Annotated in this window: 51 protein-coding genes and 1 pseudogene (1 of these 52 cut by a window edge); 23 read left to right on the top strand and 29 right to left on the bottom strand. The window is 25.6% G+C overall.

Annotation, left to right across the window (positions count from 1 at the left end; genetic code table 11):
- From Q0K19_RS01680 to Q0K19_RS01645, 8 genes are all read left to right on the top strand, one after another.
- Positions 1 to 656, top strand: the end of a protein-coding gene (locus Q0K19_RS01680) for an Eco57I restriction-modification methylase domain-containing protein (RefSeq protein WP_297244903.1). It extends 2,452 nt beyond the left edge of the window; only the last 656 of its 3,108 coding nucleotides appear in the window; the start codon falls outside the window, past its left edge; its stop codon occupies positions 654 to 656.
- Positions 657 to 745: 89 nt separating this feature from the next.
- Positions 746 to 3,286 (top strand): helicase C-terminal domain-containing protein, encoded by a 2,541-nt coding sequence (locus Q0K19_RS01675; protein WP_297244902.1) that lies wholly within the window; start codon positions 746 to 748, stop codon positions 3,284 to 3,286.
- A 115-nt stretch (positions 3,287 to 3,401) separates the two neighbouring features.
- Positions 3,402 to 4,604, top strand: coding sequence for a hypothetical protein (locus Q0K19_RS01670; RefSeq protein WP_297244901.1), 1,203 nt, complete (start codon positions 3,402 to 3,404; stop codon positions 4,602 to 4,604).
- Positions 4,605 to 4,635: 31 nt separating this feature from the next.
- Positions 4,636 to 5,724 (top strand): ankyrin repeat domain-containing protein, encoded by a 1,089-nt coding sequence (locus tag Q0K19_RS01665; protein WP_297244900.1) that lies wholly within the window; start codon positions 4,636 to 4,638, stop codon positions 5,722 to 5,724.
- Between the two features lie 107 nt (positions 5,725 to 5,831).
- Positions 5,832 to 6,716 (top strand): Rpn family recombination-promoting nuclease/putative transposase, encoded by an 885-nt coding sequence (locus Q0K19_RS01660; protein ID WP_297244899.1) that lies wholly within the window; start codon positions 5,832 to 5,834, stop codon positions 6,714 to 6,716.
- A 142-nt stretch (positions 6,717 to 6,858) separates the two neighbouring features.
- Positions 6,859 to 8,553: an ankyrin repeat domain-containing protein gene (locus Q0K19_RS01655; RefSeq protein WP_297244898.1), complete on the top strand. Its 1,695-nt coding sequence runs from the start codon at positions 6,859 to 6,861 to the stop codon at positions 8,551 to 8,553.
- A gap of 170 nt (positions 8,554 to 8,723) precedes the next feature.
- Complete coding sequence (locus Q0K19_RS01650; protein ID WP_297244897.1) at positions 8,724 to 9,974, top strand: hypothetical protein; 1,251 nt, start codon at positions 8,724 to 8,726, stop codon at positions 9,972 to 9,974.
- Between the two features lie 31 nt (positions 9,975 to 10,005).
- Positions 10,006 to 11,109 carry an ankyrin repeat domain-containing protein gene (locus Q0K19_RS01645; RefSeq protein ID WP_297244896.1) on the top strand — a complete coding sequence of 368 codons (1,104 nt, stop codon included), beginning with the start codon at positions 10,006 to 10,008 and terminating at the stop codon, positions 11,107 to 11,109.
- Between the two features lie 13 nt (positions 11,110 to 11,122).
- Here Q0K19_RS01645 and Q0K19_RS01640 read toward each other — a convergent pair whose 3' ends face one another.
- Positions 11,123 to 11,896, bottom strand: a complete 774-nt coding sequence (locus Q0K19_RS01640; RefSeq protein WP_297244895.1) for an NADAR family protein — start codon at positions 11,894 to 11,896, stop codon at positions 11,123 to 11,125.
- Positions 11,897 to 11,974: 78 nt separating this feature from the next.
- On the opposite strand from Q0K19_RS01640, the gene Q0K19_RS01635 reads away from it, so the two are divergent.
- From Q0K19_RS01635 to Q0K19_RS01600, 8 genes and pseudogenes are all read left to right on the top strand, one after another.
- On the top strand, positions 11,975 to 13,015 hold the full coding sequence (locus Q0K19_RS01635) for an alcohol dehydrogenase (RefSeq protein ID WP_297244894.1): 1,041 nt from the start codon (positions 11,975 to 11,977) through the stop codon (positions 13,013 to 13,015).
- A gap of 81 nt (positions 13,016 to 13,096) precedes the next feature.
- On the top strand, positions 13,097 to 14,281 hold the full coding sequence (locus Q0K19_RS01630) for a cyclic nucleotide-binding domain-containing protein (RefSeq protein ID WP_297244893.1): 1,185 nt from the start codon (positions 13,097 to 13,099) through the stop codon (positions 14,279 to 14,281).
- 110 nt (positions 14,282 to 14,391) lie between these two features.
- Positions 14,392 to 15,556, top strand: a pseudogene (locus Q0K19_RS01625) (cyclic nucleotide-binding domain-containing protein).
- A gap of 71 nt (positions 15,557 to 15,627) precedes the next feature.
- On the top strand, positions 15,628 to 16,782 hold the full coding sequence (locus tag Q0K19_RS01620; RefSeq protein WP_297244892.1) for a cyclic nucleotide-binding domain-containing protein: 1,155 nt from the start codon (positions 15,628 to 15,630) through the stop codon (positions 16,780 to 16,782).
- A gap of 45 nt (positions 16,783 to 16,827) precedes the next feature.
- Positions 16,828 to 17,985: a cyclic nucleotide-binding domain-containing protein gene (locus tag Q0K19_RS01615; protein WP_297244891.1), complete on the top strand. Its 1,158-nt coding sequence runs from the start codon at positions 16,828 to 16,830 to the stop codon at positions 17,983 to 17,985.
- Positions 17,986 to 18,053: 68 nt separating this feature from the next.
- Complete coding sequence (locus Q0K19_RS01610) at positions 18,054 to 19,208, top strand: cyclic nucleotide-binding domain-containing protein (RefSeq protein WP_297244890.1); 1,155 nt, start codon at positions 18,054 to 18,056, stop codon at positions 19,206 to 19,208.
- A 37-nt stretch (positions 19,209 to 19,245) separates the two neighbouring features.
- Positions 19,246 to 20,403 carry a cyclic nucleotide-binding domain-containing protein gene (locus tag Q0K19_RS01605; protein WP_297244889.1) on the top strand — a complete coding sequence of 386 codons (1,158 nt, stop codon included), beginning with the start codon at positions 19,246 to 19,248 and terminating at the stop codon, positions 20,401 to 20,403.
- 50 nt (positions 20,404 to 20,453) lie between these two features.
- Positions 20,454 to 21,656 (top strand): cyclic nucleotide-binding domain-containing protein, encoded by a 1,203-nt coding sequence (locus Q0K19_RS01600; protein ID WP_297244888.1) that lies wholly within the window; start codon positions 20,454 to 20,456, stop codon positions 21,654 to 21,656.
- Here Q0K19_RS01600 and Q0K19_RS01595 read toward each other — a convergent pair.
- Positions 21,653 to 22,375 carry a TlyA family RNA methyltransferase gene (locus Q0K19_RS01595; RefSeq protein WP_297244887.1) on the bottom strand — a complete coding sequence of 241 codons (723 nt, stop codon included), beginning with the start codon at positions 22,373 to 22,375 and terminating at the stop codon, positions 21,653 to 21,655. The genes Q0K19_RS01600 and Q0K19_RS01595 overlap by 4 nt on opposite strands.
- A gap of 11 nt (positions 22,376 to 22,386) precedes the next feature.
- On the bottom strand, positions 22,387 to 23,898 hold the full coding sequence (locus Q0K19_RS01590; protein WP_297244886.1) for a DUF4836 domain-containing protein: 1,512 nt from the start codon (positions 23,896 to 23,898) through the stop codon (positions 22,387 to 22,389).
- A 197-nt stretch (positions 23,899 to 24,095) separates the two neighbouring features.
- Between Q0K19_RS01590 and Q0K19_RS01585 the strand changes: the two genes are divergently transcribed.
- Positions 24,096 to 26,393, top strand: coding sequence for a DUF3536 domain-containing protein (locus Q0K19_RS01585; protein ID WP_297244885.1), 2,298 nt, complete (start codon positions 24,096 to 24,098; stop codon positions 26,391 to 26,393).
- A gap of 71 nt (positions 26,394 to 26,464) precedes the next feature.
- Here Q0K19_RS01585 and Q0K19_RS01580 read toward each other — a convergent pair whose 3' ends face one another.
- The 5 genes from Q0K19_RS01580 to Q0K19_RS01560 all read right to left on the bottom strand — a co-directional run bounded on the left by Q0K19_RS01580 (position 26,465) and on the right by Q0K19_RS01560 (position 32,296).
- Positions 26,465 to 26,971, bottom strand: a complete 507-nt coding sequence (locus Q0K19_RS01580; protein WP_297244884.1) for a hypothetical protein — start codon at positions 26,969 to 26,971, stop codon at positions 26,465 to 26,467.
- An 8-nt stretch (positions 26,972 to 26,979) separates the two neighbouring features.
- The gene (locus Q0K19_RS01575; protein WP_297244883.1) at positions 26,980 to 27,405 is read right to left on the bottom strand and encodes a SoxR reducing system RseC family protein; all 426 of its coding nucleotides are present in this window, start codon (positions 27,403 to 27,405) and stop codon (positions 26,980 to 26,982) included.
- 16 nt (positions 27,406 to 27,421) lie between these two features.
- Entirely contained in the window at positions 27,422 to 28,003 is a 582-nt protein-coding gene (locus Q0K19_RS01570) for an RlmE family RNA methyltransferase (RefSeq protein ID WP_297244882.1), read from the bottom strand.
- A 154-nt stretch (positions 28,004 to 28,157) separates the two neighbouring features.
- Positions 28,158 to 29,561: a tetratricopeptide repeat protein gene (locus tag Q0K19_RS01565; protein WP_297244881.1), complete on the bottom strand. Its 1,404-nt coding sequence runs from the start codon at positions 29,559 to 29,561 to the stop codon at positions 28,158 to 28,160.
- A gap of 98 nt (positions 29,562 to 29,659) precedes the next feature.
- Positions 29,660 to 32,296: a calcium-translocating P-type ATPase, PMCA-type gene (locus Q0K19_RS01560; RefSeq protein ID WP_297244880.1), complete on the bottom strand. Its 2,637-nt coding sequence runs from the start codon at positions 32,294 to 32,296 to the stop codon at positions 29,660 to 29,662.
- Between the two features lie 557 nt (positions 32,297 to 32,853).
- On the opposite strand from Q0K19_RS01560, the gene Q0K19_RS01555 reads away from it, so the two are divergent.
- From Q0K19_RS01555 to Q0K19_RS01540, 4 genes are all read left to right on the top strand, one after another.
- A complete protein-coding gene (locus Q0K19_RS01555; RefSeq protein WP_297244879.1) occupies positions 32,854 to 33,939 on the top strand; it encodes a hypothetical protein in 1,086 nt (361 codons plus the stop codon).
- 77 nt (positions 33,940 to 34,016) lie between these two features.
- Complete coding sequence (locus tag Q0K19_RS01550) at positions 34,017 to 35,009, top strand: hypothetical protein (RefSeq protein ID WP_297244878.1); 993 nt, start codon at positions 34,017 to 34,019, stop codon at positions 35,007 to 35,009.
- Between the two features lie 292 nt (positions 35,010 to 35,301).
- Entirely contained in the window at positions 35,302 to 35,526 is a 225-nt protein-coding gene (locus tag Q0K19_RS01545) for a hypothetical protein (protein ID WP_297244877.1), read from the top strand.
- A 2-nt stretch (positions 35,527 to 35,528) separates the two neighbouring features.
- Entirely contained in the window at positions 35,529 to 36,338 is an 810-nt protein-coding gene (locus Q0K19_RS01540) for a pyridoxamine kinase (RefSeq protein WP_297244876.1), read from the top strand.
- A 386-nt stretch (positions 36,339 to 36,724) separates the two neighbouring features.
- Here Q0K19_RS01540 and Q0K19_RS01535 read toward each other — a convergent pair whose 3' ends face one another.
- A complete protein-coding gene (locus Q0K19_RS01535; protein ID WP_297244875.1) occupies positions 36,725 to 39,478 on the bottom strand; it encodes a tetratricopeptide repeat protein in 2,754 nt (917 codons plus the stop codon).
- Positions 39,479 to 39,548: 70 nt separating this feature from the next.
- Here Q0K19_RS01535 and Q0K19_RS01530 point away from each other — a divergent pair, with 70 nt between their 5' ends.
- Positions 39,549 to 40,631 carry a glycosyltransferase gene (locus Q0K19_RS01530; RefSeq protein ID WP_297244874.1) on the top strand — a complete coding sequence of 361 codons (1,083 nt, stop codon included), beginning with the start codon at positions 39,549 to 39,551 and terminating at the stop codon, positions 40,629 to 40,631.
- A 61-nt stretch (positions 40,632 to 40,692) separates the two neighbouring features.
- On the opposite strand, the gene dnaJ is transcribed toward Q0K19_RS01530, so the two are convergent.
- From dnaJ to Q0K19_RS01445, 18 genes are all read right to left on the bottom strand, one after another.
- A complete protein-coding gene (dnaJ, locus tag Q0K19_RS01525) occupies positions 40,693 to 41,823 on the bottom strand; it encodes a molecular chaperone DnaJ (protein ID WP_297244873.1) in 1,131 nt (376 codons plus the stop codon).
- A gap of 89 nt (positions 41,824 to 41,912) precedes the next feature.
- The gene (locus Q0K19_RS01520; protein WP_297244872.1) at positions 41,913 to 42,203 is read right to left on the bottom strand and encodes a DnaJ domain-containing protein; all 291 of its coding nucleotides are present in this window, start codon (positions 42,201 to 42,203) and stop codon (positions 41,913 to 41,915) included.
- A 41-nt stretch (positions 42,204 to 42,244) separates the two neighbouring features.
- Positions 42,245 to 42,937 (bottom strand): YoaK family protein, encoded by a 693-nt coding sequence (locus tag Q0K19_RS01515; RefSeq protein WP_297244871.1) that lies wholly within the window; start codon positions 42,935 to 42,937, stop codon positions 42,245 to 42,247.
- Positions 42,938 to 43,074: 137 nt separating this feature from the next.
- On the bottom strand, positions 43,075 to 43,827 hold the full coding sequence (locus Q0K19_RS01510) for an ankyrin repeat domain-containing protein (protein ID WP_297244870.1): 753 nt from the start codon (positions 43,825 to 43,827) through the stop codon (positions 43,075 to 43,077).
- The gene (locus Q0K19_RS15380) at positions 43,824 to 43,928 is read right to left on the bottom strand and encodes a hypothetical protein (protein WP_367172108.1); all 105 of its coding nucleotides are present in this window, start codon (positions 43,926 to 43,928) and stop codon (positions 43,824 to 43,826) included. The genes Q0K19_RS01510 and Q0K19_RS15380 overlap by 4 nt, the downstream gene beginning before the upstream one ends.
- Before the next feature lie 182 nt (positions 43,929 to 44,110).
- Entirely contained in the window at positions 44,111 to 46,030 is a 1,920-nt protein-coding gene (dnaK, locus tag Q0K19_RS01505; RefSeq protein WP_297244869.1) for a molecular chaperone DnaK, read from the bottom strand.
- Between the two features lie 91 nt (positions 46,031 to 46,121).
- Entirely contained in the window at positions 46,122 to 46,331 is a 210-nt protein-coding gene (locus Q0K19_RS01500) for a hypothetical protein (RefSeq protein WP_014487641.1), read from the bottom strand.
- A 21-nt stretch (positions 46,332 to 46,352) separates the two neighbouring features.
- Positions 46,353 to 46,958, bottom strand: coding sequence for a nucleotide exchange factor GrpE (locus Q0K19_RS01495; RefSeq protein ID WP_297244868.1), 606 nt, complete (start codon positions 46,956 to 46,958; stop codon positions 46,353 to 46,355).
- A gap of 567 nt (positions 46,959 to 47,525) precedes the next feature.
- A complete protein-coding gene (dnaA, locus tag Q0K19_RS01490) occupies positions 47,526 to 48,917 on the bottom strand; it encodes a chromosomal replication initiator protein DnaA (protein WP_297244867.1) in 1,392 nt (463 codons plus the stop codon).
- Positions 48,918 to 49,005: 88 nt separating this feature from the next.
- A complete protein-coding gene (locus tag Q0K19_RS01485) occupies positions 49,006 to 49,377 on the bottom strand; it encodes a YkvA family protein (protein ID WP_297244866.1) in 372 nt (123 codons plus the stop codon).
- Between the two features lie 53 nt (positions 49,378 to 49,430).
- Positions 49,431 to 49,748 (bottom strand): hypothetical protein, encoded by a 318-nt coding sequence (locus tag Q0K19_RS01480; protein WP_297244865.1) that lies wholly within the window; start codon positions 49,746 to 49,748, stop codon positions 49,431 to 49,433.
- Positions 49,745 to 50,035 (bottom strand): hypothetical protein, encoded by a 291-nt coding sequence (locus Q0K19_RS01475; protein WP_014487636.1) that lies wholly within the window; start codon positions 50,033 to 50,035, stop codon positions 49,745 to 49,747. Before Q0K19_RS01475 ends, Q0K19_RS01480 begins: the two co-directional genes overlap by 4 nt.
- Positions 50,036 to 50,159: 124 nt before the next feature.
- A complete protein-coding gene (locus tag Q0K19_RS01470) occupies positions 50,160 to 50,687 on the bottom strand; it encodes a hypothetical protein (RefSeq protein WP_297244864.1) in 528 nt (175 codons plus the stop codon).
- Positions 50,684 to 51,985, bottom strand: coding sequence for an AAA family ATPase (locus Q0K19_RS01465; protein ID WP_297244863.1), 1,302 nt, complete (start codon positions 51,983 to 51,985; stop codon positions 50,684 to 50,686). The genes Q0K19_RS01470 and Q0K19_RS01465 overlap by 4 nt, the downstream gene beginning before the upstream one ends.
- Positions 51,986 to 52,047: 62 nt before the next feature.
- Positions 52,048 to 52,602, bottom strand: coding sequence for a GNAT family N-acetyltransferase (locus Q0K19_RS01460; protein WP_297244862.1), 555 nt, complete (start codon positions 52,600 to 52,602; stop codon positions 52,048 to 52,050).
- Positions 52,603 to 52,612: 10 nt separating this feature from the next.
- Complete coding sequence (locus Q0K19_RS01455; RefSeq protein WP_297244861.1) at positions 52,613 to 53,149, bottom strand: methylated-DNA--[protein]-cysteine S-methyltransferase; 537 nt, start codon at positions 53,147 to 53,149, stop codon at positions 52,613 to 52,615.
- Positions 53,146 to 53,787: an isochorismatase family protein gene (locus Q0K19_RS01450; RefSeq protein WP_014487633.1), complete on the bottom strand. Its 642-nt coding sequence runs from the start codon at positions 53,785 to 53,787 to the stop codon at positions 53,146 to 53,148. The genes Q0K19_RS01455 and Q0K19_RS01450 overlap by 4 nt, the downstream gene beginning before the upstream one ends.
- Positions 53,788 to 53,802: 15 nt before the next feature.
- Positions 53,803 to 54,375, bottom strand: a complete 573-nt coding sequence (locus Q0K19_RS01445; RefSeq protein WP_297244860.1) for an HD domain-containing protein — start codon at positions 54,373 to 54,375, stop codon at positions 53,803 to 53,805.
- Positions 54,376 to 54,554: 179 nt separating this feature from the next.
- Between Q0K19_RS01445 and Q0K19_RS01440 the strand changes: the two genes are divergently transcribed.
- The gene (locus Q0K19_RS01440; protein WP_297244859.1) at positions 54,555 to 55,835 is read left to right on the top strand and encodes an ankyrin repeat domain-containing protein; all 1,281 of its coding nucleotides are present in this window, start codon (positions 54,555 to 54,557) and stop codon (positions 55,833 to 55,835) included.
- A gap of 46 nt (positions 55,836 to 55,881) precedes the next feature.
- On the opposite strand, the gene Q0K19_RS01435 is transcribed toward Q0K19_RS01440, so the two are convergent.
- Together Q0K19_RS01435 and Q0K19_RS01430 are read right to left on the bottom strand one after the other, a co-directional pair.
- Complete coding sequence (locus Q0K19_RS01435; RefSeq protein WP_297244858.1) at positions 55,882 to 56,442, bottom strand: BspA family leucine-rich repeat surface protein; 561 nt, start codon at positions 56,440 to 56,442, stop codon at positions 55,882 to 55,884.
- 5 nt (positions 56,443 to 56,447) lie between these two features.
- Positions 56,448 to 57,671, bottom strand: a complete 1,224-nt coding sequence (locus Q0K19_RS01430; protein WP_297244857.1) for an N-6 DNA methylase — start codon at positions 57,669 to 57,671, stop codon at positions 56,448 to 56,450.

Raw genomic sequence — 57,671 nt, 5'->3', positions numbered from 1 at the left:
AAAGATTTTTTTATACTGACAAAAAAGTTATATGGGCTAGAAATCAATTTTGTGGTATTGGAAGCAGTAATAGAGAAGAAATATTATATTTATTTTCTCTATTAAATTCTAAAATAAATTTTTTCTTATTAAAAGAATTATTATTTTCTAATAATGAAAAAGATTTGTTACTATCATTGAGCAGTATAAAAGATTTTATAAAAATACCTATTATTACAGATAAAAATTTAAAAATAAAAAAAGAAATAATAAAATATTCAATAGGAATTTTACATATTGAAAAATATCAAATAAAAGACTTTGTTGATTTTAATACTACTAAACAAAAATTTAAAAATGTTACTGTTAATAAAAACAAATTAATTTTGACAGATATAAATGGAAATATAATAGAACAAAAAATTAAAAGAAAATCTGATTTAGTAAAGTCTGTAATTGAAGAAAAATTTAGTACTAATGATGAAATATCATTAAATGAATTAAAATTCTCAGACTGTATAGATAAAGAAGAACAAAATATAATTAAAGATTATATAGATGATTTAGTATTTGCTCTATATTTCAATATAGATATAAAAGAATTAGGCTTATCTAATTCAGAAAAAATAAAAAAATTATGTCAAAAAAATAATTTTTATAGCTACATATACAATTAAATTCTATTTTTAAATTAATAAATTTAATTTTGAATATAATATTAAATCATTGACAAACATTTCAATATATACTATATTATTGTACTAATATGAATAATAATTATGCAAAAGAAATAGACAATGTATTTTCCATAGATGCAATTAATTATATGAGAAAGGCAATAGTAGATGCCTATGGAAATGAAGTATACTTTGGAATAAATTTCAATGCTTACGGAATATTGGATTATATAGAGGTAATGGCTAGAGGTAATAAAGATTCAGTGCCTGCTATAATATCATTATCATTGGAATTTGATGCTGTTATTCATAATCACCCTTCTGGACAGCTCACACCTTCAAGAGCAGACTTAGCAATAGCAAGCGAACTCGGTAATAATGCCGGAGTAGGTTTTTATATAGTCAATAATGATGTTGATGATTATTATGAAGTTGTAAAGCCTATAAAATCAGAGAATGTAAAAACTATAGATGTTCCCGAAGCTTTATATATGTTTACAGAAAACGGTACTTTAAGTCAATTATTAAAAAAGTACGAATACAGACAGGAACAAACTGAACTTGTTGAGGCTACTATAGAAGCATTTAACAATAATAAACATTTAATATCTGAAGCCGGAACGGGAATAGGAAAATCTTTTGCATATTTAATACCTGCTTTATTATGGCTAAAAGAAAATAAAACTAGAATAGTAATTTCTACTAATACTATAAATCTTCAGGAGCAAATTATTTCAAAAGATATACCTTCTATCATAGGAGGAATTGCCCCAAGCGTAAAATATGCTTTGGTAAAAGGAAGAAATAATTATGTATGTATCAAAAAAGTTAAAGAAGGTTTAAATGATCATGATAAATTTGATTTTGAAGAACAGATAAATTTCTTTGAGGATATAGACCATTGGCTTAATATAACAAAAGACGGCTCAATAACAGATTTAGGATATAAACCTAAAGGCGAATTATGGGAAATGGTTTGCTGCGATACGGATACTTGCACTCATAGAAAATGCGAATATTTAGAAGATTGTTATTTTTATAAAATGCGTAAACAGTTAAATGCTGCACAATTATTAATAGTTAATCATCATATACTTTGTGCTGATTTATCACTTTATGCAGAAACAGCAGGAAGATACAGCCTTCTTCCAAGATATACAAAAGTCTTAATTGATGAGGCACATAATTTTGAGAACTCTGCATCAAGTTATTTCGGAGATGAAGGAAGTAAAAACGGAATATTAAAAGCTCTTTTCTATCTTTCAAGAATAAAGAAAAACAAAAGGCTTGGAGTGATAGAAAGTATTAATAATATGCTTAATGAAAAACAAGCATTAATTGAAAAGCATGAATACGATGAAATACTTGATTTAATAAATAAGGCACATGATTTAACTTCAAGAGTAAGAAATGTTGTTGAAGATAAATCAAAAGAATTCATAACTTATTGTCATAAAAATATTCAGACTAAAGAAGGATTAGGTTATAAATTCAGAATAAGTCCTGAACTTGTTATGACTCAGCATTGGCAGAATGAAGGATTAAAAGCATTAAGAGAGATGGTGCTTTCAATGACTTCTCTTGTTAATATATGCGATAAATTATATAAAAAGTTTTTTGATATTGCTATTGAAAAAGATTTTGATTATGAAGAAATAGCTCAAATGTCTAATGCTTATTTAGAAAGACTTAAAAGACAATTAGTTTCATTAAATTCTACAATAGATTACAAAAAAGATGAATATATAAGATGGGTGGAAACAAGACTCACCAAAAAAGGAAATCTCATTCTTAATTGGCATTTAACTCCTGTAACTGTAGCCAAAAATTTAAATGATTTTCTATACTCAAGATTTGATACTGTGGCAATGTACTCTGCTACTTTAACAGTTTCAAAGAGTTTTAATTTCTTTTCTAATAGATTAGGCTTTGATTATATAGAAAAAAATAAAAAAATAGAAATATATTTAGAATCACCATTCAATTATGAGGATAATGCAAGATTATATATAGCAACAGATATGCCTGATGTAGCTGCGGATACATTTAATGACTTCACTTCAAAAGTATTGCTTCAGGTATGCAACATAACAGGAGGAAGAGCTTTTATACTTTTCACTTCTTTTGCATCGCTTATGAATGTATATGAAAACACGTCAGAAAAATTGAAAAGTAAAAATATAAATGCCCTAGCCCAAACAGCTTCAATACATAGACATACTTTGCTTGATATGTTCAAATCATCTTCAAACAATGTACTTTACGGAGTAGATTCATTCTGGGAAGGTGTCGATGTTGCCGGAAAGAATTTGGAAGTTGTTATAATACCTAAGCTGCCTTTTGCTGTTCCTACTGACCCTATAAGTGAAGGAAGATACAGATACATAGAAGAAAATGGAGGAAATGCATTCTTAGATTATGCTCTTCCTTTCGCTGTTATAAAATTCAAACAGGGATTCGGACGCCTTATAAGAAGTAAAGATGACAGAGGTGTTGTATTCGTTCTTGATAAGAGGCTTTATACAAAAACTTACGGCTCTCAATTCATTCAATCTCTTCCTAATGCCAAAATTTTAAGAGGAAGTATGAGAGAAATTTTCAATGATATGAATAATTTTTTTGACTATTAACTTTATTCTCAATATTAAACAATCATAAACATATAAATACTTTACAATTTATAATTATTAAGTTATAATCCATTTTCAAGTATTAATAAGAAATACTCATAAGGGGTTATGAAAAATGTCTGAAAATAAGTTAATTAATCCAAGCAGTAAAAAAATAATATATTTTATATTAGTATTTGTGCTAATGCTAATTTCTTCTCTTCCTACGAATATATATATATTATTATTTGATACTACATACGATCTTGAAAAATTAATTTACAATATGATTTTTAATAGTTTTTATTTTCAAGTTTTTTATTTTTTTTGTTATTCATTTTTATTTAGTATAAACAGCAATTTTGAAAATGTTAATAAAAGAACAATACTAATAACATTTTTATCATTTTTACTTTTATTTTTGCTTAGCATATTTACTTCAGCACCATTAAAAGATGAAATACCTGATATGCTTAATTTTTTTATGTCTAATATAATGATTAATAAAAGTATATTATCTTCTATAATGTTTTTTATTATAATACTTTTAGCTGATAATAATTTTAATATAAAGGATAACACATATAATAGTTTTACTAAGCTAGGAGATATAATTGTATTTTCTACAATAGCTGCAATTATTGCATTTGTATTTTGGGTATTTATTGCTTTTTTATATAATAAATTTATTTTTAGAACTGATATAGCAGCTGATTTTGAATCGTTAATTGAAAAACTTCTTTTTATGTCTATTGTATTTGTTTTTTCTATAATACCTTTTATATTTTTCTTTGTACAAAAGAGATTTAAAACTGTTTTATCAATATATATTTCTCGAGGATTATTATTTTTATATTCATTTTTAATATTTGCTTTATTTTTTGCATTACTATATGAACCTATAAGACCTTTTGACAATACTAAGTCTTTTATAATTTATAATGCATTATTAATTTTATCTGTTCTTACTTTATACTTTATAAGAGCTGACTATAAAGCTGGAGTCATAACAAAAGCAATGTATATAATATTTCCAATATTGGCATTTTTATTTAATATATTGGTATTAAGTGCGAGTATATACAGAGTAATTATTTCTGAAAATAAAATAAATGAAATTTCTATTGCGGTTCTTAATGCTGTAATAGCTATTAATTTAATATATATAATAGTACAAAATATAAAGTCTATAATAAAGATATTTAAAAATAATATTAATATAAATGAAGCAGTGATTGGAAATAATAAAATATACAGTTTTATTTATGTTTATGGTATCTACTCATTTATTTTTTCTTTTATAGCTCCTATGATAATGGTATTTTTAAAAAATAAATAAAAGTTTAATCATTTAAAGAGGTTTATGAATTATGAAAAAGCTAATATTTATTTTATTTTTATTTAGTCTGTATTTATATAGTCAAACGGATAATAAAACTAAAGCTTATGAAAGATTAAGAGAATATGTGAATGAAGGCAATATTAAAGAAGCTGAAAATATTCTTAAACAACATAATGTCAATATTAATAATCTTGATTATGAAGATTTTACATTACTATCATATGCAGTTATGGATGATAATATAGAAATGGCTGAGCTTCTTTTGAAATATAAGGCAGATGTTAATACTGTAGTAAATGATGGAGATACAGCATTGATACTTGCAGTTGATAATAATAATATGGAAATGGTTAAACTTCTTTTAAGTTATGGTGCTGATATTGATTATCAAGGCTTTAGAGGAAGAACTGCATTATTTTGTGCTTTAGAATATAATAGAAAAGAAAATATTGAAATGGTAAAACTCTTAATCAAAAATAAAGCCGATGTCAATATAGCTTATGATGGAGATTATAAAAATGAAAAAACACCTTTAATGTATGCTGCTATGAAAGGCTATAAAGAAACGGTAAAAATTTTGATTGCAAATAAAGCTGATATAAATAAGAGAAATATTTATAAAGCCAATGCTTTGATTTATGCTTATATGTATGGACATGAGGATATAGCAGATATTTTACTTCAAAATGGTTCTGATTCTTTGGATAAAAGTTTGAAAGGTTGTAAGCTTCTTAATAAAGAAACTTTATTTAGTTATAGATTAATAAATGCTGCAGCCTATTCTACCAATGAAGTTTTTTTACAAAATCTTATTGATAATGGTGCAGATGTAAATTATAAAAATTATGATAAGAAAACAGCATTAACAGAAGCAGCTTCTTATAATAATATTAATGCTGTAAAAGTACTTCTTAAAAATAATGCAGATGTTAATGTTCAAAATAGAGGCGGTATGACAGCATTGATGTCGGCTTGTTATAATGGGAATCTAGAAATGACAAAAATGCTTTTAGATGCTGGTGCTGATAAAAGTATAAAAAGAGGTAATCATGATGCATTGTATTATGCTAGAGAATACGGAAAAAATGAAGAAATAATAAAATTACTTACAAAATAGTTATAATCTTTATAAAAAGTGCATGCATATTTTTTATATGTATGCACTTTTTTATTTACAGTTTTTAAAATTTTGACAATTTATTCTTATTTTAGTATAATATATTTATGGAAAAAAAATCAAATATTAAAAAAATAAAATATTTTAATCCTTTGAACGATTATTTTATACGTTACCTTTTCACAGATAAGGGAAGCAGTGAGTCTATACTTTTGGACTTTATCAATTCTATAATGCTTAATGCTAATATGAAGACTTTCCGTTCTGTTGAAATTTTAACACCTTTTAATTTAAAAAAGAATAGAAATTTGAAAGAAACCATAGTTGATGTAAAATGTATTACCCAAAACGGTTCAGTTGTTATAATAGAGATTCAGCTTCAAGGTAATTCAAGATTCCCGGAAAGAATACTTTATTATTGGGCGGCTAACTATAGTAAGTTATTGAAGCATGGAGAAAGATATGATGAGCTTACACCTGTAATAAGTATTAATCTATTAAATTTCAATTTAGATAAAACTAAAAATATACATTCTTGTTATATGCTTTATGAAATGAATAATAAAAAACTTCTTACAGATCATTTACAAATACATATAATAGAATTAAAAAAATTCAAGAAAAACATATTAACTAAAGACTTAAATTGTTGGTTAAAAATGTTTACAAGCAAAAATTTGGAGGCTTCTATGTCTGAAATAGTAAAAGAAAAACCTATAATGGAAGAAGTGCAGAAAAAATATAATAATTTTGTAAAAAGCAAATTAATGATGATGGAATATGAGAAAAAAGAGGCTTATTTATATGGTAATCAAATAATGCTTGATGAAGAAAGAAGATTAGGAATTGAAGAAGGGATTAAAAAAGGAAAAGAAGAAGGTATTAAAGAAAATCAAATATTAACAGCTAAAAATATGAAAAAAGAAAATATAGATATTAATATTATAAGTAAAATAACAGGACTTAGTATAAAAGAAATAGAAAAACTATAATAAAAATAAATATAAATTTATAATAAAAAAGTGTATGCATTATATGTATGCACTTTTTTATTCTTGAAATATTACATAATTGAAATTTTAATTATTCTAATTTATAATGCCTAAAAATAACAATACATACAGAGGGTTTACTATGAAAAATTTTATTTCTATAATTGCATCATTTATTTTAATTACTGCTATAATTTCATGCGGAGGCGGAAATAAAGGGACAAATCAATCAGAACAAAATACTCAAACTAATCAAACTCAAACAAATGAACAAGTACATATCAATCCAACAACTACAAATGAAAATCATAATACAGATATTGATATTAATGCTAATAAAACTAAATATACTAATGAATATATTCAAGGTACAGAGTTAGATCCTATGCCTACAGGATATAGCAAAATAGATGAAATACTTAATGAATATAAATATAAAGCACCAATATATGAAATATCAAAATTATTAGCAGAGGAAGGACTAGAAGGAAAAATCACTGAATATACAAATTTTAGTGATAAATATATATATAAAGTAAATAAAGATTCTACTCCTTTATTTTTGGCAGTACAATTCGGATATAATGATTTGGCAAAAGAGCTAATAAAAGAAGGTGCTGATGTTAATGCCAGAGCAAACGATATGGAAACAGAAGATGGTATTGATATGCTTTATTATGCTGTTGAAAATAATAATGTTGAAATGAGTAAAATATTAATTGATGAAGGAGTTGATGCAGGCAGAGAATATGGTTATGAATATCCTTATTATTTAACAGATATTGCTATTAGAAACAATAATCTTGATATGCTTAAAATACTTGTAGAAAGCGGAGATATTGATTTGGAATCAAGCTTAATTCCTGATGCCATAGAAGAAAATAATATAGAAATGGTTAAATATTTAATATCTATAGGACAAGATGTAAATGCTCAAATATTTGCAGATGGATTTTGGATTAACTCTCCTATGAAAGTAGCTGCTGAAAATGGTAATATAGAAATAGCTAAACTTTTAATTGATGAAGGAGCAAATTTAAACTCAAGCGATGATTATATAGGGCCAGCTATTGATTATGGTAATTATGATATAGCTAAATTATTAATAGATAATGATGTTTTTAATCTTAATACTAATACAACTAAAGAACAAGCTATAGAATTAGCAAAAGATCAAAAATATTATGAAATAGAAAAATTATTATCAAGCGAAGATTCAAACAATATAGATGGATATGATGAATTAATGAATGCTGTATCAAAAGGCGATATGAAAGCATTAGAAAAACTTATAAAAGATGATACTGATTTAAATAAACAATATGATAAGATTACGCCTCTTGGTTTAGCTGCTGCTAGAAATGATAAAGAGATGGTTAAATTTCTAGTAGAGAAAGGTGCTGATATAAATTTAGAAGATGGATACGGATATACTCCTTTAATAATAGCAATGAAGTATCGTAATATTGGTTTAGCTAAAGATATTATTGATTTGAAGCCTGATTTAAATGCTATATGTTCAGCAACAGGAGATACTCCTTTAACATATTTAGTAAATGCCAACAAGTACAGCGGTGTAGCAGATCTTTGTTATTATATGATAAAAAATGGTGCTGATATAAATAAAAAGAATAAGGAAGGAAATACTCCATTAATGATTGCAGCTGCAAGTTATAATTATGCTATTGTGGGAGTTCTTGTAAATATGGGAGCTGATTATAATATTAAAAACAAAGAAGGAAAAACAGCCATTGATATTGCTTCAGCTAGAGATGATAGTTCAGCGCTTCATCACATGACTAATCCAAGCGATTTAGAACATTATCTTAGTTATTAATAAATAATAAAAAAGTGTATGCATTATATATGTATGCACTTTTTTATTTTCTGTTTAAAAATTTTTAGTATATATAATTTATAAAATATAACTATTTTAACAATTTACAATTATAAATTATAATCAATTTCTTAGTATTAATAAAAAATACCTATAAGGGGTTATGAAAAATGTCTGAAAATAAGCTTATGAATTTGAGCAGTAAAAAAAGATTATATCATATATTAGTATTTACCATAATAATAATATCTTCTCTTCCTATAAGTATACAAATATTATTATATGATATTGATCATAATGCTGACAATTTCTATTCAACAATTATTATTAATAGTTTTTATTATCAAGTATTTTACTTTTTTTCTTATTCATTTTTATTTATTATAGATAGTAATTTAGAAAATATTAATAAAAGAACAATACTAATAATATTTTTGTCATTTTTACTTTTATTTTTGCTTGGCATATTTACTTCAGCACCATTAAAAGATGAAATACCTGCTATGCTTGAATTTTTTAAATCTAATATAATGATTAATAAAAGTATATTATCTTCTATAATCTTTTTTATTATAATAGTTTTATCTGATAACAATTTTAATATAAAGAATAATACATATAATAGTTTTACTAAATTAGGAGATATAATACTGTTTTCTGTAGCATCAGAAATTTTATTAGCAACAATATTATTCTTAATTATTAAATTGGTAGAATTGGTAGAATTGCTAGAATTTTTGGCAATTATGGTATTATTATTTTTTGGTTTAATGTTATCTGTTTTTTCTGAAGAACATGGAAATACCTTAGCCTCAAAACTGATTTTGATTTTTATTGTATATTTATCTACTTTAATACCGTTTATATTTTTCTTTGTGCAAAAGAGATTCAAAACTGTTTTATCAATATATATTTCTCGAGGATTATTATTTTTATATTCATTTTTAATATTTGTTTCATTTTTTGCCTTACTATATGAACCTATAAGACCTTTTGACAATACTAAGTCTTTTATAATTTATAATGTATTATTAATTTTATCTATTATTACTTTATACTTTATAAGAGCAGATTATAAAGCTGGAGTAATAACAAAGGCAATGTATATAATATTTCCAGTACTAGCATTATTATTTAATATATTAGTATTAGGAGCAAGCATATACAGAGTAATTATTTCTGAAAATAAAATAAATGAAATTTCTATTGCAGTTCTTAATATAATAATAGCTGTTAATTTAGTATATATTATAATACAAAATATAAAGTCTATAATAAAGATATTAAAAAACAATATCAATATAAATGAGGCAGTAATTGGAAATAATAAAATATATAGCTTCATTTATATTTATGGTATTTATTCATTTATTTTTTCTTTTATAGCTCCTATTGTAATGGTATTTTTAAAAGATAAATAAAAGTTTAATAATTTAAAGAGGTTTATGAATTATGAAAAAGTTAATATTTATTTTATTTTTATTTAGTTTATACTTATACGCTCAAAATAATGATAATAATAAAAGCAAAGTTTCTGAAAAATTAATAGATTATGTTAATGAAGGTAACGTTAAAGAAGCTGAAAATATTCTTAAGAAATATAATGATTATGTAAACAATCGTAATTATGAGGGATTTACATTGTTATCGCTTGCAGTTATACGTAATAATATAGAAATGGCTGAGCTTCTTTTGAAATATAAAGCAGATGTTAATGCTAATGTAGATCTTGGAGATAGCGTATTAATAGGTGCAGTTGATAATAAAAATATGGAAATGGTTAAACTACTTTTAAGTTATGGTGCTGATATTGATTATAAGGGATTTAGAGGAAGGACAGCATTATTTTCTTCTTTAAACAAAGGCGGTGAGAATAAAGAAAATATTGAAATGGTAAAACTCTTAATAAAAAATAAAGCAGATGTTAATATAGCTTATGATGGAGATTATGGAAATGAAGAAACACCTTTAATGTATGCTGCTATGAAAGGCTATAAAGAAACTGTAAAAATATTAATTGAAAATAAAGCCGATATAAATAAAAGAAATATTTATAATGCAAATGCTTTGCTCTATGCTTATATGTATGGACATGAGGATATAGCAGATATTTTACTTAAAAATGGTTCTGATTCCTTGGATAAAAGTTTGAAAGTTTGTAATCTTAATAAAGAAACTTTGCTTAGTTATGATGTTCCATTAATAACTGCTGCAGTGTATTCTACTAATGAAGTTTTTTTACAAAAGCTTATTGATAATGGTGCAAATGTAAATTATAAAAATTATGATGAAAAAACCGCATTGATAGAAGCAGCTTCTTATAATAATATCAATGCTGTGAAAGTGCTTATTAAAAATAATGCTGATCTTAATGTTCAAAATAAACAGGGCAAAACTGCATTAATGTGGGCTTGTCATAGCGGAAATTTAGAAATGACAAAAATGCTTTTAGATGCTGGTGCTGATAAAAGTATAAAAAGAGGTAATTATGATGCATTGTATTATGCCAGAGAATACGGAAAAAATGAAGAAATAATAAAACTTCTTACACAATAATAATATTGATTTTTTAATCTTTATATAAAAATTTACTCCAATCTACAAAATCATAATTTTTGTATACTCTTTTTATTTCATCTCTTGCTTCCATTAAAGCAAAGCCTAATAAATTTTCTCCTTTCCAGCAAAAAGGATTTTCTATATTCTCATCATTATACTTCATTTTTATTCCCCATACTTTATCATAGGGACTTGCTTCAACTAATACTTTGTTTTTTGTACTTAATAAAAAATTTCTTAAATCAATGTTTTGTGAAAATTTATAATAATTACCTGTAAATACTATTTTGTATTTCATTTTATCCCACAATTCATCATTGAAATTTTTAACTTTTCTTCCAAGTTCTTTTATAGCTTTCGGCTGATTAGTATTCAAAATTTCATTAGCAATATCTTTATCATCAAATAATAATGCCTTATTGTACATCATATATTTTTCCATACAATTAAATACTAAATCATTTTCTTTAAAATCTTTAATATACCATTGACTTAATGATGATTTAGTAACTTCTTTTTTATCATTAGTATGCCCGTAGAAAAATAAGAAGTCAATTTTCTTTCCAGCATTAAAATCTCTTCTAAGTTTTTCTAAAGAATATTTTTGCTCCCCTACCCCATTCATTAAATTATTATCATAAAAACCTTTAAATATTATAGGCTCTTCAAAAAGTTTCTTATATTCTTCTTTGTCATCATTTGAAAGTTTATTAAAATAATTACTAAACACTTTATTATAAGAACTCTTGTTTACAAACCATATAGGAGGCATTATATTTTGCATAAAAAATCCTTGTAAAAGTTTTGTAAAAGTATATCATTATATTATTTGAATATCAACTATTATAAATTAGGAATGAATATGAAAGGCTTAGTATATTTAGGAAATAAGAAAATAGAATTAAAAGAAATAGAAAATCCAAAAATTATAGATAACAAAGATGTAATAGTAAAAGTTACATTATCTAGTATATTCACAAGTGATTTTCATATAATAAACGGAGCAGTACCAAGAGCAAAGGAAAATATTGTGCTTGGACATGAATTCGTAGGTGAAATTATAGAAACAGGAAGCGAAGTCAAGAAATTAAAGAAAGGCGACAGAGTATCAGGAAACTGCATAACTTTCTGCGGAGAATGCTATTATTGTAAGAATGGATTTATTAATAATTGCGAAAAAGGCGGTTGGGAAATAGGATGCCGTATAAATGGCTGTCAGGCTGAATATATAAGAGTACCTTATGCAGATATGTCATTGAATATACTTCCAGAAAATGTAACTTATGATAATGCATTATTTGTAGGTGATATTTTGGCAAGCGGATATTTCGGTGCTGAGCTTTGCGAAATAAAAAATGATGATACTGTTACTGTTATAGGTTCAGGACCTGTGGGGCTTTGTGCTATGATGAGTGCAAAAGTTTTTGGAGCTAAAAAAATAATAGCTATTGATATAAATGAGGATAGATTAAATATTGCAAAAGAAAATAAATTAGCCGACTTTTTTATAAATCCTAATAAAGTAACAAATATAGAAGAATACATAAAAGATATAAATAAAGGCAGACTTTCTGACGGCACTATAGAAGCAGCAGGCGGAGAAAATACATTTGAATTAGCTTGGAAGATAGCAAGACCTAATTCTGTAGTAGCATTGGTTGCAATGTATGAAAAACCTCAAATATTACCGTTAAATATAATGTATGGAAAAAATTTAATATTCAAAACAGGCGGAGTTGATGCTGTTCATAGTGATAGAATTCTTAAATTGATATCCGAAAAAAAATTAAACACTGATTTTCTTATCACCCATAGAGTAAAATTAGATGATATATTAAAAGGTTATGAAATATTTGATAAGAAGCAGAATAACTGTATAAAAGTTGCTGTAGAATACAATTAATATTATTTAATAAAAAAGATTTTATTATTGTTATATACAAATTATATAGTATAATATATATAAAAAATTTAGGGTATTATTATGATTGACTTTAATGTAGTTAAATTTAAAAAAGATTCCGCAATATTTGTTGCAGGTGAAAATGCAAGAGAAGTATTTTATATAATCAAAGAAGGTGTTGTAATAGATAAAAATTATGTTGTAGAAAATACTAATTTTGAATTTACTTCAGGAGATATAATAGGTATTGTTCCTGCTATACTTTTAGAACCTTATTATTCAACTGCAATTGCGGTAACAGATGTACAATTAGTAGAGATACATGCTAAAGATATATACAATATAGAAGATATAAAAATAATAGAAAAAATATATCAATATTTAATAAAATTTATGGAAATATGGTTGGGTAAATATTTTTATAAATTATCAGAATCTTTAAATATAGGAAGCTATAAAGAAAATGATGCACTTGAAATAGCAAATATTTATAATGATAATGGATATAAATCAGCTGCCCTTTATATGTACAAAAAAATCATAGAAATGTTCCCTAATGAAGATCATACAGTAATAAACGAAAAAATAAATGAAATAGAAAGCAGCTATAAAATAAAACCTCCATTGGAAATAAATTCTAATTTACAAGAATATAAAAAAGGTACATGTATATTTTCAGAATTAGAAAATAATACGGATCTATATGTAATAAGAGATGGAAAAGTTGGAGTATATAGTGTATTTGATGGAAGAATTATTACTAGAATAATATTTAAAAGCGGAAACATCATAGGTTATAAGCCTATACTTGGAAATAAATTATTGCTTACAACATGCATAGTATTAGAAGATACAATATTGCAGATTGTAAATAAAGAAGATTTTTTAAGATTAGCTTCTAATAATACAAAACTTCAATATCATCTTGTTAATATAATGGCAAGAAGAACATACAATACAATAATAAAAAGCTATAGTATAACAATAAAGAACCCTATTGGAAAATTTTATAGTATGGTATATTCATTTGTAAAAACAGAATTATTATTTGATAAGAATATTGATTTTATAGAACTGCCCTACACTCTTCATGATATATGCACTATGGTTGGTATAGAAAATATAGATTATATAAAATCAGAAATGAATAAAATTAAAGTAATATTATTCTCAGGCAATGAAAAAATAATAATACCAAATATACAAAATTTCTTCAAAGAGTATGATATGTATAGAAAAAGAAATTCAACTCCTAATATATCTTAATAATTCTAAAACTAATTATATTTTTTCATAATAATTATTTGACATAACTGCATTTTATAATATAATATTTGGTCTTGATTTATTTTAGTAAAAAATATAATGGGATCTTTATGGAAAAATATGATACAATTAAATTTAATAAAAATGATATTATTATCAAAGCTGGAGATCAGCCATCAGAATATTTTTATATATTAATGAGCGGTAAAACTATATCATATTATGAATTTCATAAAGAGTATAAACATGAAAGTAAAAAAGGAAGTATATTAGGATTAATATCCGCTATTATAAAGGAACCTTATTTTTCAACTATAGAAGCCGTGGAAGATTCAGAACTTCTAAAAATAAAAATTGATAGTATAATCAATATCAAAGATGAAAATCTGCTTACAAAAATATATAATTATTTGTACTTTATTTTGGAAACTTGGCTTAGTAAATATTATACAATATTAGCTGTAAATAAAGTAGATTTATATAATAAAGATGATATTGTAACTATGGCAAATATTTATAAGAATAATGGATATATAGATGCCAGTTATAAATTATGCTCAAAATATGTAGAACTTTTTCCTGAAGATGAGGATGTAACTAAAATTAAAAACTTTATGGAAGACATGGAGAATATAAAATATACTAAAGAAATAGAGCATATAGAAAATAATACATACAAATTTCCAAAAGGATATTGTATATATCCAGAAATACATTCAAGCGACCATATATATAATAAAATCAGGTAAAGTTGGTATATATAGCATAGTTAATTCCAAACAGATAATTAGAAATATTTATACAGAAGAGTATATAATAAATGGATATAACCCTACACTGGAATATAAACCATTATTAACAACTGCTATAGTTCTAGAAGACTCTGTAATTGATATAATAAGTAAAGAACAGTTAATAGAAATGATATATAATGATAAATCATTAAGAATTAATTTTATAAAAATGATATCTATAAAAGTAAATAATGCTGTTCTAAAACTCAAAGCAATTAAAAAAGATGAATTAAATATTAAGTTAATAATTATCATATACTCTATGCTGAAAATGCATACTTTATATCATAAAGATGCTGTAAAATTAACATTACTTTATAGTATAGAAGATATAAAAGATATGCTTAATATAGATATTGATAATAAAAAAGTTCATGCTGCATTAAAAAATATTAAATATATAACATTAGACAATAACTATAATATTAGAGTAACAAATATAGAAAATTATTGCAAAGAATACAAAAATTATATAATATAACCTTTTATAGTTGACATAATTTTTCTAAGTATTATAATTTTTAAATAAATAATATTAAAGAATATATATTTATGAAAAAATACAGATTAGTAAAATATAAAAAAGGCGACACTATATTAAAAAATTCCCAAATTTCTAAAGACTGTTTCTATATAATTACAAAAGGAAGTATAAGGTCCTATAATAATTTTTACAATAATACATATAAAATGGGTAATATCATAGGTTTAATAGCATCCATAACAAAGGAACCATATTACTCCACTATAGAAGCTATAGAAGATACTGAATTATGGGAAATAAAAATAGAAAATATAAATAAAATTAATAATAAACACTTAATAAACAAAATATCCAATTATTTATCATTTGTACTCGAAATTTGGCTTAGTAAATATTATAGTCTTATAATTAAAAATAAAATAGATCTATACAATAAAGAAGATATACTTACTATGGCATCAATTTATAAAGATAATGGCTTCATAGATGCAAGTTATAAATTATGCTTATCATATATTAATATGTTTGAGAATGATTATCATGTTCATAATATTGAAGATGTAAAAAAATTTATGAAAACTTTAAGCAAATCAAAAGAACCAGAACATATAGAAAATAATTCCTATAAAATGTATAAAGGATATTGTATATATACTGAGTTAGAAGCGACTGATCATATTTATTATATAAGGTCTGGAAGAATTGGAATATACAATATAGCAGATTCTAGTTATATTACTAGAATGATATATCCTGCACATTTTGTTATTGATGACTATGCCCCTACACTTGAATATAAAACTCTATTTACAACTGCTATAGTTTTGGAAGATTCTATTGTAGAAATTCTAACCAAAGAAGAATTAGTAAAAAAACTTCATGATAATGCCGAATTAAGATTTAGAATGATAAAAATGACTTCTATGAAAGTTATAAGTACAATATTAAAGATTAAATCCATAAATAAAACTGAATTAAAAGATAAATTGATAGTATTAATATATGCAATTCTCAAAATAGAAACTTTATTTTCTGAAAAAACATATATAAAACTATACTATAAAATAGAAGATATAAAAAATATGATGCATGATGATATAGATATTAATGATATACAAAATGCTTTAAAAAATATAGAATATTTAGAAACTGACTGTTTTAATAATATTATTATTACAGATTCATGTAAATATTTTAAAGAATATGAAAGTTATACAAAGTAACTTTAATATAAATAATAAAAAACTATTAAGATAAGTAATACTACTATGGAACAGCAATATAATAAACTAACAATAAAAAAATCAACAATAATTTTTAAATATAAAGAACCAGCCAAGGATTATTTTTGTATAATACTCAAAGGTAAAGTTACTGCATATAATGTATTTTATCAAAATTATGACATACATTATAAAGAAGGAGATATTATAGGGCTAATATCATCGATAATCAATGAACCTTATTACTCTACAATAGAAAGTAATGAGGACACAGAAGTATTAAAAATATATGTACAAGATTTATCAAAAATAGATAATTACAAACTTATAGATAAAATATCAAATTATTTATCTTCAATATTTGAAACTTGGCTAAGTAAATACTATTCATTAATCACAAACAATAAAGTCAATTTATATAATAAAGAAGATATAGTAACAATGGCAAATATTTATAAAAATAGAGGCTTTACAGATGCAAGCTATAAAATATGTAAAGGATGTATAAAATTATTTAAAGATGATATTCATATAAATGAAGCCAAGAAACTAATCATAAATACAAGACCAACAGAAAAACCAACACGTGTAGAAGAAAATGTTTACAGTATAAAAAAAGGATATTGTTTATATACAGAAATAGAACCTAGCAGCTACACATATATAATAAGATCAGGAAAAGTAGGTATTTATAGCATAATAGACTCTAAAGCAGTAGTGAGATCAATTTACTCATCTAATTATATCATAAATTATTATAAACCTGTTTTGGACTATAAACCTCTTTTTACAACTGCCATAGTGTTGGAAAATTCTGTAATAGAAATTATAGAAAAAGATTTGATGGAAAATATTATAAATAGAGATAATAAATTTATTAATAATTATATAAAAGCTACAGCAGCAAAAATTAATAATATAATATTAAAAATTAAAGCATTATCTGCAAAAGAATTAAATGAAAAATTAATAATACTAATATATTCATTTATCAAAATGGATACTCTATTTGAAAAAAATAAAAATGTACGATTATACTATTCTATAGACGATATAAAAAATATTTTAAATGTAGATACGCCAAATAGTGAAATATTTCAACTTTTAGAACAAATGAAACATATTAGAATAGATAAATCAGAAAATATTACAATAAATAATTATGAAAATTTCTTCAAAGAATATAAAAATTACATAGTATGACCATTTTTTAGTTTGACATAATTATATTATATAGTATAATGCAGGTATTAATAGTGTTAGATTAGTGTATGTCAGTTAATATCACAGAAAGATTTGATAAGTCCTCAATATTATTTAATAATGGAGAATCTCCAAAAGATTACTTCTATATAATAACTAAAGGCAGAGCTGTATCATATAATAGTTTTTATGAAAATTATAAAATATCTCTTAAAGAAGGCAGCATCATAGGTTTAATATCCGCTATAATAAAAGAGCCTTACTATGTAACTACTGAAGTTTTAGATGATATAGAAGTATTAAAAATCAATATAAACAATATTGTTCAGATTAAAAATAAAGAATTGGTTAAAAGAGTATCTGACTATCTATCCTATATACTTGAGACTTGGCTCAGTAAATATTATAGCTTAGTCATAAAAAATAAGGTAGATTTATATAATAAAGAAGATATATTAATTATGGCCAGCATATATAAAAATAATAATTTCATAGATGCCAGTTATAAAATATGTACTCAATATATAGAATTATGTAAAAATGAATGCAATACAGAAAAAGTAGAGCAATTTTTAAAATATCTTAAGCCCAAAAAAGAACCAGAACTTATAGAAAAAAATACATATAAAGTAAAAAAAGGATATTGTTTATATACCGAAATATATTCCAGCAATCATGTATATATAATAAAATCAGGAAGAGTAGGAATATATAACATCATTAATCAAAAACAAACCGTAAGACTAATATATCCGGAAGGCTATATAATAAACGGATATCCCCCATCTTTAGAATATAAACCTTTGCAGACAACTGCTATTGCTATTGAAGATTCAGTAATAGAAATATTGAAAAAAGAAGAACTTATTAGTGCAGCAAATAAAAATGAAGAAATGAGAATTGCTTTAATATTAGTAACTGCTGTAAAAGTGAATAATGTAACATTAAAAATTAAAGCTGTAAAAGAAAAAGAACTAAAAAATAAATTGATTATCATATTATATTCTATCATAAAAATAGAAACTTTATTTAAAAAAGATGAAACAATAAAATTGCCGTATAAAATAAAAGATATTATAGATATGATAGATTTGGATAATGATGTAAAAGAAATATATGCTGAATTTGAAAACATAAAATATGTAGAATTAGACACATTTAAAAATATTATAGTTAATAATACTGAATATTTTCTAGAAGAATACGAAAATTATACAAGATAATTATTACAATATAATAAAAAATTAGTTTTATAATAATATGAATAATTACAACACTATTAAATTCCAAAAATCATCTTTTATATATGAGGAAGGCAATTTTCCAAAGGATTCATTTTATATAATAACAAAAGGCAAAGCTAGATGTTATGCAATAAATTCTAGTAATCATGATAAAGATTATAATGTTGGACATATTATAGGGCTAGTTAATCTGGCAGCATCCGAACCATATTCTGTTACTATGGAAGCTGTAGAAGATGTTGAGGTTTTGGAATTAACTCTATCTGATATAAGCAATATTACAAATAATGATCTAATAAAAACAATATATAATTATCTTAATACTACATTAGAAACATGGCTATCCCGCTATTATATAATTTTAGTAAAAAATAAAGTTGATTTGTATTATAAAGAAAATATTTTTACAATGGCAGAAATATACCTAAAAAATGATCTTCCTGATGTTGCCCATAAATTATATGAAAACTATATAGAAACATCAGAAGATAAAAATGATATAGAATATGCTAAAAAAGAACTATTAAAACTTCCTCCTGCTAATAATCCAAGCACATTTACTTCAAATATATTATTGTATAAAAAAGGATGCTGTTTATATACAGAATTCAAAGCAAGTAATCATTTATATATAATATTATCCGGAAGAGTTGGAATATACAATATTATAAATGGAAAGCTGCTTCTAAAAGATATATACAAAAAAAATTATGTTCTTGATGGATATGAACCAAAATTAGAATATAAACCTTTATTAACTTCAGCTGTGGCTTTGGAAACTTCTTATATAAAAGTGGTAACTAAAGAAGAATTTATAGAAATGATATTAAAAGATAAGCATCTTAGAAGTTATCATATAAAAATGATGTCAATAAAAGTAATAAATATATTATCCAAAATAAAAGCATTAGAAGAAACAAACACTCTTTCAAAATTATTTATAATAATCTCTGCACTATTAAAAACAGAAACTTTATTTGAGGAAATAAACACAACTGTATTAACTTATACTATTTATGATATAGAAAACTCTGTAAAATTAAACATAAATGATATTCTTAATAATTTAAAAAAAATCAAATCATTAGAAATAATGAATGATAAATATATAAGAATAACAAATATTAATGACTTTTTTAAAGAATATCATGAATATCAAAAAAATACTTATTGACATCCCCCATAAATGTATTAAAATATTTACAAACAATATGGGGATTATTTATGTTAAATTACAACACTATCAATTTTAATAAATCTGCAACAATATTTATTGAAGGTCAGGAACCTAAATACACATTTTATATTATAAAAAAAGGAAGAGTAGTAGTATATAGCTATTTCGCTGACAATTATGCTGTAGAATATAAAGAAGGTGAAATTATAGGATTATTCAATGCCGTTTTAAATGAGCCTTATTTTTCTACAGTAAAAGCATTGGAAGATACAGAAGTGATAGAAATGAATATCAATGAAATAGAAAAAATAGATACTATAAGCCTTATAAATAAAATATATGATTATCTTATGATTAATATAGAAAGATGGCTTAACAGATATTATTACTTTTTGCATAAAGAAAACAATCCATATTATAGCAGACATGGCAAATCTAAAAATCTTGATATTATGGAAATGTGCAAAATATATCTAAATAATGGTTTTACTGACGCTGCTTATAAATTATATAAAAAGTATATAGAGCTTAATCCTAATGATGAGGAAAGAAAAGAAGAGCTTAATAATTTATACAAAAATCTCAAACCAATAGAAGAACCTGAAAATATAGAAGCAAACATATATAAATATAAAAAAGGCTACTGTTTATATACTGAACTCAAAAGTAAAGATAATCTATACATAATAAAATACGGAAAAGTCGGAGTATATAATATATTTGATTCCAAACAAGTAACTAGAAGAGTATTAGCTACCGATGATGTACTTAATGGGTATGCTCCTATTTCAAAAAATAATAAATATCTTTCAACTACAGCTATAGTTTTGGAAGATTCTATTATACAATTAATAAAAAAAGAAGATGCTATGAATTTAGTGCAGTCTGACAGAACTCTTAGATTATACTTTGTAAAAATGATGAGTATGAGAGTATACAGCACAATTTCAAGAATAAGATCTTTTAATGCAAATAAAATAGTAAGTAAATTTGTAATAATAATAGAAGCATTAATAAAAACAGAACTGCTATTTAAAAGCATAAATAAAATAAAATTTCAATATAATATAAATGATATTTGTTCTATGATAGGAATTGAATATAAAGAAAGTATAGACAATGAAATATTAAAAATCAAATCATTAGATATATCAGATGAAGGATATTTAATGGTTAATGATGTAGAAAGTTTCTATAAAGAATATGAAATATATAAACAGAGAAATACTCATAAAATAGAGACTGATTAAATAACAAAATGAGCTAAATATTCTATATTGCCTTTAGCCCCTTTTATAGGCGAAACTGTTCTGTTTACTTCTTTAAACCCTATTTCTACTATTCTTGAAATAGCATTGTTTAATATTTTTTCTCTAAGTGTATCATCTCTTATTATACCGCCTTTGGATACATCTCCCCTTTCAGCTTCAAATTGAGGTTTTATTAAAGTTACCCAAAATTCTAAGTCATTTAATTCTTTGAATATAATAGGAGCTATTTTTGATATTGATATAAAAGAAACATCGCTTACAACTATAGATGGAATCTCATCATTAAACATTTCTCTTTTTATATCTTTGGCATTGAAATCTTCTATAGATACTACCCTATCATCATTACGAAGTTTATAAACTAGCTGATTATGTCCTACATCAAGAGCATAAACTTTTTTAGCACCATATTTAAGCAGACAATCTGTAAAGCCTCCTGTAGAAGCTCCAATATCTAAACATATTTTATTTTCTACAGATATACCAAACTCTAAAAATGCTTTTTCTAACTTCTCTCCAGCCCTTGATACATATTTTATATTCTGAACAACTTCTATGTTGTCAGTATCTTTTATCTTATAAGCCTTAGAAGTTACCTTTACTCCATTAACAAAAACACAACCGGCTAGTATTATATCTTGTGCTTTAGCTCTGCTCTCTGTATAGCCTTCGCCATGCACATATTCATCTAATCTCATTTATACAAGTATTATAATCCAAGAAAAGATTTTATTATAGAAAGAGAATTCTTTTCTTTATCTCTTGTATTTACTTTCAAAAGCATTTGAGTATGATTGCTTTCTAATATATTTGAAGTTAGATAAACTGATTCAAAAGTTTCAGTATATTCATCACCTATACCATATAATGATAAATTAGGATTAAACTCTAAATATAAAGCCATAGTATTATTTTTAGCTATTTCAACTTTATCAGCAGATAATGCTGTAGCTGGTTTTTCACCATTAATTATTGAATCTATAACATTAGAATTATCAGAAATATATAATATAGAATCTTTTATATAGCATAAATTACCGCCAAGTGTATAAACATCATCAGTAACATCTTCAGCAAATGCCTGTAATATTACTTTAACAGTATCAGTATCAGTTATAGAAGCAGAAATTAGTAAAGCAGGTGATTCATCAGTATCAGCATTAGGATCATCCCAAACAGATACAAATATGTCTCCGCCAAAAAGTTCTATAAATTTAGAAGCATCTATTCCATTTTCTTCAAGAGCTTTTAATTCTTCTTTAAATGGAAGATTCTTCATATCTCCCATAATATTTTTAAGATATCCAGCTAATTCTTTACTATTAAATGCTAATGATAAGAAGCCGTAATTATTTTCACCATTAACAAATGAATATATGTTATCAGCTAATTCTTTTTTTAATAATAAACTATCATAAGGATAATTAGGAGTATAGCTGTCAAGAAGTACTTGAGCATCTCCATTATTGAAATTTATTTTTGTAGTAATGATAGCATCTTTATATGCTTCTTTAGGTATTCCTTCATAGCTTCTGCCGAATAAAAATTTTGCGAAATCAGAATTCTCATCAGCTAATACAGATAAATTAGCCCAAACATAAGAATCATTAGTTTCATTTTCTAAAGCTAAAAACTTTTCATCTTCTAAAGGAGTATTATTAATAAATACATAATTAGCTATATTAGTAATATCTTCTTTATTTAATTCTTCATTATACCAATAATTATCTTTAAGTTTTAATGTAACAGAAAATATTTCTTTGTTCCATGAAATCAAATTGTATTCATCTAATGGTAAATATCTATAAGCTGCATTTTCAGCAACAGCAACTAATTTATCTTCCTGACTTGCCATTTTAATCATAAGCTTATCTAATTCTGTAATATCCTTAACATCAAACATCAATGTCATTTGCTGATAGCCATTGAAAAAAACTATTCTTGAAGTTTTAGAAAAATCTATATAATCATTTAATTTATTAGTCATAACTTCAGCAACAAAATCATCATCTCTATACTCTAAATATCTGTCAGCATATTGCTGCATAAAAAATCTATTAAAAATATCTTGTAAATTAATTTCTCCTTTTTCAGCCATTGTTCCGGCATTAATAGAAAAAACACTATCTACATTATTCGGTATATATTTTTTATCTACAGCATAAGTAAAAGTGCTTAATGTCAATAAAAATAATAAGATCAAGGATACTACTCTGTTCATTAACTATCTCCTTAAAATGAGTTACAAAAAAGAATATATTTTATATTATATTAGACTATAATTAAAAGTCAAGTATTTATTTACATACAATATTTTATATAGAAAAAATAATATGATTTCATGTAAAAAAATCTTGCAATAATACACAAAATACTTATAATCATAAAACATCTTACTTCATAATATTAGGATATAATATGAGATACTTGATACTCCACGGTCATTTCTATCAGCCCCCAAGAGAAAATCCATTTTTAGGCGAAATACAAAAGGAAGCAAGTGCCGCACCTGCACATGACTGGAATGAAAGAATAACGAATGAATGTTATAGTCCTAATGCATATTCAAGAATATTAGACGGATACGGAAGAATAAATGATATGTCTAATAATTATGAATATATGAGTTTTAATTTCGGCCCTACACTTCTTGATTATATAGCAAGAACTAGAGAAGATTTATTGAAAAGAATAATAGAAGCAGATAAAAAAAGTATAGAAAGAGTTGGATACGGAAATGCAATAGCTCAGGTTTACAATCATATAATACTTCCTCTTGCCAAAAAAGAAGATATGAGAGTGCAAATAAAATGGGGCTTATACAATTTTGAAAAATATTTCGGAAGAAAATCAAGCGGAATATGGCTTTCTGAAACAGCAATAAATTTAGATGTAGTTGATGCTTTATATGACTGCGGAGTTAAATTTACAATACTCTCTCCATATCAAGCACATTATGTAAAAAATATCACAACTACAGATGTTTCAGGAGCAAAAATAGATACTTCAAAACCTTATTGGCTTTACGGACATAATGGTAAAAGAGTTGCAGTATTTTTCTATGATGCTTATCTATCTCAGGCAATAGCTTTTGAACATTTGCTTACTTCATCTGATAAACTTGCAGAAAGAATAAGAAATGCTTATGGTGAAAGAAAACTAGTTAATATAGCTACTGACGGAGAAAGTTACGGACACCATGAACCTTTTGCTGATATGTGTTTGGCAAGATATTTCAAAGAGAATGTTCATTATGATAATATTACTCCAACTAATTATGAACATTATTTGAATATTCATCCGCCTACAGAAGAAGTTATACTTCATAGCGGAACAGGCGGAAGAGGAACTTCTTGGAGCTGTTCGCATGGTGTAGAAAGGTGGAGAAGCAACTGCGGATGCGGAGGCTGGGACGGATGCGATTTATCTTGGAGAGGTCCTTTGCGTGAAGCTTTCGATATATTAAGAAAGATGCAGGATAAATTATTTGCTACTTTCTTAGACTTTACTGATGAAACTAGAAACTCTTTAAGAGAAGAATATGTACGCGCTATATATAATGATTTAGATGCCAGAGATTTATACGAAATATGCAGTAAATATATATCATTTAAAGAATTTGTATTTTTAATGGAATCTTATAAATATTCATTGTTTTCATATACATCTTGCGGTTGGTTCTTTGAAGATGTATCAAGATTAGAGCCTATAAAAAACATGCAGTATGCAGAGCAGTCTTTCCATTATGCTAGATTATTAGTAAAAGATAAAAATGTTGACTTTGTTGATAAGGCTCAAGAAGAATTTTTAAAAACATTAGAAAAATCTATAAGCAATAAACCGGAACATCATAGTGCTAGATATTTCTATGAAAAAGAAGCAAAAGTTGATGTATTTGCTAAACTTTATGTTATCAACTATTTTATATTTAATCTCATAGCAAGCGAATACAGAGATGTAAATATAAATATTTTTAAACATGAAATAAAATCAACTAAAATAGAAAAAAATATTATAGAAGGTATATTAATAGATAATATAGCTGCTGATATATATTTCAGAGTTAATACATCAAGCGAAAATCATGAATTTAAAAATCAAATACAAATATCAGAAAATTATGATGAGTTAGATAAATGCACTGTTTATACAATGTATTTAAAAGATTTAAATTCAGATATAAGAGATAAATTAGCAGACAGCTTATTTGAAACTGACATAAAAAAACTAGATCATTTAATGCATGAAATATACCCTGAATATAGAAAACTTTTCACATACTTTAATTTAAATAGCATTACTCCTGATTATGACTATAGAAGAATAATGGGTGCTATGGCTTCACCTATACTTAGAGAAAAAATTTCTGAAAGAGGAAGAGATGCTTATGATGAAGTATCTGAAAATTTAAAAGATGCAAGAAATGCAGGAATATTTATATCAAACAGCGGAATATCAAGCTTAATAGGAGATAATATTAAAAATGCTTTGAATACATTATATGAAACAGGAAATACAGAAACAATATATGATGTACTTAAAGATGTTAAATTTTTATCAAATAATGATATGCCTATAGACAGAAATACATTTGAAAATATATTCTATAAAATAATACTCAAATATAAAAATGCTGATATAAAATTCAATGATAATGAAAAAGCATCATTCAAAGAATTAGGATATTGGCTTAATTTTAATATGGATAATATATAATAGTATTTATTATAAAATAAAAGCTGATAACTTTATTTATTAAGTTATCAGCTTTTTATATACATTATTTTTTAATTATTTGTATTTACTGCATTTACTTCATTAGTATTAATAGTATTATTAGTATTCATTTCATTAGTGTTTCTCATTATTAAACTGCCATTTAACAAACTTAATATCACTGTAAATGAATTGTTGGTATTGCATTCCACATTTATTCTTATAACTCTTCCGTTTTCAGACGAATTTTTTGCTAGCTCTATCTTTCCGTCAGGCTGTTTTCCAAAATAATGATTTGTTGTAATATAATATCCTTCATTTTTCCATAGATAATTTGCATACTTAACACTATAGCTAAGCACATCATCAACATCATAAAAATTTAATATCTTTATGTCGCCTTCCTCTATGTCATCTACTTTAGGATGTACTTTCAATCCTGTAACTTTATTAACAGATGATACAGCATCATTACCTATTGTATATAATTCCTCATAAGGTTTATCTTTAGAAATTAATAAATATGTTACGATTGATGCTGCAATGATAGTTATTATAGTTGGTATTATTTTTTTCATATAAAGCCTTATTTTTCATTAAAATTTTCTATAACTTGATTCTTACAAATTATATTCGCTATTATTTTATTATCTTTTTTTAATTTTCTTAATCCTAAAATAACATAGATAAAAAATACAATAAAAGCAAATATAGGTCCTAAATTATGATTTATATTTGATAATTTAGATATATATTCTCCAATGAAATATCCTGCTATAAGACAAATCAAAGGTATTACATAAACAAAAAAGTTAGTACCTCTTTTTAGTTCTTCTACTTCTATAACAACACTGTCTCCTTTACTAGCATTAATGTTATTGAATGCCCTAAGAACAACAGGTTTTCCAGAATTGCATATTGTACATCCGTCACAGCTTGCACTTCTTTGCAATTCAACTTTAGCTACATTATTATCATAAGTTTCTAATACTAAAGCAAATTCTCTTTTCATTATTACTCCCCTTATATTATCGTAACTTTTTAAAGTTTTTACAAAATAAAAATATTTCCCTGCTTTCATCTCTTGAACTTTTAGGTTTAAATACATTCACAGAATCAAAGTATTCAGATAATTCTTTTTTAAAGTCCTGCAAATCTTTACCGTCAAAAACTTTTATAAAAAAATGTCCGTTTTCTTTTAATACATCTTTAGCCAAATTAAATATAGCTCTGCATAAAGCAATAGAACGAAAATGATTAGTTTCTCTGTCTGATGTAGTATTCGGCATAGCATCGCTTACTACAACATCAAATAAAGTATTATTAAATGTTGTAATATCCATCTCCTTTATATCACCCAATATAAAAGTAAATCTCTGATGAGCAAATGAATTAGGAAGTATATCAACGCCTACAACTGAACCGCTTTTCAATATTTTATTAAGCATATACTGACTGAAAGATCCCGGAGAACATCCTACATCAAGAACAGTATCCGATGCCTTTATAAATTTAAATTTATTTTGAGCTTCTTCAAGTTTGAATACACTTCTAGCTTTATAATTTTCTTCTTTTGCCTTTTTAAAATAAAAATCTTGTACCTTTTTCATTTAGCCGCTAATTATCCCATAACAATTTTTTATATCATTTTGAATTAATTTTAAATAAAAATCAACCATTAAAATATAACATTTAAAATAAAAACAGCAATAGAATGAATATTATCATCTATCGCTGTTTATATCTATAACCAATTTATATTATTTATAATATCCAATTAAGTTTTTCTTCTGTTCTAGTTACTCCTACAGGTAAATTTGTAAGCTGTGCCTTATCAAGTAAGTTCTCTAATCTCTTTATTCCTACAATATCGATTCTTGACATAGCAGCGTATCTTATAGCATCAGGGCTAACCATAGCACAAGTTATAAGCATAGTATTAGCAATATTAGCATTCACTGCATAATCATATAAATGTACAAGCTCATCATTAAATATAGGACTATAAGAAGTTCTGAAATAAACTATCTTTTTAGGAGAATGAGGGCTATTAGTTTCTTTAGCAAAAACTATTAAATATTTTTTATCAGTTATCTTAGAAGAATACGGAATAAGCCCTATACTTGACACAACTTTTAAAGCCATATCAATAAAAGTATCTCCTTCCAATCTGAAAAACTTTTTAATATTTTCACTGTATCTAGAATCCTTATAATTGTTAAGTTTTTCATTAGCATCTTTATAATTAAGGTCTATAACTATTATACTTTCCAATATCTCCATAGATTTATTGATATTTCCTACTATATCATAACATTCTGAAAGAGTATAAAGTATAGCTAAATTTAATTCCTTATCATAACTATCATAACTTATAGCTTTTTCCAATGTTTTTATAGCAGATTCAATATTTTCTAATTTGATATAACAAAGCCCCATTTCATATAAAGATTTAACTGAATATTCCTTATCTTTATAAGAATTAGCATAATATCTTATAGCTGTTTTGTAATCTTCTCTGCCTCTATAGGCCCTTCCTAGATTATAATTCAGTAAAGAATCATCTGGAAACTTTTTATATATATTATTCATACTAGATATAGCATCATTAAAATTGCCCATATTAACAAAACAATAAGCTTTATATTTTAAAGCCTCAGAGTTATTAGGCTGTACATCTAATGCTTCATCAAAGTATTTTATAGCTGTTTCATATTGTCTATTTTCATAGTATATTATACCTATCTCTAAAGCAACTACAAGTTTATAATCATCTATCTTAAAAAGTGTAAGATACTGTGCTAATGCTTCGCCTTTTCTATCGATTTTATTTAAAGCTCTAGCTAATGCCAAAATAGTTTCAGGATTATTATAACCATCATCTATGGCATGTCTGTATTCTACTATAGCAAAAGAATACTCTTCCAAACTGGCATAACAATCACCTATCATGGCATGTATTTCTGCTCTTTTTGTACCAGGCTTATCCTTAGCTAAAATCTCTTTAAGTTTTAATAAGGCAACATCATGTTTTCCTTCACTAATAAGTTTATTAACCTTATCAATATCAGATATTTTATCTAATGATTTACCGAACAAAAATTTTTTTACTATAAGCAAAAGTGTAATGAATACACATACAAATACTATAATAGCAATATTATCCATATCTTATATCTACTCTATATTTTAAATTTATACTATATATAAATTCGGAATTATTATATATTATTTTAAAAAATAATTCCAATTTTATTATAAAAATTTTACCTCTTTATCAGTCTAACAAATATTTTAAAAATCTCAGCAGCTACAATCACAATAAATGAAACACCTACAATTTTTAACCAAGTATTTGCACTTAAAGGTACAGTATTGAAAAATCCGCCTGCATATTGAGTTGCTAATATCTGTAATATAAAAGTAGCTCCCATACTTAAAAGCATTAATTTATTATTCAAAAAGTATTTAAACACACTATCGAATCCTAATTCTCTGCTGTTGAAAGAATTAAATATTTGGAACATTACAAACATAGCAAATAATACTGTAGACTTTTCTGCATCGGCAACATTAAGTATATTTAATTTACTTTGAAGCATAAATAATACTATCATCACAGTGGCAGAGAATACTATTTTAAATATCATTTTTTTAGTTACAATGCTTGCATTTCTTTTAGTAGGCATTCTTTTCATCAAATTATCTCTAATAGGTTCAAGTCCCAAAGCAATAGCAGGAGGTCCGTCCATAATGATGTTTATCCATAATAACTGTATTGCAGAAAATGGAGATTTCAAACCTGTTAATGTAGAAATAAGAACAACTACAACAGAAGCCAAATTAACAGTAAGCTGGAACTGTATAAATCTTTGGAAGTTATCATATATTCCTCTGCCCCATTGAACAGCTTTTACTATAGTAGCAAATGAGTCATCAAGAAGAACTATATCGCTAGCCTCTTTTGATACTTCAGTTCCTGTTATACCCATAGCAACACCAACATCGGCATTCTTAATAGCAGGAGCATCATTAATACCATCGCCTGTAACAGCAACAACATTCCCCATTTCTTTTATGGCATTAACAACACGCATTTTTACTGTAGGAGTACTTCTAGCTATAACTGATATCTTACTTAAATTCTGTTTTAATGTGTTATCGTCCATAGCATCAATATCTTTTGCTTCAAGAACAATGCTATTTTCATTAAGTATCTTTAACTCTCTAGCTATTGCAGTAGCAGTAACTATATTATCACCTGTAAGCATTTTTATGTTTATTCCCGCACTTCTGCATTGATCAACAGCATCATAAACTTCTTTTCTTACTGGGTCTGATATAGCAACAAAGCCATCATATATCATATTGCTTTCAAGTTTTTCTCTGACATTTTCCACATTGTCATCAACAACTTTATGTGCAAATGCTATTACTCTTTTAGCTTCATTTTGGAATTGTTCTATAGCTTTTTCAATTCCTTTTTTTTCATCATCGCTGATACTGCACATAGCCATTATTTTTTCAGGGCTTCCTTTAGTAAATACTATAGTTTCATTTTCAACTTTAGCAACTGTAGTCATGTTTTTAGTATCTGATGAGAAAGGATATTCATATATAATTTTTGATTTCTCTCTTATTTCTTTATAATTAAATCCTGATTTACTAGCAGCAACAAGCAATGCACATTCTGTAGGGTTACCTAAAAACTTAGCAATACCGTCTTTATAATCAACATCAGCTGTAGAGTTTATAGCGAAGTTTTTTATAATCTTTTCATTCTTAATATTTTCAGGTTCTATATATTCACCATTAGCAAATAATTTATTTAATGTCATTTTATTTTCTGTAAGAGTACCAGTCTTATCTGAACAAATAACATTAACGCTTCCTATAGTTTCACAAGCTACCATCTTCTTTACTAATGCATTTTGTCTTGCCATTTTTATAATATTAATAGACAAAGAAACAGCAACTATAGTAGGAAGTCCTTCCGGAACTGAAGCTACAATCAATACTATACTTGTAATGAATGCCTCTGAAATAGTATCAAAACTAGCATTACCTGTTCTTATAAAATTAACAACCTGTACAATAAATACTATTACAGCAGCAGTTATACCGAACATAGCTATTCTTTTGCCTAACTGGGCAAGTTTTTCTTGTAAAGGTGTAGAAGTCTTTTTTGTTTTTGAAAGCTCTCTTGCTATTTTACCGAACTCTGTTGCATCTCCTACAGAAGTAACAATCATTTTACCATTACCTGTAGTAACAAATGATCCTGAATAAGCCATATTTATTCTTTCAGCTACAGGAGTTTTTGTATCGGATAATAATGCTTCTGCATCTTTTTCTACCGGTTCACTTTCACCTGTTAAAGCAGATTCATCAATATTTAAAGATACGCTTTCAAGAAGTCTTCCATCAGCTGGAAGTTTATTTCCTGTTTCTATAAAAGCGATATCACCTACAAGCAAATCTTTTTGATTTATTATTTCTATATTTCCATCTCTTATAACTTTTACTCTAATATCTTCATTAATGCTATTTAAAGCCTCGAATGCTTTTGCACTTTTACCTTCCATAACTATAGTAATAGTAATAGATAAACTTATAGCCAAAAATATACCTAAGCATTCTAAAAAATCAGCATGTCCTCCATTAAAATACGCCACAGTATTTACACCTATTGCTATAATACCTGCAAATATAAGCATAAGTATCATAGGTTCTTTCAATGATTCTAATATTTTCTGAATCAAAGTGGCGCCTTTTTCTTTTGTAAAACTGTTGGCTCCATATTTTTCCAAACTTTTCTTTCTGCCGTCTTCTGTTAAACCTACTTTAGGATCAACATTCAGGGTCTTTAGAATATCATCTTTACTTCCTAAAAAACTGTCCATAAAAAACTACCTCTCATTTAATTAATTATTTTTATAAAAAGAAAAAATGCATAAAAAAAGACTCATGCATAAATAAATCATTAAAGATATTAAATTAATCCTTAAAAATTTATTTATACTTGAGTCTCATTAATTAAGGCTTGCCAAACTCTACCATTTAAGAGCTGCGATGTTGACTTTGCCACGTAAAATACGCCAATTACTCCCTCATGAGTATTTGATTATGTATAAGAGTATTATAACAAATAAAAAAATAATGTCAATATATTGTAAAGAAAAAACATATTTTTTTAATATCTTTACATTACATACTAATTATAAAAAATAGATAAACTTAGCAATACACCTATTATAGTTCATAAAAAATAAATATTAAATATTGACTTTTAATATACTTATTATATTATTTTACATAGATTATAGTAAGGTAAATTATATATATGATAATATTGCTATACATCAATAATATTTATTTTCCTAAAAGATTCGTAAAAATAATATTTAAATACTATATAAATTCATTTTATATTTTCAATAATTTTTGTTAGGAGAAAATTATGCATAAACAAATTTTATTAACAATATTTATATCTTTATTGATATTAAGTTGTTCAGCTACAATAACCAATCCAAATCCTAAAAAAGAAATTGATATTGGAGACGGAAGTTTTATAAATCCAAATCAAAACCCTAATCCAAAGCCTGATGAAGTGATAATAACAGATCAAGCACAAATAGCAGAATATTTAAAAAAACATAATGGAGTTTATTATTCTACATATGCAGATAATAGTCTTGGTGTAAGATATATAATAGATGCAGATAAAATATATAATGGATATAGTACAGAAGTTATATCAACAATGAAAACTTTATTAGGAAATAAACTTCAAATATATATAGAAGGAAAAAAAAGCGGTTCAAGCGGTAATTTAGGATATGAGATGAATGATGAAATGTATACATTCAATTTTGGAAGTGACGGAAATATTTATCTTTTTGCTAATGCCATCTTTCTCAGAGAAAATTATCAAAAACCAACTATGGGATATGAAACAAAAATTGGAGAACCCATACAAGAATTGATAACTTATTCAGGAAACTATTATTATTATGATTATGATGACACTAAAAAATATTATATACTTATAGATCAAAGCGGACAAGTATATATAGATGAGAATTTAAAAATAAATTATTCAAAAACTGAATTAAGTAATAGTGTATTAATAATATCATATACAAAAACAGGCGGTACTTCAATAAAAGAAGAATTACATTTCTATGATAAAGAAGGAAATAAAGATTATAAATTAATATTTGGTAATACTTGGATTAATAACCAATTACAATACGAAACTTTAAAAAGATATGATTCATTTAGTACGTATGCTGGTATATATAAATCTTCAGATGGTATTACAACTTTAACTATTAAAGCTGAAAAAGTAGAACTAATTACAGATACTCTTGGAATATTTGATAGTTACACCCCAGTAATGATTGGAAATACTTTAACAATATATAAATATTCTTCAAGAGAAGGTACTAAAGTACATAAAATAGTATTTAGTGATGATAAAACGAAAGCAACATATACAAAACCAGATGGAACTACTGTAGAATTAAATAAGCAGCAATAAATATTGACTTTTTTATCTTACTAAACTATTATAAAATCGAATTATATTTATTTAATTTATATTAAATAGGAGAAAAAATGATTAAAAAAATTTTATTAATTGCTTCGATAATTATATTTGCTATAAGTTGTTCAAATAATAGTAATAATACAGAACAGGCAATAACAAACCCTGCCGAAATTTCTAATTTTTTAAAACAATATGATGGAAGATACTATCATGAACATGAATTCACAAATGGAAGTTATACTCATGTTGCTTTTAGAGTAGAAAATGGAAATATGTATATAGGTGAAGATAAAGAGCCAGTAAATGATTTATCTCTATTAAATAATTCATTAGAGATCAATGTAAATGGAAATACTCAATTAAGTAATACATATAATCAAATATATTCAATACTTGAAGTTAATTTTTTTGATGATCATATAAAATTCAGCGGTAAAAACATTTTTGATAAAGAAGATTTTAATATCCCAGATGAAGATTATATAGTAATAAAACAATTTAAAGATTTAGGAATATATGCTGGTAATTACTATATACCAACTCTTGATGATAAAGGTAATGTTAAAACAAAAAATTATACTATTTTGATAGATAAATCTGGAAATATATATGGTTATAAAGGAATGACAAATGTTGGAATGACTTTTACATTAGAAGGTAATGTTTTAAAATCAGAACATAATAACAATGGAGATAAAATTATAATGTCTTATAAATTAGAACAAGATAGGATAGTTTATCAAATAAATTTTATATATGGAAGCGAATACTCTTATGAATTAATGAAATCAGATTTATTCACTCCTTATATGGGAACATATTCTGCAGGCAATATTACTTTACAAGTAAATGAAAACAATGCTAGCATTAACACCGCTACAACAGGAAATTATTATTCTTCTATAATAAATGGAAATAATTTAGTTATATCAGAAATATTATTTGAAAATGATACTGATCCTATAGAAATAAAAGAGCATAAAATAACATTTAGTGATGATAAGACTAAAGCTACTTATACTAAACCAGATGGAACTACTGTAGAATTAATTAAGAAATAAAATAATTTCTTAATATTAAAATATAAACCTATTCGTATTAATTTATGAATAGGTTTTTTATTTTAAAAATAAATAAAATTAATAATATTTGAATTAAATATAATATATATTTTTTATCTATAATAGATAACATAAAAACCATATTACTGCAACATTAAATAGCTAATTTTATTACAAAACTAATAATAAGCATATTGAGAATTATTTTATGAACTAGCTTTTTTAGTAAAATTTATTTGAAAAAAAAACTATTATATGATATTATATAAAAATATATCATTTGGAGCAATAAATGAGAAGAGGTAAAAAGAATCCATTTCAAAAAGAAGTTGAAAGAAAATTCGGTACTAGCGGATTTGAACTTAATTCTTTTTTATCCGGCGGTAAAAAAATGAAAGTTACTAAGGAAGAAATTGAAGATAGATACGATATAACTCTTGATCAATTTGCATACTTTGCACAAATAGCCGGATATAAAGTTCTTGCCGATAGTAAAGCTCTTATTATATTTAAATGATTATGAACAATAATTTCAATGTACTGCTTCTAAATGATTTATGTTCTTATGGTAAAGCATCTTTAACAGTTAATATACCTGTATTATCGCATTTTGGTATAAAAGTTTCGCCTCTTGTTAGTGTTATACTTTCAAATCACACTGCTTTTGAATCTTTTTGTGCATTTGATTTGACAGAGCAATTAGAAAAAATTGTAGAAGAATTAAAAATAAGAAAACCTAATTTTGATGCTTTTTATGTAGGATGGATAGCTTCTGGTAAACAGCCTTCCATTGTTGTAGATATAATAAAGCACTTTAATATCGGTACAATTCTAATAGACCCTATACTTGGAGATAACGGAAAACTATACCCTTCTATGTCTGATAAACATGTTAATGCTATGAAAGAATTAATAAAATATGCCAATATAGCAACTCCTAATATAACAGAATTAGCTATACTATTAGGAAAAGATCCTTCTCTACAATACAATGAAGAAGAAGTTAAGGATATGGCTAGAGAGCTCTCTGAAATGGGACCTAAAACAGTAATAGTTACAAGCGTTTCAAAAGAAGAAAACATAGGATGCTTATGCTATAAAGATAACAATATAATAACAAGCTATTATCCTAAAATAAATATAAGCATACCTGGTACAGGAGATGCTTTTGGTTCTTCTTTGTTGGGATATATATTAAAAGGTGATAGTATAGAAACTGCTCTAAAAAAATCTACAAAATTTATATATGATTGTGTTGAAGCATCTATAAAAGACAATGACGATAGAGTTTATGGAATAGCCATAGAAAAAAGGCTTAATTTACTTTAAATATAAAGAATATACTATATAATCCCACCCTTTAGGTTTTCCACTTATACCTGTAGTTTATGCTTTATATTTCTTTTTAACTGTCGCTGTTATTTTAGCTACCCACCCAATGTTTTTTAAATTTATTGATATCATCACCGCACGGTGAATAAAATTATAAATATGAGCTAAGTAATAATTATAATATAAACTATAAATAAAAATTCATTCAACGTGCGTTACGCGTATAAAAAATATAATCGAAATTTGGGCGGGAATGCTTTTATAAATTAAGTAAAAAAATTAATGAAAACTTTTATTTTTGGTAACAAATAAAAAAGCATAAAGGGCGGGATTTAAGAATGCACTTTATGCTTTATTAGTTTTTATGATAATGAATTGTAAATTTATTCTATTAATTTATTTTGTATATAATTAATTTCTTTTAATATTATATTTCTAGCTTCTAAATCTCTACCCCATACAGCTTTACTTAAAGCAGTTTGATAATTATTTAAAGCCTCTTTAAGTAAATTTTTTGTATTAGCATCTATATACCTTTCAGCTCTGAATTTGTAAATATCTGCTAAAAGTTTATAACCGCTGTAATCATCAGGAACTAATGCCAAATAATTTAAAGCATAGGTTTCAGAATTTGTATCATTTTTTAAATTATTAAGATAAACTAAAGCAGCCCTATAATTAGCAGCAGCATAATTCTTTCTCATTCTAATTATACTTTCATAATCGGATAATGCATCTTTACTATTTCCCATAAGTTCTTTTATATACGCTCTTTGATAAATGTAATTAATATTATTACCATCAAATGATAAAGCATTATTAATTATATTTAAAGCTTCAGTATAATTTCCAATTTTTGTATAAATCTTTGAAGCAGCATAAAGCTTATCAGGATTATTTGCATTTTCAGTAATTAATCTTTTAAGATCATCAGAAGAAGGATTATAATTTTCTATATTAACAGCACTTTCAGCTATATATATAGGATTAACATTTAGATATTTTAAAGCTCTATTATAAGATAAAAGTGAATACTCATATAAATAAGCTCTATTATATGCCCTTCCTAATAATAAATCCTTTCCGCCATTAACATTAATATATTCAGTAATTCTATTGATTATATTGAATCCTTCTATATTATATTCATATATGTATGCTTCAGCAAGTTTTATTCTATTATCTATATATGCTGGTGAAATCCTCAAAACTTCTTTCATAGTAGAAGATAAACTTACATAAGCACTTATATTATCATAATAGCCAATAGAACTTAAATAAGAATCTATATACATTTCATTTTGAACGGCAACAGCATCATAATTGCTTCTATTTCTCCTAAAGGCTAAAGCGGCAGTCTTGGTTGCTTCTTCATATCTTTTATTCTTATACAAATATGCTGCATAAAGCCCATAAGTTGTTGACTCAATCTGTTTTATATATGCAACATCATAATTTTTATTTCTTAAATCAGATATATAAGCTAAAGCCTCATCAAATTGATTAAATTTAACAAATTCAAATACTCTATCTGTTACCAAATTCAAATGTAATTTTAATTCCTCTTCCCAGTATTCAGTAGCCCTTATATCTATAGCATCTCTCTCTTTTTGATAAGCTGATGTATCATTGTTTGAAGCTCTGATACCTAATAACTTTCTAAGTAAAAATACATTATTAACACTTATTGTATTAGCATTAAAATTTTCTTTCAATATATTTATGGCTTCATCTATAGAACCTAAATTATTATAAGCATCAGCAATATACCCTATTCTAAGCTGTTCCTCATTTCCTTCAAATTTATATTTAGAAAGAAGCTGCATTATATCAACATAATACTTTTGCTCCTTTAACAACTCTGCTTTATCTAATATTTTGTTATATTCAATATTATTTAATAAGCTATTTGCAATATCTTTATAATATTCTACAGATTTTAATAATTTAGAAGCTTCATCATATCTTTTTTGTCTTATTAAACTCTTACTATAATCAATTTTATTTTCATCAGAAATATTATATAAATTAAGAATTTGAGATATTATTCTATCCGGATAATAACTATAGCCTAAATCATAAAGCATAGAGGCAAATGTTTCATATAATCTAGGTTTATTATATGTATATTCTAATCCTCTTTCTATTATTTTTATAGCTTCAGTTTCATTCTTTTCATATAAATATATTTGGGCTAATATAGCATAAGCCTCATCAAAATCTTTTACAGATGAAATAAGTTTTAATAATATACTTTTTGCCTTATTATAATCTTCTAAAGCAAAATATGTTTTAGCCAAAGCTACTGTTATTTCAGGATAATCTTTAGAATATGAAGAAATATTATTTAGTATACTTATGGCATTTGTATAATTTTGTGATGAAAAACTTCTATCCCATGCATATATCTCTTTTTTTACTACAGCATTGCTTATTTTAGTTTGAATTCTAATTTTTTCTTCACTGTTAGAATATCTCGCCTTTCTATAATTATCTATAGCATTATCATATTGCTTATTTATATAGCTTATATCTCCAAATCCTTCATTAGCATAAGAACTATTCTGTTTTACACAAGCATTAAAGTAATAATCAGCACTCTTAACATCGCCATTTTTTAAAGCAGAATTACCAGATAAAAAAAGCCAATAAGGATTATTAGTTGTTTTATAGGCTGTGATACATGATCTTAAAGTTTCTTCATATTCATTAATAGCATCAAAAAACTCATAAGTCAAACCATAAACGGTATCATAATCTTTTTCTTCTATATATAAAGATAAAAGCTTTTTTAAATCTAAAGAAGCATAATAAAGGTCTGCCCTTCTATAATATGAAAGCCCTCTAAGATAATATATTTCATAGTAATTATTATAATTAGTTTCTAAAGAATTGCATAAATCAATTGCCTCAAAAAAATTACCATCTTGCATAAGTTTTCTTACTTTATCCAATTCTTTATTTAAATCATATTGAGTATTTGTAGCTAAAACAGTTTTATTGGCATTTACATTTATACTTTCTAAAGTTATATTAGCATTTCTATCACTCATTACAGTATGATATTGTAAAATATCTCTAGAATATGCCGAAATATATATAGAAAAAATTATAAATAAAATTTTATTTATTTTCATAACAAGTCCTTATTTATCATTTCAAATATCGGAAAGGGATTTGGTATATTTTAATTATGACGGATAAAAAATGAAAGAAATTATTGTACTAATATCTAATGCCAGCAATATAAAAGATAAATCTAATCAATTTATGCTTAATATGGTAGAGCATTTCTATAAATCATCTATAAGAATAACAGTATTTTCAAAATCATTTCCAAAAAACTTTCCAGCTTATATTGCAAGGAAACATTTATCTTTATTATTTTTCAAAAAGTCCGCAAAAGATATAGCAAATATAGCTGAAAATGCTGATGCCATTATAGCTATAGATTTTCCTATGAATATAATAGCATCTATGGCTAAAAATATTTTGATAAAAAAAAGAGCAAATAAATTGCCTGTAGTAGTATGGTATACTTTAAATTTCCAAAATCATTTATATTTTCAGGAAAAAAAAGACAGCAAAACAAAATTAATAGATAAAAGACTTATGAAATTGGATTATGAGCATACTGATAATATTGATATAATAATATGCGGAAGTAAGAAAACAAAAGATAGACTATTATATTTACATAAAGATATCAAAAATATAGAGATAATACAGCCTTATTTTTCTCCTTATATATTTATTAATAATAATGCTAAAAAAGAAAAAGATAAATCAATAGTAATATTCTATAATAAAGAAGATAGTATTTTCAAATGTACAGCAGCTTATGCACAGTATTTGAAAGAAAGCGATGATATATATAAATTAAAAATAATAGGATACGATAAAGAATTAAAAGAAAATATTCATAAATTAGGTATAGAACAATATGTAGAATTCATAGATGAAGATGATAATTCAAAAATAGGAAAAGAAATAGAAACTGCAAACTGCATGATAATACATAATATAAAAGATTCTTTCTATACTCAGTTAATAGCAGCTTGGCATTATAAAACATTGCCTATAATAGATGCTAAAAGTTCATCTGCAGAAATAGTTTCTGATGATAAAAATGCTTTGATATACGATTCTAAAAATCCAATATCAATAATATCAAAAATTAAAAAGATGACTGAAAATAAAAAATCTTATGAATTATTTATGTCATCAATAGAAGAACTGCAAAACACAGATGAAATATTACAATTAATATCTAATTTTAATCATAATTAAAAATAAAAAAAGGAGGATAATTTCCTCCTTTTTTATAATTATTGTAATTATTAATTTACCATTACCAATTAGTTTTATTAGGTTTTCTTAAAGTAGGTTCATCATTAGCAGGCATAACCTTTTTAAGCTCATTAAACAATCTTTTTTCTTCAGCAGATAATTTAGATGAAACATCTATATTAACTACAACAAATAAATCACCTCTTCCGGATCTGTTTATATGAGTTGCACCGCTTCCTTTTAATTTAAATATTTGTCCGCTGTTAGTTCCTGCTGGAATTTTTATTTTAACTTTCTTTTTATCTAAAGTTTGTATATAAATATCAGCACCCAATGCAGCCTGTGCAATATTAATGCCTACTTCAGTTATTAAATCTATGCCGTCTCTTACGAAATAAGGATGCGGACTAACATGTATATACAAATATAAATCACCTGCTATTCCTCCGCCTATAGCCTCACCTTCTCCGCTTACTCTAAGCTGAGTATTATCATCTATACCTTTAGGAATATTAACAGAAATAGTTTTAGTTTTCTTAACAGTACCGCTTCCTTTACAGTTTTTACAAGGAGTTGTTACTATAGAACCGCTTCCATTACATCTGCTGCATGTTCTTCTTACACTGAAAAATCCCTGAGCCATTCTAACTTCTCCGCTTCCTCCGCAAGTAGGACAAGTTTGTGTTTTTGTGCCGGGTTCTGCTCCTGTACCATGACAAACATCGCAAGTATCATTTTTATCTAATTTGATTTCCATTTTCTTTCCGAAAACAGCATCTTCTAAAGATAAAGTAACATCATGTCTTATATCATTACCGCGTCTTTGTGATCTTGAACCTCTTCCTGAAAATCCGCCTCCAAAAAATGAACTGAATATATCATCTAAATCACCAAATCCTCCGCCGCCACCGAACATTGATGAGAAGTCAAAACCGCCTCTGCCATAAGCATCAGCAAAATCACTATGAACACCTTGAAAACCAAATTGATCGTATTGTGCTCTTTTTTTCTCATCAGATAATATTTCATAGGCCTCTGTAGCCTCTTTAAATTTATCTTCAGCTTCTTTATTTCCGGGATTTCTATCCGGGTGATACTGCATAGCCAATTTTCTATATGCTTTTTTTATTTCATCATTAGTAGCAGTTTTTGCCACTCCTAATACTTCGTAATAATCTCTTTTTTCTGCCATTTATCATATCCTCTTAATAAAATTATCTATTTAAATTTAATTTATCTATAATTACATAATTAAACGATAAATAAGTATTCTAAAACAAATTATTTCTTTTTTCTTCCAAGAAGTAAACCCAATCCTAATCCAGCAATTGCTAAACCGCCAACAACATATTTATTGCTGGCTAAATAACTAATATTATATTCAATACGCTTTTCTTTATCTGATAAAATTTCATAAGCTTCATTTATATCTACAAACATACGATGGGCATTTTCATCACCGGGGTTTCTATCCGGATGATATTTCATAGCCAATTCTCTATAAGATTTTTTTATTTTTTCATTGCTTGCAAATATATTAACATCAAGTATTTTATAATAATCTTTATCCATAATAAATATCCTTTAAAATTATATAAAAAATATCAATACATTTATTTTTCAAAAAACATTAAACTTTCAACTACTAATAATAAACCTGAAGAAACCCATATGGCTCTAATACCAATCATATTAGTAAATAAAGTTCCTAAAAAAGCACCTAAAGCAAAAGAACATAATATTGTAATATACATTAAACTTTTTTTTAATCCTGTTTCATCTTTATCAAATAAAAATTTAAATAAATTCTCAGAAGCAGATCTTAAATTACCAGTACACATATTCGTAACATAAGAAAGTCCTTCTACTTTATTAAATGTTATCATAAATATTGCTGACATAAATGATATACTTCCTACAATTATCGTATCTGAAAATGTTTTAGGGAGTATTCCAACTATAAACATCAATATAGAATTTATTAAAATGATAACATATTCAAATTCAATTATCTTTCTTTTATTCAAAATTTTCTTTATATACAAAGCAAAAAAAATTCCAACAACAAAAATTATAATAGATATAAAATAATGCAGAGTATCTTTGAATTGTTTTCTCACCAAACCCATAGCAAAAAATATTATATTACCAGTTTGAGCATAAGCAAAAACTCCTCCTCTAGTAATATAAGTATAGGCATCAACAAAACCGCCAACCATAGTAAGTATAGAAGCTATATATATAGTTTCGGTTGTATGAATGGATTCATTTTTTCTTTTAATAAAAGCTATAATTTTATTTTTCACTTATCTGCCTTATTTTTATTGCCAAATATTATAACACAAAAAAATATTTTTTAAATAAGTTACAATTTAATAATTTTTTTATATATATAATTTTTATGATACTAATTTTTCAAAGAACAAAAATTTTAAATATATTTTTATTTAGCACCATTAGCTTTTAATAATTCTGCAATTTCTGTGTTTCCTTCCTTTAAAGCATAACTTAAAACTGTATATCTTTTATCATATCCATATTCTTTATTTATATCTGCCCCAGAATCTATTAACAACTTAACTATTTTTATATGACCATTTTTTGAGGCATACCATAAAGCACTACTATGTTTTATTACATAACTTCCTTTTTCTATTAAATATTTTACTACTTCAAAATGCCCATTCTTCGAAGCATATACTAAAGCAGTATCACCATCTCTATTTTCATTATTAACATCTGCACCTTTATCAATTAAATACTTAACGATTTCCAAATGCCCGTTATTTGCTGCATACATTAAAGCAGTTTGATATCCATTATCTTTTATATCAATTTTATCCCCATTATCTATTAAACATTTAACAATATTATAATGCCCATTTTCTGATGCATTCATTAAAGCAGTTTCGCCTCTTTCATCTTGAATATCAACATCTGCTCCCTGCTCTATTAAATATTTCACTATTTTTTCATGTCCGTTCATAGAAGCCATAATCAAAGCATCAGTATTTTCAGCATTATGCTCTATCAAATATTTAACAATTTCAAAATAACCAAATCCTGAAGCTGTATTTAAAGGAGTATTACCATATCTGTTTTTTATATTGATATCGGCACCTTTTGATACCAATAATTTTACTCTTTCAAAATCATTCTTTTTAATAACTTCTATTAACTCAACATCTTTTTTCATACTGCTCTATTAGCTTTCAAAAATTCAGCTACTTCTAAATGCCCTTTTTCTGAAGCCCACATCAAAGCTGTTCTATCATAATTATTATCTTTAACATTTATATCAGCACCTTTTCTATTAAGGCTTTTAATGTTTCTAAATCATTATTTTTATAGGCTTCTAATAATTCAATCATTTTATATACTTCATAAAAATATAGGCGGCTGAAAATCAAACCTTAAAAATCAACTTCCAACCGCCCATTAGACTTTATATATTCAACTTTTACTTTTTATCTATTTTATTATTTATTATCATCAACAACTTCATAATCAGCATCAACTACGCCGTCATCTTTTCTGCCTGAATCTTGGCTGTTATTTTGCTGTGCTTGTTGTCCAGCATCAGGCTGTGCTTGCTGCTGTGCTCCTGCTTGTTTATAAAGTGCCTCTGAAGCTTTGCTCCATGCTGCTTGTAAATCGTCTGTAGCTCTTTTAATATTGTCTGTATTATTAGATTCTACTGCTGATTTTAATGCATTCATTTTTGATTCAATTTCAGACTTATCTGATGGCTGTAATTTATCGCCGTTTTCTTTCAATAATTTTTCTGTCTGATAAATCATATGGTCAGCATTGTTTTTAGCTTCAACTTCCTCTTTTTTCTTCTTATCTTCTTCAGCATGTTTTTCAGCGTCCTGAACCATTTTGTTTATTTCATCTTCACTAAGTCCGCTTGAAGAAGCTATTGTTATTTTCTGCTCTTTACCAGTACCTAAATCTTTAGCTGTAACATGTACGATACCGTTAGCGTCAATATCGAATGAAACTTCGATTTGCGGTACTCCTCTTGGTGCAGGTGGTATTCCTACCAAGTCAAATCTTCCAAGCTCTCTGTTGTCATTAGCCATTTTTCTTTCACCTTGTAATACTCTAATAGTTACAGATGATTGATTGTCTGCTGCTGTAGAGAATACTTGTTTTTTGTTTGTAGGTATAGTAGTGTTTCTGTTGATTAAAACAGTCATTACTGAACCTTCTGTTTCAATACCAAGTGAAAGCGGAGTAACGTCAAGAAGAAGAACGTCTTTAACATCACCTTTAATGATACCGCCTTGTACTGCAGCACCCATTGCTACTGCTTCATCTGGGTTTACGCTTTTATTTGGCTCTTTTCCAAATATGTTTTTAACTGTTTCCTGTACTAAAGGTACTCTTGTAGAACCTCCAACAAGTATAACTTCATCTATATCGCTAGTGGAAAGTCCTGCATCTTTCAATGCTTTTTCACATGGGATACGAGTTTTTTCTACTAAATCTCTTACTAAATCCTCAAATTTTGCTCTTGATAAAGATACATTCAAGTGTTTAGGACCTGATGCATCTGCTGTCAAGTATGGCAAGTTAATATCAGTTTGTAATGAACTTGAAACTTCTTTTTTAGCTTTTTCAGCAGCTTCTTTTAATCTCTGTAAAGCCATTTTATCATTATTCAAGTCAACGCCTGTATCTTTCTTAAACTCATCAATTAACCAATGGATAATAGCTTGGTCGAAGTCATCACCGCCCAAGTGAGTATCACCGTTTGTACTTTTTACTTCAAATACACCGTCAGCTAATTCAAGTATAGATATATCGAAAGTACCGCCGCCCAAGTCATAAACTGCGATTTTTTCATCTTTCTTTTTCTCCATACCATAAGCTAAAGCTGCAGCAGTAGGTTCGTTTATTATTCTCAATACATTAAGTCCGGCAATACGTCCGGCATCTTTAGTAGATTGTCTTTGGCTGTCATTGAAGTATGCAGGTACTGTAATGATTGCATCTGTTACAGTTTCACCTAAATATTCTTCTGCTGTTTGTTTCATCTTTTGAAGTATTCTTGCACTTATTTCTTGCGGAGTGAAGTTTCCTTCTAAAGTTTTAATTTTTACTTTTCCGCCATCTTCTATAACAGTATAAGGCATTCTTGAACGCTCTTCTGTTACTTCAGCATAAGTGTTACCCATAAATCTTTTAATAGAAAAGATTGTATTTTCTGGGTTAGTTACCATTTGGTTTTTAGCAGGCTGTCCTACTAATACTTCGCCTTTATTTGTAAATGCTACTACAGAAGGAGTTGTTCTGTTTCCTTCAGCATTTGTTATTACTACAGGCTTACCGCCTTCCATTACTGATACACATGAATTTGTTGTTCCTAAATCTATTCCAATTATTTTACTCATAATAAATTTCTCCTTTTACTCAATATTACTAAATCTTTTAATATTAAAATTAATATTTATATATTTTAAATTGTTTATATATTATTTGTTATTAGTCCTTCGTCAGAACACTAACAACATATTCAGTATGACCATTACCTAAATGTGAAGTAGTAAGGTCAACATTGATTACTTCTTTGTCTTTAATATGATTGTTTATAGCATCACTTAAATCCTGAAGAACTCTGTTTATATGCTGTATACTTTCTTTTTTGTCTGCTTTCGGCTCGTAATAAGCTCTAAAAAGTTGAATATGTGCCATAAAATCTCCTAATTAATTTATTTATTCTTTAGCAGCAGCCGGCTTTCCAACTACCACTTTAGCTGTTCTCAAAAGTTCATCATTCAATTTATAACCTTTAGCATAAACTTCAACAACCTTTTCCTTATCTATATCAGGAACTTCAATCATAGTTAATGCTTCATGCACATTAGGATCAAATTCCTCGCCTAAAGACTCTATTTCAGTAACTCCATTGTCATGCATAAAGTCTATAAATTGTTTATGTATTAATTCTATGCCTTTATAATATTCACTGCCCTGAACATTAGAATCCTGCTCGCCTGCTTTCAATGCTCTTTCAAAATTATCCATAAAAGTCAAAAGAGATAATAATAATCCTTTATTTGCTCTTTTTATGCTGTCAGTTTTTTCTTTAGCAGTTCTTTTTCTTATATTTTCTGCCTCTGCCATAGCATACATATATTTATTTTTCATATCAGCAGATTCATTTTCTAATTCTTCTATTCTTTTTTTCAAAGCAGTTATTTCATCTTCCTCATTATTATTTTCAGCATTATCTTCTGATTGCTCATCATTTTCAACAGCCTCTGCTTCTGTGTTTTCTTCCTCTTTCTCTTCACTATTTTCTTTTATTTCTTCTTCCATTTATTCTCCTTTTAATTAACTGTTATTTTATGACTTTTAATATTCTCAACTTTACACTACTAATATATGCAATAAACGTGCCAATAATTAAAGTCTTCTATATTATTTTCTAATTATTTCCTAAATATAAAAAATTAAAATAATATATTTAACTTAAAATAACAGGATAATACACTACATATCAAACATATTAATGGTAAAAAACTGCTAGTAATACACTAATATATTATGATATACTATCTAGTATAATACAAAAACATACCAAAATATATATGTAATTTTTAATTATATGCAAATATACAAATATATAATATCAAATGTATCATTTTTACACACAGAAAATATTCAATTATGTATTATTTTTATACATATCAATATAATAAAAGTATTATGATGATAATTTTGAACAGTTAAAAAGAATTTAGGTTAAAAAAGTATCACCCTGGATAAAAGACATCAGGGTGATAAGGAGGTTTATGAAAAATTGTATTAATTTAACAATACTATTAAATTATATATAAAATCGTATAAAAGTCAATCGTTTTTTTATAGATTATTTGAATAATTTTATGATATTCCGGCCATTATATCATTGATTTCTGAATATAAATGCGAACCTGTTTTTAATTCATCTTTAACTTTATCTCTGGCATGTATTACAGAAGCATGATCTCTGTTAAAATCAAGCCCTATTTCTGTAACAGATTTTTTAGAATATTCGCATGCTAAATATATAGCAACATGCCTAGCTTTAGATATAAATTTAGTTCTATCCTTGCTTTCAAAAGATGATATTTCTACACCATAATAATCTGCCACTATCTTTTTTATCTCTTTTATAGTAGCATTCTTCAATTTAGGTTTATTGGTGAAATAATCTTTAAATATATCAAGTTTTTCGCATTGCTCTATATCAGGCGTTATTTTCATTAAATCCCTAACCGATAAATACGCCCTTATTGCTCCTTCAATCTTTCTAACATCTGTTGTAATGTTTTCAGCCATATATTTCATAACTTCTTCATCTATACTGGTATGCAAATCAAATAGTTTTCTTTCTATTATGGCTAGTCTAGTTTCATATTGAGGAGGCTCTATCGAAAGAATAAGGCTCTTTTCAAATCTATTTTTTAATCTTGCTTCTATATTTCTCAACTCTTTAGGTGGCTTATCACTTACAAATACCATCTGTTTTGAAGCATTATCCAAAGCCTGAAATATTTCAAATAGCTCTTTAGATGTTTCCTGAGCACTTTCAAGAAGCTGTAAATCATCCAATAAAAGCATATCTAAAGATTTATATCTTTTCTTGAAAATTTCTGGTTTTTTATTCTGAAGTCCTGATACATATTCATCCCTGAAACCGCTTCCATCTATATAAAGAACTCTAGCATTAGGATTGCTTTGCATATAACTATTGCCTATAGCCTGAAGTAAATGCGTCTTTCCTATACCTACACTTCCATATATATAAAGTGGATTATATTCTTTACCGGGATTGGATGATACATATTTAGCTGCTTCAAATACATATCTGTTATTATTTCCCTGTATAAAATTATCAAATCTAAATTGCTCATTTAAATTACTTTTATTATAAGCATTCTCTTTTTTAGAAACATCTAATACATTTTTATTAGAAGTATTTTCAATATTATGAGTATTATCAACTGATTCTTCAATTTCTTCTACGTTTAAATATTTATCAACAAGTTCAGCATCTACTTTGACATCTAAATCTATATCATGTCCTAATTTATCTTCAAAAAAATCTTTTATTCTTCCTAAAAAATCTTTTTTTATATGTGCTGCAGTAAAATCTCCTGAACATACTATATCTGCTTTATTTTCATTATCGGCTACAATAACGCTGCCTTTGAGTAAAGCAACACCTGCAAATTCATCATCTTCACTTATAATATCTAAAAATTCATTCCAATATTTATTTATCTCTTCCATCTTTCTATCTTTAAAATATATTCTAGCTATCTTATAATCGGAATTTATAATTTTTAGTTAACATAGAAAATTACAGCATATATAATCATTAATTAGATGAAACTTTAAAAATCAATACTATAAGAAGAATTAATATGAGTATTAATATAATACTAAATATAAATGCAGCCCATTTTATATATTTAACTATCTTATATATAGATGTATCTTTATCTAAAACAGTATTTTGAATGCCATGCAAAGCGGATACTATTAAAAACATAGCATCTTCACCCCAACCAGCAACAGGTATAACATCTGGAATAAAATCAACAGGGGAAACTGTATATATCAAAGCGAGTATAAATGGAATCCAAGAAAGTATAGAATTTAAAGATTTATTTTTATCAGACTCATTATTATTTACTATTTCCGGCTCAAATACCTTTTCTTCATTATTATTATTTTCATTATTAGACATATGTTCTCCTAAAATTTAAATAAATAAAACATTTTACTATTGACTTGTTAATATTATAAAGCAGGAGAATGATATCCTTTATAATTGCCATTAGGATGACGCATACATTTTGCTGAAGTTAATTGTTTTATAGTTTTATATTGATTACCGCAGTATTTACATGTATATTCATCTTTTTCAGTGCCTTCATAAAGTTTATGCTTACCTTTATAATTTCCTTCAGGATAACGCATACAATTTTGAGAAGTTAATAATTTCACAGAACTAAATTTATTGCCGCAGTATTCACAATAAAAATTTTCCTGAGCTTTAGGTCTTAAGCTTGCAGTGAAACAAAAGAATATTAAAGTTATTATATATAATGTTCTCATTTTTTATCACCTGAAATTAAATCTTTATATTTAGAGTCTTTAAATTCTATATAAGGTTTGGAACTAAGCATATGAATTGCTGTTATAAGAGAATAGCTAACCCAAGCCTTTTTTTCTGTGGGTTTAGATGATGAAGATTCATTTTTTTTAAGAAGCTCATTTAAAGATTCTGCTATATCATCAATATGCTCTTCAAAAAAATCCTCGCATTCATCGCATGTATCCATAGTAGCCTGCCCTTGTATTTCCTCTACATTTTTTCCGCACCAAACACATTTTACAGACATTTATACACCTCTTATAATTTATTTTTCGCCGTATATTATACAGATAATATTTAATTTGTAAAGATTGTAAGTATATAATTTTATATATTTTTATGTGAATTTATAGAAATTAATAAACATAATTCTAGAGTTTCAAAGGATTTTTTGAACTGCAAATTAAATTGTTTTCATCTGATGATTCTCTTTTATCATTATTAGACACAGTTCTTACATATTTAACTAAATTAACTGCATTATTTATTTTTGATTTTTCTTTAGACTTTCTATATAAAATATTTGCCAATTCCCTTTCTTTGCTGTCGCTTCCTTTAGGTATTTTATTTTTTTCTTTACTTACTATATAGGCATATAATGTTTTAACATCATTAATTAAAAAAGATAAATCTTTATCATTAAATATATAATTAATTGATGATATTATTTGCTTATAAGCTTCATAAATTTTCTTCCCCTTAAGTTCTATAAAGCAAGTTTTATCTTGTTTTCTATATGCTAAATAATCACACTTTTGTATATTATCAGGAAGTATACCTTTATCAACTTTAATAATATCAATATCATCTAAAGCGTATATAAAAACTTTAGTTTGAGAATCAGATAAAGTTATAGTTTCATCTTTTTTTAATTGTTTTATAAAATTATTATTAATCATAAATTTTCTTCTATATCAATTAATTTAGTATAAGTTTCATTTATATAATCAGAAATTTCATCTATTAATTCAGTCATGATTTCTCCGCTGTTTTCATTTATCAAATTTGAATATGATGTTTTATAATCTTTAAGATATAGTTTAAATGCATTTATTTTATCAGTATCAATAATACCATATTTACCAAATAATTTATCAATCTTTTTATTAACATCATCATTATTTTTTTCTTTTCTTATTTTGCCGGCATATAATAAATTATTAGTACTCGTTAATATATAAGGACTATGAGTTGTTATAAAAACTGTACTTCCTGTGATATTCATAAAATTTACTATAAAATCTACAATTTCTTTCTGCATTTTAGGATATAAATGTGCTTCAGGTTCTTCTATAATGACAAAAGCCTTTTCATTTCTTATGATAAGATAATATAAAATATTCAAAAGCCATAGTATTTCTTGATGTCCTGAAGATATATAATTAACAGGTATTTTCTCTTTTTTTTCAGAATTCAATAATATATATTCAATTCCATTATCAGAAAAATATTCACCTTTCATAAGATTAATAATTTTTTTAGATAATTGTATTATATCATGCCTCATTTTTTTATTTTCTATTTTATTATTAAGTCCTTTTATTCCATCACTAAATATATACTGTATATTTTCTATAAATTGTATAAATTTCAAATTAACTAAATCAATAGCTTCGTAATTAAGTTTAGTTTTCTGATTATTAATAAAAGATAATGAGCTTCTTGCAGCAGGTATATAATAAGTTTTATATTCATCATCAAATATATTTTCATTTAATAAACCAGATATAATTGTTGTAAGAAAATTAAAATCTAGCATATCCTTTTTCATATACATAATCTTTTTTATTCTAGTATAAAAAAGATATATCATATCTAATATATTTTTACTATAAGATATAATCAATTTTTTATCTTCATCATATTCTATTTTCATGTCAATAGATTCTTTGTATTTATAAAAAATAAATAAATCGGTATATTCTAAATCTCCAAATATTTTTATAAACAAATCTTTTGCTTTAATATCTAATTTTGTTATTAACCGTTCTTTTGATGATATATTATTCTCTTTGTCATTTAATAATAGAGAAACAATAAAAGAGGTAACATCGTCTTTTAAAGTTCTGAAAAAATATATACATTTACAAATCGTACTTTTTCCTACTGCCTGCTCTCCAATAATCAAATTAAAATCTTTTATATCCATTTCAAAATCTGTTATTGGGCCTAAATTTTTAATGATTAATTTTGACATATTATCCTCAAAAATAAGTGAATTATATAATTATATAAGAAAAAATAAAAAATATCTATAAATCACAATTCATCATTTATTATTGTCATATGAACATGATCTTCCCATTTTCCATTAATTTTTAAATACTTTTTGGCAAGTCCCTCATATTCAAAGCCAAGTCTTTTAGCCAATTCCAAAGAAGGTTTATTATGAGGCATTATATTTGCTTCTACCCTATGTAGTTTAAGTTCTTTAAATACTATTATAATAGCTGCTTTAAGTGCTTCTGTCATATAACCTTTATGTTGTTCAAATTCATCTAATTTATAGCCAACTGTAGTTGATAAAAAAACACCTTTATAAATATTACTGAAATTAATCATTCCTATGATCTTTCTTTTATCTTCTATTTTATATATCCAAAATTTCAGCATTCTTTCTAATTTTATTTCTTCAATTTCTCTTTTAATAATATCTTTATGAGTATTAACCTTATAAAATACATCAGGCCTTTTAGGATCAAAATCTTTAAAAAAATCTCTATTTCTCCTATAAAAATCAACTATCTCAGAAGCCATATTGACATTCGGCTGAACTAAAAAAAGCCTATTTGTTTTATAAGTTTTTTTAACCATATAAGATAACCTACTTCATTATAATTTTAGAATTAACTATATCAAAACCTTCATGTTTTAGTAAATATTCTTTTTTATCAAGTCCGCCTGCATAACCTGTTAACTTTTTATTTACTCCTACAACCCTATGACAAGGTATTATAATAGCTATTTTGTTTTTCCCTTCTGCTGTGCCTACTGCTCTTGATATGCTTCCTTTTTTATCTGAAATATTTTTTGCTATATCAGAATAGGTAACAACTTTTCCAAAAGGTATTTTTGAAGTTTCCATCCAGACATTATATTGAAAATCTGTACCATATACAGCTAAAGGAATAGAAAATTTTTTTAAACTATTTGAAAAATAATCTTCTAATTCTTTTTTCGCTTGCTTTATTATAGAAGGTTCTTCATTATCTGACGATATTTTAATGTTTTTTAAATTAAATTCTAATGATGTAATATATTGAAAAGTTTCATCTGCTTTTAGTATTAAATCACCAATAGGGCTTTTATAAATATAGGCTTTATTAAAATTACTTTTTTTTTCAAGCCTAATAATTTTCACAATCTAACCTTTTTAAGATTGATAAGAGGACAAGAAGTATATAACCCCTCAATAGATTCAGGATTAACTGCCGCAGAAGCATATTCAAGAACATTCACACTTACTAAATATTCAGCATCTATAGAAGCAACATATTCAGCAGTATCTCTTGCTGTAAAAAACACGCAGTAATCAAGAGCAACACCAACAAAATCAAGAACTAAAGTTTCTTTATTTTCTCTAGCAGCATCTATAAACTCTTTATGCATATAAGAAAATCCTGAGTTTCCCTCATCATCAGGATCAACTCCCTTTTGAACATATATATAATCTCTTTTCTTTCTAAGTCCATCAACTATAGCTGAACCATAAGTTCTTGCAACACAATGACGAGGCCATAAAGTAAGAATCTCTTCATCGCCCGTATCCTGATCTATAACTTTTATTTTTGAAAAAGGCTCTTTTTCATGAGTTGAAGCAAAAGATATATGATTGGAAGGATGCCAATCCTGAGTTGCAATTATTGCATCATATTCCCCATTTTTTATAAGATCATTTATAACAGGTACTAATTTGGTAGCACCTTTAACAGCCATAGGGCCGCCTTCCATATAATCATTTTGCATATCTACTATTGTAAGTATCTTTATTTTACTCATAACCCAAGTCCGTATTTAGGAAATTTTCTTAAGCCCTATACTCTCTTGTACAGGAATAAGAGCTTCTATAGTTTCTTTTATAAGTTCATCTATATTGATTCCCAACATTTCAGCACCTTTATTTATAACTGTTCTGTCAACTTTGGCTGCAAATGCTTTATCTTTAAGTTTCTTCTTAACAGATTTTACTTCCATATCATCTAAACTCTTTGAAGGTCTAACCAAAGCACATGCTGTAATAAAACCTGAAAGTTCATCAACCGCATATAGAGTTTTTTCCATATCGCTTAAAGGTTCAATATCTGTACATAGTCCATAACCATGACTTTGAATGGCTCTTATAAAACTGTCAGGAAGTCCTTCTGCCTCAAGTATTTCTTTCACTTTAATACAATGCTCATCAGGATATTTTTCATAATCCATATCATGCAAAAGTCCTACCATACCCCATTCGTCTTCATCTTCGCCGTTTTTCTTGGCAAAATATCTCATCACTGCTTCCACGGATAATGCATGCTTAAATAATGAATGCTCATCATTATATTTTTTGAATAATTCAACAGCTTTATCTCTTTCTATGCTGGCCATTTAAAAACCTCCAAATATTATCATAAGTATATACTATATTTTTCTATTTTTCAATATTTTATTCTTATATTTATATAATATTTTAATAACAAAAAAGTTATAATAAAAATTAATATAAAAACGATGATTATAATGTATTAGTATACATAATATTAACTTAATAACAAAATGGAAATAATATGAAAAAACTCATAATAATAACATTATTTATAAATATTATTACTCTATATGCATTGACAGAAAATGAAAATAAAATGATTAATGCTGTAAAAACAGGAGATATTAGAACAATACAAACTCTATTATCACAAAATGTAAATCCAAATATTAAAGATGAAAGAGGATATTCTCTTATACATATAGCTGCAGAAAATAATCAGACAGTTGCTATAAATGTACTTAAAAACTCACCGTATACAGATTTGAATATACTTTTAGATAATAATACTAAAATAACAAATAACAATCAATATATAGATGGCTCATACTATTCAGCTATGGATATTGCAACTATAAATAAAAACTTTGAAAGTGTGAAATTATTGATAGATTCAGGTGCTAATATTAATTTCCAAATGAAAGAAAAACCAAGAAGCGAGTTTCTAGCTTCAGAATATGCTAATCCTCAGATATTAGAACTTTATCTCAATAAAAATATATACTTGCTTATGAATAGTGAAGATGTTGTATCATTAATAAAATCTGCAAGCATTGGAAATAATGTAGAAAACATAAACTATTTAGTAAAAAATTTAGGAATAGATGTTGATACTAAAGATACTAATACTATGCTTCATTATGCTGTAGGACATGGTTCTGTAGAGGCTGCAGATGAACTTATAAAATTAGGTGCTGATATAGACAATACAAATGCAAATTTCAAAACATCATTACACTATATAATAGAAAATAATTCTGACAGATTAATTGAAAGTGTTAATTTACTATTATCTAAAAAAGCAAATCCTAATATAAAAGATAAAAACGGAAATACTGCTTTGCATTTAGCTGTGATGAATGCTCATAAATCAAAAAAGGAATATATAGAAGTTATAAATGCTTTGATAAAAAATAATGCTAACGTAAATATATTAAATGATAAAAATCAATTAGCTTTAAATATAGCTGTAATTAATAATGATACAGAAATATCTAATATTTTAATAAATTCTAAATCAGAATTAAATAATATATATAATGGATCCGCTCCAATACATACAGCAGTAAAAAATAATAATATAGCTATAACTGATACTCTATTATTAAATGGTGCTGATGTTGATATAAAAGATAGTAAAGGATACAGTCCATTAGCTATAGCGGTAGAAAATAATAATTTAGAGATATGCAGAAAACTTATAAGAAATAATGCTGCAGTAGACAGTAAAGCAATAGATATAGCAAAGAAAATGAACAATAAAGAAATAAAAAAATTATTAGGACTTGAATATATAAATTAATTATATTTTGTTTGACAATAAATATTTTAATTTTAAAATAATTTGGCTAAATTAAATCTTTAATATCATCATAATAAACATTTTCAAGCTTTTTTATAAAATCTTTATTTTTCTTGTAATTGGCCTTATCATTTTTTAATTCCGTGTAAAGCTCTTTTATATCAAGAGTTTCTAACATTAACTGAAGTTTCTTTTTATAATTTCTGCTCTTACATTTATTATAAAATTTTAAAACACTTTTTGTATGTTTGAAAGAATCAGAATTTTCAAAAATATCTTCAAAGTATTTAAGATTATAAATATTCCAAGAAGTTAAATCACAGTTAAAATATTTTGTATTACTAAACATCTCACTCATATCAAGAACTTTAGACACATTCCATTTATTTAATTCAGCATTGAAATATTCAGCATTTTTAAACATGCATTTCATATCAGTTACATTAGATACATTCCAAGTTTCTATGCCGTCAAAATTCTTTCTTTTACTATCTTCGAATAAATATGACATATCAATTATATCGCTTGTATCTATATCAGAAAGATTTATATTTTCATCTTTAATATAATCCAATAATCCGAATTTATATTTAGGCTTGTATTTCATTAGATTTATACCTTATCAATAATCCTTATAGGAAGAAGCCTTTCTAATTCTGTCTTTGATACCTGAGTGTTTCCTGTTATAAGACTTAGCACCTTTATATTATCTTTATCATTTAAGGCATTATAAATATATTCCAAACTATAATCTTTATTATAATTACTTAAAGGATATATAACATTTACATGATTCTCACATACGAACTCTTTTTCTTTTACTATTGCTGATTTTATATTTATATTTTTATGAGATCCTGTTACCCTATTAACAGCTATAACATTATTCTTTATAATAAATTCTTTTGGAATATTTCTTATATACTGAAGTTTTCTTTTATTAGGTATAAGTATTTTTCCATCAACTATATTAGATGAATATATTAAAGGTATAGAATTATTTTTATCATCAGTAAGATTTTCTTTATATTTATTCCAAGCAATGCTTCCAGTTTTTACCTCATAGCCTATTTCTTTTAAGCTTATAGTATCTTTATACGCTTTATTTAAAAATGCTTTATCCTCTGTAAATATTGTAATATCATTTTTTGAGAATATATATTTTTTATTTTTATGACTATTAGTTTTTTTGAGTATTAATAGCATAACCTTTTGATTGGCCATATAAAAATTATCAGAACCGTCTACAATATGAAGATATTCAACACTGCTTATGTTCATAATATATTCTCTTAATTTACTGAAAAAAGCTCCATTATTCATAGAAGGAGGCACTACATAAGCCAAATATCCGCCGTCTTCTAAAAGTTCCAAACCTAATTTTATAAATATAGAAAATATGTTAACTCTTCCGCTTATTATATCATTATGCTTTTTCTTTAATTCTTTATCTGGTTTGAATTCAAAATATGGAGGATTTCCAATAACATAATCATATTTAATAGATTTTTCAGTATCAAGCTTTAAAGTATCCAAACATTTTATATCTGCATTATTTATTAGTTTTTTGGATATAGCAACTAAACTCTCATCAATATCAAATCCATATAATTTAGGACTTTCAAAATATTCATTACAAGATAAAAGAAACTCTCCGCTTCCGCATGCAGGATCAAGTATTTTTACATTATCTTTTTTTTCTGAAATAGATACTAATTCTTTTAATAGTAAATCTCTTATAGTTTTAGGAGTGAAGTACTGCCCTAATCTTTTTCTTTTTTCTATATCCGTATTTTTAAGATAATCAAAACTTTCTTTCGTGTACTCTTCTTGCAT

Source organism: uncultured Brachyspira sp., assembly GCF_944393015.1.
Classification (GTDB): Bacteria; Spirochaetota; Brachyspiria; order Brachyspirales; family Brachyspiraceae; genus Brachyspira.
The sequence above is the reverse complement of the archived record's forward strand: the minus strand, read 5'-3'. Positions and strand labels throughout refer to the sequence as shown.

What these genes read in the sequence shown, in the direction of transcription:
- Q0K19_RS01590 (WP_297244886.1), bottom strand. Translation starts at nt 23,898, where the DNA reads ATGAACAGAGTAGTATCCTTGATCTTATTATTTTTATTGACATTAAGC.
- Q0K19_RS01500 (WP_014487641.1), bottom strand. Translation starts at nt 46,331, where the DNA reads ATGGCACATATTCAACTTTTTAGAGCTTATTACGAGCCGAAAGCAGAC.
- Q0K19_RS01520 (WP_297244872.1), bottom strand. Translation starts at nt 42,203, where the DNA reads ATGGATAAAGATTATTATAAAATACTTGATGTTAATATATTTGCAAGC.
- Q0K19_RS01535 (WP_297244875.1), bottom strand. Translation starts at nt 39,478, where the DNA reads ATGAAAATAAATAAAATTTTATTTATAATTTTTTCTATATATATTTCG.
- Q0K19_RS01445 (WP_297244860.1), bottom strand. Translation starts at nt 54,375, where the DNA reads ATGGCCAGCATAGAAAGAGATAAAGCTGTTGAATTATTCAAAAAATAT.
- Q0K19_RS01560 (WP_297244880.1), bottom strand. Translation starts at nt 32,296, where the DNA reads ATGGACAGTTTTTTAGGAAGTAAAGATGATATTCTAAAGACCCTGAAT.
- Q0K19_RS01620 (WP_297244892.1), top strand. Translation starts at nt 15,628, where the DNA reads ATGAAAAAATACAGATTAGTAAAATATAAAAAAGGCGACACTATATTA.
- Q0K19_RS01655 (WP_297244898.1), top strand. Translation starts at nt 6,859, where the DNA reads ATGAAAAATTTTATTTCTATAATTGCATCATTTATTTTAATTACTGCT.
- Q0K19_RS01660 (WP_297244899.1), top strand. Translation starts at nt 5,832, where the DNA reads ATGGAAAAAAAATCAAATATTAAAAAAATAAAATATTTTAATCCTTTG.
- Q0K19_RS01550 (WP_297244878.1), top strand. Translation starts at nt 34,017, where the DNA reads ATGATTAAAAAAATTTTATTAATTGCTTCGATAATTATATTTGCTATA.
- Q0K19_RS01465 (WP_297244863.1), bottom strand. Translation starts at nt 51,985, where the DNA reads ATGTCAAAATTAATCATTAAAAATTTAGGCCCAATAACAGATTTTGAA.
- Q0K19_RS01440 (WP_297244859.1), top strand. Translation starts at nt 54,555, where the DNA reads ATGAAAAAACTCATAATAATAACATTATTTATAAATATTATTACTCTA.
- Q0K19_RS01570 (WP_297244882.1), bottom strand. Translation starts at nt 28,003, where the DNA reads ATGAAAAAGGTACAAGATTTTTATTTTAAAAAGGCAAAAGAAGAAAAT.
- Q0K19_RS01600 (WP_297244888.1), top strand. Translation starts at nt 20,454, where the DNA reads ATGTTAAATTACAACACTATCAATTTTAATAAATCTGCAACAATATTT.
- Q0K19_RS01585 (WP_297244885.1), top strand. Translation starts at nt 24,096, where the DNA reads ATGAGATACTTGATACTCCACGGTCATTTCTATCAGCCCCCAAGAGAA.
- Q0K19_RS01605 (WP_297244889.1), top strand. Translation starts at nt 19,246, where the DNA reads ATGAATAATTACAACACTATTAAATTCCAAAAATCATCTTTTATATAT.
- Q0K19_RS01470 (WP_297244864.1), bottom strand. Translation starts at nt 50,687, where the DNA reads ATGATTAATAATAATTTTATAAAACAATTAAAAAAAGATGAAACTATA.
- Q0K19_RS01670 (WP_297244901.1), top strand. Translation starts at nt 3,402, where the DNA reads ATGTCTGAAAATAAGTTAATTAATCCAAGCAGTAAAAAAATAATATAT.
- Q0K19_RS01610 (WP_297244890.1), top strand. Translation starts at nt 18,054, where the DNA reads ATGTCAGTTAATATCACAGAAAGATTTGATAAGTCCTCAATATTATTT.
- Q0K19_RS01495 (WP_297244868.1), bottom strand. Translation starts at nt 46,958, where the DNA reads ATGGAAGAAGAAATAAAAGAAAATAGTGAAGAGAAAGAGGAAGAAAAC.
- Q0K19_RS01640 (WP_297244895.1), bottom strand. Translation starts at nt 11,896, where the DNA reads ATGCAAAATATAATGCCTCCTATATGGTTTGTAAACAAGAGTTCTTAT.
- dnaJ (WP_297244873.1), bottom strand. Translation starts at nt 41,823, where the DNA reads ATGGCAGAAAAAAGAGATTATTACGAAGTATTAGGAGTGGCAAAAACT.
- Q0K19_RS01545 (WP_297244877.1), top strand. Translation starts at nt 35,302, where the DNA reads ATGAGAAGAGGTAAAAAGAATCCATTTCAAAAAGAAGTTGAAAGAAAA.
- Q0K19_RS01540 (WP_297244876.1), top strand. Translation starts at nt 35,529, where the DNA reads ATGAACAATAATTTCAATGTACTGCTTCTAAATGATTTATGTTCTTAT.
- Q0K19_RS01530 (WP_297244874.1), top strand. Translation starts at nt 39,549, where the DNA reads ATGAAAGAAATTATTGTACTAATATCTAATGCCAGCAATATAAAAGAT.
- Q0K19_RS01635 (WP_297244894.1), top strand. Translation starts at nt 11,975, where the DNA reads ATGAAAGGCTTAGTATATTTAGGAAATAAGAAAATAGAATTAAAAGAA.
- Q0K19_RS01430 (WP_297244857.1), bottom strand. Translation starts at nt 57,671, where the DNA reads ATGCAAGAAGAGTACACGAAAGAAAGTTTTGATTATCTTAAAAATACG.
- Q0K19_RS01435 (WP_297244858.1), bottom strand. Translation starts at nt 56,442, where the DNA reads ATGAAATACAAGCCTAAATATAAATTCGGATTATTGGATTATATTAAA.
- Q0K19_RS01510 (WP_297244870.1), bottom strand. Translation starts at nt 43,827, where the DNA reads ATGAAAAAAGATGTTGAGTTAATAGAAGTTATTAAAAAGAATGATTTT.
- Q0K19_RS01460 (WP_297244862.1), bottom strand. Translation starts at nt 52,602, where the DNA reads ATGGTTAAAAAAACTTATAAAACAAATAGGCTTTTTTTAGTTCAGCCG.
- Q0K19_RS01665 (WP_297244900.1), top strand. Translation starts at nt 4,636, where the DNA reads ATGAAAAAGCTAATATTTATTTTATTTTTATTTAGTCTGTATTTATAT.
- Q0K19_RS01575 (WP_297244883.1), bottom strand. Translation starts at nt 27,405, where the DNA reads ATGAAAAGAGAATTTGCTTTAGTATTAGAAACTTATGATAATAATGTA.
- Q0K19_RS01450 (WP_014487633.1), bottom strand. Translation starts at nt 53,787, where the DNA reads ATGAGTAAAATAAAGATACTTACAATAGTAGATATGCAAAATGATTAT.
- Q0K19_RS01565 (WP_297244881.1), bottom strand. Translation starts at nt 29,561, where the DNA reads ATGGATAATATTGCTATTATAGTATTTGTATGTGTATTCATTACACTT.
- Q0K19_RS01630 (WP_297244893.1), top strand. Translation starts at nt 13,097, where the DNA reads ATGATTGACTTTAATGTAGTTAAATTTAAAAAAGATTCCGCAATATTT.
- Q0K19_RS01615 (WP_297244891.1), top strand. Translation starts at nt 16,828, where the DNA reads ATGGAACAGCAATATAATAAACTAACAATAAAAAAATCAACAATAATT.
- Q0K19_RS01580 (WP_297244884.1), bottom strand. Translation starts at nt 26,971, where the DNA reads ATGAAAAAAATAATACCAACTATAATAACTATCATTGCAGCATCAATC.
- Q0K19_RS01650 (WP_297244897.1), top strand. Translation starts at nt 8,724, where the DNA reads ATGTCTGAAAATAAGCTTATGAATTTGAGCAGTAAAAAAAGATTATAT.
- dnaA (WP_297244867.1), bottom strand. Translation starts at nt 48,917, where the DNA reads ATGGAAGAGATAAATAAATATTGGAATGAATTTTTAGATATTATAAGT.
- Q0K19_RS01475 (WP_014487636.1), bottom strand. Translation starts at nt 50,035, where the DNA reads ATGTCTGTAAAATGTGTTTGGTGCGGAAAAAATGTAGAGGAAATACAA.
- Q0K19_RS01595 (WP_297244887.1), bottom strand. Translation starts at nt 22,375, where the DNA reads ATGAGATTAGATGAATATGTGCATGGCGAAGGCTATACAGAGAGCAGA.
- Q0K19_RS01480 (WP_297244865.1), bottom strand. Translation starts at nt 49,748, where the DNA reads ATGAGAACATTATATATAATAACTTTAATATTCTTTTGTTTCACTGCA.
- Q0K19_RS01675 (WP_297244902.1), top strand. Translation starts at nt 746, where the DNA reads ATGAATAATAATTATGCAAAAGAAATAGACAATGTATTTTCCATAGAT.
- Q0K19_RS01645 (WP_297244896.1), top strand. Translation starts at nt 10,006, where the DNA reads ATGAAAAAGTTAATATTTATTTTATTTTTATTTAGTTTATACTTATAC.
- Q0K19_RS01485 (WP_297244866.1), bottom strand. Translation starts at nt 49,377, where the DNA reads ATGTCTAATAATGAAAATAATAATAATGAAGAAAAGGTATTTGAGCCG.
- Q0K19_RS01555 (WP_297244879.1), top strand. Translation starts at nt 32,854, where the DNA reads ATGCATAAACAAATTTTATTAACAATATTTATATCTTTATTGATATTA.
- dnaK (WP_297244869.1), bottom strand. Translation starts at nt 46,030, where the DNA reads ATGAGTAAAATAATTGGAATAGATTTAGGAACAACAAATTCATGTGTA.